The organism is Aquabacterium lacunae (genome assembly GCF_004310865.1).
Classification (GTDB): Bacteria; Pseudomonadota; Gammaproteobacteria; order Burkholderiales; family Burkholderiaceae_C; genus Aquabacterium; species Aquabacterium lacunae.
The window spans coordinates 226,807-282,226 of the sequence record NZ_SIXI01000001.1; the positions used below are offsets into that span (position 1 = coordinate 226,807).

Sequence of the window (55,420 nt, forward strand, 5' to 3'; positions counted from 1 at the left end):
GCCTGGAGGCTGGGCATGCCATTCAGGCATTTCTGCAGAGAAAAAAGCCCTGAGCGGGGCTCAAGGCTGAGCCAGCCTTCGTGCCATGAGATCGAACAAGCTCGACAACTTGCGCAACTGCTCGACACTCAGGCCGCGGCAATCACTGCGCAAGGTCAAAATACCCCGGTTCAGCGTGATCACGAGCGGCATGGGGTCGGTCCACCACGAAGTGGCGGCCTTCTCCAGGGCCTCACCCAACTCGGCATCGAGCCAGTTCAGGAGCACAGGTTCGGCATTGGCGATCAGCAGAAAACGCTTGGCCAGGGCAGGAAAGGCCTGCAACGACACCTTGGGGTGCATGGCCAGCCAGCGCATCTCGTCAGGCAGGGTGTTGTCGACCCGGGTCTGCATGGCATCGGTGAAGCTGTCGAACACATCGGCTTCCAGCACGTGGGCCAGGGTGCGTGTGAGCAGCAAGGCCTGCACATCACCGGGCACGCCAGACTCGAAGCGGAAGCGCAACTCTTGCCCCTTGATGTAGGGGCGCTGGGAAGGTCCCCACTCGGCGCGCCAGCCTTGGGGACTGATGATGACAACGCCGCCCGGCGCCTGCGACACTGTCTTGAAGGACAGCCCCGCTTCCTTGGCCCATTGGGCCAGCACCTTGCTTTCCTGCCCCGCGGGGGCCGTTGCACCGCCGAAAAGGCGTTTGATCGCATCCAGCATGATCAGCATCCGGCATTGAGTGGTGTGTGGCCCGTCCGGAGGGACTCGAACCCCCGACCTACTGCTTAGAAGGCAGTTGCTCTATCCGGTTGAGCTACGGACGGCCAAGGCTGAAGTTTAGCCGCTGGCACTTCACGCCAAAGGTCAAGATGCCTTGAATTCCCGGGTCCCGGGCACACTTGCAACATTGACCTCATTGAACCCGAAGGAGAAACACCATGAACACGACCCACGAGTTTCACGTCCAGGGCATGAGTTGCCAGCATTGCGTTCGCGCCGTGAGCCAGGCCGTGGCCGAACTGGACCCCCAGGCACACGTGCAGGTGACGCTGCTGGAAGGCAAGCAAGGCCACGTGAGCGTGACCACCGAACATGCACGCGCCAGCGTTCAGGCTGCGATCGAAGAAGAAGGCTATGCCGTGGTGGCCTGAAACATCGCCTCGGTCCTGCCGGGGCAGGCTTCGACAAATCAAACCAGGCGACTCAAGGACCCAAAAACACGAAAGCCGCAGCAGATTGCTCTGCTGCGGCTCGTGATTTCTTGGTCGGGGCGGCGGGATTCGAACTCGCGACCCCTTGCACCCCATGCAAGTGCGCTACCAGGCTGCGCTACGCCCCGACAAGAATTAAACTATAGCACGGTTTTTGTTGTTTTCGCAAGCGAGCTGCAAAAGTTGCAGTGATTGCGGAGGGCCACCGCAACTCAGCCCAGGATGTCGCGAATGGCCAACAATTCGGCACGCATGGCCTCGACGGCCGCCGGATGCTGGGCTGCCAGCAGGGCCATGTCGATGCCGTGCCAATGCGCCACCGGCTCTGCGCTCACCAGTGCGGCACCTGTGGCCACAGCCCGCTGCAAGGGTGTGGATTGGCGGTCCACCGTCGGCGTCATGTCCGACGCAGCGCCGGCGGCAGACGCATGCGAGATGTGGTCATGCAGCTGGTTGCGGGCGCCACTGATGGTGAAGCCTTGCTCGTACAACAGCTCACGGATGCGGCGCACCAGCAGCACTTCGTGGTGCTGGTAGTAACGGCGGTTGCCGCGCCGCTTCATGGGCCGCAGTTGCTGGAACTCCTGTTCCCAATAGCGCAACACATAGGGCTTCACGCCACACAGGTCGCTGACCTCACCGATGGTGAAGTAGCGCTTGGCAGGAATGGGCGGCAGCACAGCGGCAGGCAGAGCGGCGGGCACACCAACGCGCGCCTCCTGGCGACCGGCATCGACCGCAGCCGGCCGGTTGAGGGCACGCGCACGAACCTTGGGTGCCGCCACGGGAACTGTCGGCGAGCTCCCACTGGGCGCAGCCACGCTCACGGCGTCATCGACCTGCTGATCAAGATCTTCCTGACTCACCTTGCCTCACCTCACCTGGGGCTTGACGGGCGCCGCGCCATGCATCGCGCCGGCGGGCAGACCTCTCCCGGCGGCAACGCCGGGACGTGCACTTTACTCCAGATCCTCGCCGGCCGGAATGTCACCTTGCACCATCGACTTGAGCTTGGCGCTGGCGTGAAAGGTGACCACCTGACGGGCCTCGATGGGGATGACTTCACCCGTGCGCGGATTCCGCCCGGGGCGCGCAGCCTTCTGGCGGATCTGAAAGTTGCCAAACCCCGACAGCTTCACGTCATCGCCCTTGGCCAGAGCCTCGTGCACCAGGTCGAAAAAGGCTTCGACCATGTCTTTCGATTCGCGCTTGTTCAGGCCCAGGCGCTCGAAGAGCAGGTCCGACAGTTCGGCCTTGGTCAACGTGGGCGTTTCGAGCGTGGGCATCAGGCCCGGCATGTCACTGAGCTTGTCGTTCATGGTCCTTGGCCTCCTGGGTGTGTGCTCAGGCGCGCACGCGCGCGCCGGCCTTGTCGCCCACGCTGGCCAGCACGGCCTTCATGGCGGCGTCGATGCGCTCGTCGGTCAGGGTCTGCTCGTCGTCGCGCAGTTCCACCCGCACGGCCAGGCTGCGCTCGTCGTCGGCCATGCCGGCCACGGGCTGCTTGGGCTTGTAGATGTCGAACAGGCGTGCGCCACGCACCAGGCCATCGGCATCGGCCGAGGTGATGGCCGAGATCACGGTGTCGTGGGCGGTGGTGTCGGCCACCACCAGGGCGAGGTCACGGAACACCGACTGCATGCGCGGCACCGAGGTGAAGGCCGGCACGGTGCGCTGCGTCAGGGCCGAGGCATCGAGCTCGAACAGCACCGGCGCGTTGGGCAGGTCATAGGCCTGGCGCCACTTGGGGTGCAGCTCGCCGATCACGCCCACGGCCACACCGTCAACCGACACCTGGGCACAGCGGCCCGGGTGGAAGGCGGGGTGCTCGACAGCGGTGAAGGTGGCCTGACGCGGGGCCAGCAGCGACTCGACATCACCCTTCACATCGAAGAAATCGACCGTGCGCGAGGCCACGCCCCACTGCTGGGCGTCGGCCGGGCCATAGGCCAGACCCGACACCTTCACGGGCTGGTCAAAGCCACCCACGGTGCGGTCGGTGTCCTGCACGGACGCGTCTTTGCGGAACACGCGACCGATTTCAAAGATGCGCACGCGGTCGGCAGTTTTGCGCGACAGGTTGGTGCGCAGGATGTCGATCAGGCTGCCCACCAGGGTCGAGCGCATCACGGCCAGCTGGCTGGCGATCGGGTTGAGCACGCGGATGGGGGCGGTGTTGCCGGCGAAGTCGGCTTCCCACTTTTCTTCCACGAAGCTGAAGTTGATGGTTTCCTGATAGCCACGAGCGGCCACCATGCGGCGCACGGCGTACAGGCCGCGCTGCGCCTCGGGGCGCGCTTCCGACACCACGGGGGCCTTGGGGGCACGCTGGGGCAGCTTGTCGAAGCCGATCACGCGCACCACTTCTTCGATCAGGTCTTCTTCGATCTGCAGGTCGAAGCGCCAGCTCGGCGGGTTCACGGTGAACTGCACGGCCTCGCCCTGCCCTTCCACCGTGAAGGCCAGGCCCAGGCGCTGGAACACGGTGGCCACCTGCTCCTGGCTCACGGGCATGCCGATCACGCGCTGGGCGCGCGACAGGCGCAGCACCACGGGCTTGCGCTCGGGCATGGCCAGTTGCTGGTCGTCCAGCGGACCGGCCTGGCCGCCACACACCTCCAGGATCAGCTGGGTGATGCGCTCGATGTACTGGGCCGTGGGGGCCGGATCGACGCCGCGCTCGTAGCGGTGCGAGGCATCGGTCGAGAAGTTGTAGCGACGGGCACGGCCGGCAATGGCCTTGGGCCACCAGAAGGCCGCTTCCAGGTAGATGTTGGTGGTGTCGTAGCCCACGGCGGTGGCGTCACCGCCCATGATGCCGGCCAGCGATTCCAGCTGGGCGTCGTCGGCGATCACGCCCACCTGCTCGTCCACCGTGATGGTGTTGCCGTTCAGCAGCTTGAGCTGCTCACCGGTCTGGCCCCAGCGCACGGTCAGGCCACCCTGGATCTTGTCGAGGTCGAACACGTGGGAGGGCTGACCCAGCTCGAACATCACGTAGTTGGAGATGTCGACCAGGGGCGACACCGAACGCTGGCCGCAGCGGGCCAGGCGCTCGACCATCCAGGCCGGCGTGACGGCCTGGGGGTTCACGCCACGGATGACGCGACCGCCGAAACGGCCGCACAGGTCGGAGGCCTGCACCTTCACGGGCAGGCGGCTGTCGATGGCAGGCACCACCGGGGCGATGGCCGGCAGCGTCAGGGGGGCGCCGGTCAGGGCCGAAACCTCGCGCGCAATGCCGGCCACGCTCAGGCAGTGGGCCAGGTTGGGCGTGAGCTTGAGCGTGAACAGGGTGTCGTCCAGGCGCAGGTGCTCGCGGATGTTCTGGCCCACGGGCGCGTCGTCGGCCAGGATGTGCAGGCCGTTCGACTCTTCCGACACGCCCAGCTCCTTGGCCGAGCACAGCATGCCCAGGCTTTCCACGCCGCGCAGCTTGCCCTTCTTGATCATGAAGGGCTTGCCATCTGCGCCGGGCGGCAGCGCAGCACCCACGGTGGCACAAGGCACCTTGATGCCGGGGCGCACATTGGGCGCACCACACACGATCTGCAGCACCTCGCCCGTGCCGGCGTCGACCTTGCACACGTTCAGTCGGTCGGCATCGGGGTGCTTGGCCACTTCCAGCACATGGCCCACGACGACGCCCGTGAAAGCAGGGGCCACAGGTTGCAGCTCTTCCACCTCCAGGCCGGCCATGGTCAGCAGGTCAGCCAGTTGCTGGGTGGTCAGGTCAGGGTTGCAGAACGAACGCAGCCAGGACTCGGGGAATTGCATGGAAAGGATCCTTGGGAATCGGGTGTCGTGGTGGGCGCGGCGCGATCAGAAATCGGCGTCCAGCACCACGCGGTAACGGGCCTTGCCGGCGCGCAGGTGGTCCAGCGCGTCGTTGATGCGGCTCATGGGGAAGTGTTCGGTTTGTGGTTCGATGCCATGGCGAGCAGCGAACTCGAGCATGGTGTCGATGTCCTGGCGCGAGCCGGTGGGCGAGCCCGACACGCTGCGCTGGCCACCGATCAGCGGGAAGGCCTCGACCTCCATGGGCTGGGGCAGGATGCCGACCAGGTGCAGGCGGCCATTGGGCGCCAGCGTGCTCATCAGGGCCTTCCAGTTGAGCATGACGTTGACGGTGACCAGCACCATGTCAAGGCGGCCAGCCACAGCCTTCATGGCCTTGGCATCGACGCTGGAGACCACCTGGTGCGCACCCAGGGCCAGGGCCTCGTCGCGCTTGCTGTCGCTGGAGGTGAAAGCCGTGACCTCGCAACCCCAGGCGCGGGCGAACTTCAGGGCCAGGTGGCCCAGGCCGCCAATGCCCACCACACCCACACGGTGCGTGGGCTTGATGTCGAAGTTCAGGAAGGGCGAAAACACGGTGACGCCGCCGCACAGCAAGGGGCCCGCCTTGGCAGGATCAAGTTTTTCCGGGATGGGGCAGGTCCAGAGCCAGTGCGCACGCACACGCTCGGCAAAGCCGCCGTGGTGGCCCACGATGGTGGGCTGACCGGCGCGGCACAACTGCGGCTCGCCGCCCAGGCAACTCTTGCAGGCCATGCACGAGCCGGCCATCCAGCCAATGCCCACCTTCTGACCCAGCTTCAGGCCCTTGGTGGCAGCGCCGAGGGCCACGACCGTGCCCACGACCTCATGGCCGCCGACCACCGGGTAGCCCGAAAAGCCCCATTCGTTGTCGATCAGGGACAGGTCGGAGTGACACAGGCCGCAATGCTCGACCTGCACCTCGACCTCTTCGGCGCCCAAGGGGCCCGGGTCGTACGAAAAAGGCACGACGGGCTTGGCAGCCTCTTGGGCAGCCCAGGCGCGAACATGGGTCGAAGCGGGGGTGGCAGTGGTCATGGTCATCTCCTCCGATCAGGTCGACTGCGGCCCGGCCAGCAGGCCAGGGCAAACGGTCGGGTGGCACACACGGCGCGAAACACCAGGCAGGCGCCCTGCCCGGCCCACGCGCTCACTGGAACTGCTGCAGGAAACGCAAATCGCCTTCGTAGAACAGGCGCAGGTCATTCACACCATAGCGGAGCATCGTGAGGCGATCCGGGCCCAGGCCGAAGGCAAAACCGATGTAACGCTCGGGGTCGAGGCCGAAATTGCGCACCACATTCGGGTGCACCTGGCCGGCGCCACCCACCTCCAGCCAGCGGCCCTTGAGCGGGCCCGAGGCGAAGGCGATGTCCACTTCGGCCGAGGGCTCGGTGAAGGGGAAGAACGAGGGGCGGAAGCGGATGTCCAGGCTGTCGGTCTCGAAGAAGGTCGAGAAGAAGTCGCCCAGCACGGCCTTGAGATCGGCAAAGCTGACGGCCTCGCCGATCCACAGGCCTTCGCACTGGTGGAACATGGGCGAGTGGGTGGCGTCGCTGTCGACGCGGTAGGTGCGGCCCGGTGCGATCACACGGATCTCGGGGATGCGCTCACCGCGGGCCAGGGCCTCGGCATGGGCCTTCACGTGCTGCACGGCATAGCGCACCTGCATGGGGCTGGTGTGCGTGCGCAGCAGGTGGCCACCTTCGACATAGAAAGTGTCGTGCATGGAGCGGGCGGGATGGTCTTCCGGCGTGTTCAAGGCCGTGAAGTTGAACCAGTCGGCTTCGATTTCCGGGCCGTCGGCCACGGCAAAACCCATCGAGCCGAAGATGCCTTCGATGCGCTCGATGCTGAGCGACACGGGGTGCAGGCCGCCCTCGCCGCGGCGACGACCGGGCAGCGTCACGTCCAGGCGCTCGGCCTGCAGTTGCTGCGCCAGTTCGGCATCGGCCAGGGCCTGGCGGCGGGCGGTCAGAGCTGCCTCGACCTGCTGCTTGGCCTGGTTGATGGCGGCGCCGCGGGTTTTCTTGTCTTCGGGGCTGAGGGCGCCCATGCCCTTGAGCAGCTCGGTCAGGCTGCCGGACTTGCCCAGGAAGCGGGCCTTGGCATTTTCCAGGTCGGCCGGCGTGAGCGCGGTGGCAAAGGCCTCCTGCGCGCTGTGCACGATGGCCAGGAGATCGCTGGGCATGTCGTTCATGTTCGGTGGGGTCGGGTGCTGTCGAAAAAAAAGGCCAACGTGTCCGTTGGCCTTTCGATCACCTGCCCTGCCGGCCAGCCAGAAGCTGAAGACAGGGCGGGCGCAGCATGTTCGCTGCTTGAGCTCGAGATCAGGCAGCCAGCGAAGCCTTGGCCTTTTCCACGATGCTGGCGAAAGCAGCGGGATCGTTCACGGCCAGGTCGGCCAGGACCTTGCGGTCGATCTCGATCGATGCCTTCTTGATGCCGGCGATGAACTTGCTGTAGGTCAGGCCCAGAGCGCGGCTGCCGGCGTTGATGCGAGCGATCCACAGGCGGCGGAATTCGCGCTTCTTGGCACGGCGGTCACGGTAGGCATACTGACCTGCCTTCATGACGGCTTGCTTGGCAATACGGAACACGTTCTTGCGGCGACCACGGAAACCCTTGGCCAGGGCGAGAACCTTCTTGTGACGAGCGCGGGCGGTAACGCCACGTTTGACGCGAGGCATGGAATGACTCCTTCAGCGTAAAAATCTAAACCAGAATTCGAGACAGCTGTTCGCGGCTTACAGGCCGGCGAAAGGCAGCATTTGAGCCATGTGGCCCATGTTGGTCTCGTGCACGTTGACGGCGCCGCGCAGGTGGCGCTTGTTCTTCGTGGTCTTCTTGGTCAGGATGTGGCGCTTGAAGGCTTGACCGCGCTTGACGGTGCCACCGGGACGCACGCGAAAACGCTTCTTCGCGCTGCTCTTGGTCTTCATTTTGGGCATGTTCTGCTCCTTTTAAATTGCTCCTGCCAGGCGCCACGGCCAAAGCTCTGCCATGTCTTGACAGCCTGCAGGGGCTTCGAGCCGCCAGCCAGTGACCAGACCAGCAAGCGGCAAAACCATAGATTGTAGAAGAAAAATCAGCCGCGTGGCTCACTTCTTCTTTTTGGGGCCCAGCACCATGATCATCTGGCGGCCTTCCAGCTTGGGCATGTTCTCCACCACCGAGCAGTCTTGCAGGTCGTCGCGCACGCGCTCGAGCAGCTTCAGGCCCAGTTCCTGGTGGGTGATTTCACGGCCACGGAAGCGCAGCGTGACCTTGCCCTTGTCGCCGTCTTCGAGGAATCGGCGCAGGTTGCGCAGCTTGATCGCGTAGTCGCCGTCGTCGGTGCCAGGGCGGAATTTGATTTCCTTGACCTCGATCACCTTCTGCTTCATCTTCGCATCGTGGGCCTTCTTCTGCTCCTGGTACTTGAACTTGCCATAGTCCATCAGGCGGCAGACGGGCGGGTCAGCCTGGGCAGCCACTTCCACCAGGTCCACATCGTGTTCGGCGGACAGGCGAAGCGCTTCCTGGATGCTGACGATGCCGAGCGGTTCGTTTTCCGGGCCGTTCAGACGGACTTCCGGTGCGGTGATTTCACGGTTCAGCCGGTGCTTGCGCTCGTCATTGCGCGTGCGGCGGTCGAAGAAGTTAGCGATGTCGAATTCCTTCAGGCGGACGCCTGGATCGCAGGACGGCCACCGACAAAACAAACACACGCGCCCAGAGCGCCTGGTCAGCGCCACCGGAACCACGCCGGCAACACGGACACATCAGGCCTGGCAGAGGATGTCTGAAGAGAGCTTCGGGGAAGTCATCGGGCGACATCACACCGAGGGATGAGCACCTCGGGCGCGCACGGCTTTCAGGCGAGCGCGCAACCAGCGGGAAAGCCCACCAGCAACACCCTGCACCTTTTTGCAGCAAATGCTCGCGCGATTCTATACGCGATGGCCATGTTGCGCAAATCAGACGCCACCGTGTCACCAGCCTAAGTGCTTGTTTGCAAAGCGCTTTGGTGATGCACTGGCAAGGTTTTCGCACCACGACCACCATGGCACTTCGGCTGCGTCTGATCACCACCCTGGGGCTGATGTCTGGCCTGATCCTGTGCTGGCTGCCCCTGCCCATCGGGGCCGCGGGCTCAGGCGTGCCAACGGTGCAGGCGGCTGCTCCGCCGCTGCGGGTGGTCACCGATGACAATTTTCCGCCCTTTGCCTTTCGCGATGCCGACGGCCGCGCCACGGGTTACGTGGTCGATTTCTGGCAACGATGGTCTCACCACACGGGCCGAAGGGTGGAGCTGACCCTGATGAACTGGGCGGAGGCCCAGCGCGCACTGCTCCGAGGTGAGCACGATGTCATCGACCTCATCTACCGCACACCCGACCGAGAAGCCTTGCTGGCGTTCAGCGCGCCTTACAGCGACATGCCGGTGGGCATCTACCGCCACATCGACATTCAAGGGGTGCGCGATCGGAGCTCGCTCAAAGGCTTTCTGGTGGGTGTACAGGCAGGTGACGCCTGCGTGGATGAGCTGCGGCGCGCGGGCATCCACACGCAACGGACCTACCCCAACTACACAGAACTGATCGCTGCAGCAGAGCGTCAGGAGGTTCAGGTGTTCTGCGCCGACCAGGCGCCGGCCCATCACTACCTGGCCCGAACAGGGCTGAATGCCCGATATCCACTGGCCTTCACGCTGTACACCGGCCGCGTTCACCGGGCTGTGCAGAAAGAACAGCACGCCTTGCTGCAGGTGATCGAAGCCGGCACACAGCGCATCCCGCCCGACGAACGCGCCATCCTGCGCAAGCGGTGGCTGCCCGACGAAGCTTCGCAGGATGCAAGATGGACCCCAGCCGCCACCTGGACGCTGGTCACCCTGCTGACGGGTGGCGGCGCCCTGCTGCTGTGGAACGTGGCCCTGAGGCGACGGGTGAGCGCCCGAACATCGGAGCTCACCGAAGCCCTGGCCCAGCTTCGGGTCGCCCACCAGGACACCTTGCTGGCCCAGGAGCACCAGGCGCAGGCCGAGCGTGACCGCTTGTTCAAGGTGCTGTACGAGCGAGCGCCCGTGGCCATGGCTTTCCAGCGTGGCGGCGAAGTGGTGTCGGTGAATCAGCGTTACCTGAGCTTGCTGGGCCTCAATGCCGACGACATTCGCGACCCGGCACGCTGGTTCGAACGCGCCTACCCCGACCCAGGCTACCGCCAGTGGGTGGTCGATCGGTGGGCAAAGGACATCGCCAACGCCCAGCACCACCAGGGCGAAGTGGTTGCCCGCGAATACACCGTGCACCGATCGGATGGCCTGCCCCTGACCCTGCAGATTGGCGGCCAGCTGCTCGACGATGGGCTGCTGATCACCTTGCTGGATGTGACCCCGCTGCACAGGGCCCGGGAAGCCGCCGAGGCAGCGAACCAGGCCAAGAGCCGCTTCCTGGCCACCATGAGCCACGAGATCCGCACGCCGCTCAATGCCATCATCGGCCTGAGCACCCTGCTGCAACGCACCCCGCTGAACCCTCAGCAGCAAGACCACCTTGTGAAGCTGCACGGCGCCAGCAAGCTGCTGCTGGGCATCATCAGCGACATCCTGGATTTCTCGAAGATCGAAGCAGGCAAGATGGACCTGGCGCTGCGCCGCTATGCCCCCCGAGAGGTGCTTTCGCAGGTGGCCTGGACACTGGAGACTCCGGCACATGACAAGGGCCTGACCCTGAACACCTGGGTGGACCCAGAGGTGCCCGACACCTGCCTGGGCGACCCTGTGCGCGTGGGGCAGGTGCTGCTGAACCTGGCCAGCAACGCCGTGAAATTCACTGAACGCGGGCGGGTGGACATCCGCCTGCTCTTGGCCTTGGACGACAGTGCGCAAGACCACGCCGGAGGCGACCCGTCGGCGCAGCCCATGCTGCGTCTGGAGGTTCAGGACACCGGCATCGGCATCGCCCCTGAAGCACAGGACAGGCTGTTCGAGCATTTCCACCAAGCCGACAACTCGACCACGCGGCGCCATGGCGGCACGGGTCTGGGCCTGGCGATCAGCCGCCGACTGGTCGAACTGATGGGCGGCCGGGTGGGCCTGCGCAGCGCCGTGGGCCAAGGCTCATTGTTCTGGGCCGAGTGGCCACTGCACGAGCCTGCCACCGAACCGAACACCCCCGTGCAGCCGGCAGCACCCACAACCAGCGCGCACCCAGGGGCGCTCACTGCGGTGCAGGCCGACCCGCAACCCGGAGAATTGAACACCGAAGGCCTGAACGGCCAACGCGTGCTGCTGGTGGAAGACAACCCATTGAACCGCGAGCTGGCCGTGGAGCTGCTTCAGCTGATGAACCTGGAGGTGCTGACTGCCGAACATGGCCAGCAAGCACTGGATGTGCTGGCGCGCGAATCGGTCGACCTGGTGCTGATGGACATGCAGATGCCGGTCATGGACGGGCTGGAGGCCACCCGCCGCATCCGGCAGGAGCCTCGCTGGCAGCAACTGCCCATCTTGGCCATGACCGCCAACGCGGCGCCCGAAGACCGCCAACGCTGCCTGGAGGCGGGCATGAACGAGCACCTGGCCAAGCCCTTCGAATTGTCAGCCCTGGCGCAATTGCTGCGCCACTGGCTGACATCGGTCAGCGACGGTCGCTGATGGCCTGCTGCACGGTCTGCACCAGGGCTTCGAGCGACATCACGCCCAGGTCCTGGTTGCCGCGGGCCCGCACGGCCACGGCACCGGCTTCCTTTTCCTTGTCGCCCAGCACGATGAAGTAAGGCACCTTCTGCACCGCGTGCTCGCGGATCTTGTAGGTGATCTTCTCGTTGCGGGTGTCCAGCTTGGTGCGGATGCCGGCCTTGGTCAAGGCCGCGGCCACTTCGCGGGCGTACTCGGCCTGGGCGTCGGTGATGTTCAGCACCACGGCCTGCACGGGCGACAACCACACGGGCAAGGCACCCGCGTGCTGCTCGATCAGGATGCCGATGAAGCGCTCCAGGCTGCCCAGGATGGCCCGGTGCAGCATGACCGGGTGCTTGCGGTCGCTGGCTTCGGTCACGTACTCGGCGCCCAGGCGTTCGGGCATCGAGAAGTCGACCTGGATGGTGCCGCACTGCCAGTGGCGGCCGAGTGCGTCTTTCAGCGTGTACTCGATCTTGGGGCCATAGAAGGCGCCGTCACCGGGGGCGATGGTGAACTCGCTGTTCGTGGCGCGCAGCGATTCCATCAGGGCGTTCTCGGCCTTGTCCCACACCTCGTCGGAGCCGATGCGCTTTTCAGGGCGCGTGGCCACCTTGTAGATGATGTCGGTGAAGCCGAAGTCGGCATACACCTTTTGCAGCAGCGCGGTGAAGTCCACGCACTCCTGCAGGATCTGGTCTTCGGTGCAGAACACGTGCCCGTCGTCCTGCGTGAAGCCGCGCACGCGCATGATGCCGTGCAGCCCACCCGTGGGCTCGTTGCGGTGGCACTGGCCGAACTCGCCGTAGCGCACGGGCAGGTCACGGTAGCTCTTGAGCCCCGAGTTGAAGATCAGGATGTGACCCGGACAGTTCATCGGCTTGAGCGCGTAGTCGCGCTTTTCCGACTCGGTGGTGAACATGTTCTCGCGGTACTTGTCCCAGTGACCGGTCTTTTCCCACAGGGTCTTGTCGATGATCTGCGGGCCCTTGACTTCCTGGTAGCCGTTGTCGCGGTACACCTGGCGCATGTACTGCTCGACCGCCTGCCACACCGTCCAGCCCTTGGGGTGCCAGAACACCACGCCCGGCGCGTGCTCGTCGATGTGGAACAGGTCGAGTTCCTTGCCCAGCTTGCGGTGGTCGCGCTTTTCCGCCTCTTCCAGACGGGTCAGGTACAGCTGCAGGTCGTCCTTGCTGGTCCAGGCCGTGCCGTACACGCGCTGCAGTTGCTCGTTGCGGTGGTCACCGCGCCAGTAGGCGCCGGCCACCTTCATCAGCTTGAAGTGCTTGAGCTTGCCGGTGCTGGGCACATGGGGGCCACGACACAGGTCGGTGAAGTTGCCTTCGCTGTACAGCGACACGTCTTCCCCTTGGGGGATGGCCTCGATCAGCTCGGCCTTGTAGTGCTCACCCAGACCCTTGAAGTAGCTCACAGCCTCATCGCGCGGCAGCACCTTGCGGGTCACGCGCTCGTCCTTCTTGGCCAGCTCGGCCATCTTCTTTTCGATGGCAGCCAGGTCTTCGGGCGTGAAGGGGCGTTTGTAGGCGAAGTCGTAATAGAAGCCGTCTTCGATGGTCGGGCCGATGGTGACCTGCGCCTCAGGGAACAGCTCCTTGACGGCGTAGGCCAGCAAGTGGGCGGTGGAGTGGCGGATGACGTCGAGGCCATCGGCGTCCTTGTCGGTGACGATGGACAGCGCGGTGTCGGCTTCGATCAGGTGGCTGGTGTCAACCAGACGGGCGGCATCACCGCGGCCCACGCGGCCTGCCAGCGCAGCCTTGGCCAGACCGGTGCCAATGGATGCGGCCACATCGAACACGGTGACCGGACCGGGAAATTCACGTTGGGAGCCGTCAGGCAGCGAAATGGTGATCATGATTTTGAATCGGACAGAAAAAAAGCGCGGAGGGCGCCGCGCTTTCCAGGGTTCGAACAAGGATGTGCGAAAGCAGCGGCCAGCCCACTAGACCTCGGGCGAGGTGAACAGGGAGGTGGGAGTTCGCGGTGTCATAACCTGGAGTGCCTTTCTACGGTCCTTACCTGGGTTGCACGAGGTGCGGCATGCACTTTGCTCACATTGTAGTGGAGCACCAACCCATGATGCTCTTTTGCCCTGCATGCAACTCAACGCCCATTCACGCCCATTCACCCTGACCACCGCGCACCACCATGACCCTCACGCAGTACCCCGCCCCAGACGAACGCACCGTGAACATCTGGCTGGGCTGGGCCCATGAGGTGGCCGAACGTGCGCAGGCGCAAGGCCATCACCCATTTGGTGCCGTGCTGGTGGGCCCGCAGGGCAATGTGCTCATGACCCAAGGCAATGTGGACACCGTGAACCACGCCGAAGCAGTGCTGGCGCGCCGGGCAGCCGAGCGCTTTTCGCCGCAGTTCCTGTGGCACTGCACTTTGGTGACCACCGTGGAGCCATGCGCCATGTGCGCAGCCACCCAGTACTGGGCCCACATTGGGCGGGTGGTGTACGGCATGGGCGAGCACCGCCTGCTGCAACTGACCGGCAACCACAGCGAGAACCCCACGCTGGCCCTGCCCTGCCGCGAAGTGTTCGCCCGCGGACAAAAAACTGTGGAGGTGGTGGGCCCGGTGGCCGCGATGGAAGATCGGATCGCCAGCCTGCACATGAACTTCTGGCAGCGCACGCCTGCGCCGACCGGACATGAACTGAAGGCGTGAACCACACGGAACTCACAACCAGCGGGCCGTGCTGACAAAGAAAAAAGGCAAGCCACCAGGCTTGCCTTTTCATGAATTTGGAGCGGGATAAGAGGCTCGAACTCTCGACCTATACCTTGGCAAGGTATCGCTCTACCAACTGAGCTAATCCCGCATTGCTTTTCAGCACTTCGCTGGTTTGATCGCGCTTGGTTGTTGCGATCAGCGAAGACCTGAACTATACATCGATTTTCACGACTTTGGCAAGTTAACACGATTTTTTTGTGCGCCAACGATGCGGGAACGCGCCACGCCAGCCCACCACACCCCCTGTCGCGGGGCCATCGGGGGCGCAAGCTGCGGCGCACAGACCGCGCACCACTACACTGTCGCCCTGCCAGGCCCTGGTGGTGAAATCGGTAGACACAGCGGACTTAAAATCCGCCGACCCCACAAGGTCGTGCCCGTTCGAGTCGGGTCCGGGGCACCAGGCACCTCACATCCCTTCCATGGAAGCGCAGCACGGCATGCCCCACTCGCGCCCGCCGCCCCTGGCGCCCCGAGACAGGCCCAGCCTGCCCCTGCTGGCATGTGCCGCTGCGGGCCCTGTGGCCTTGGCTGCGGCCGTGCATGCTGCGCACGCCGCCGGCATGACCCACCTGCCCCTGTTGCATGAGGCCGTGTCCGCCGGGCAGCCCTGGCGCCTGCTCACCGGCCACTGGGTGCACACCAACACCGCCCACCTGCTGCTGAATGCAGGCGGCTGGGCCCTCGTGGTGGCGGCGCACTTTCATGCCTGGCAGCGCATGAAAGGGGTCCAGCACCTGGTGGTGTGGACGGGCCTGTGCCTGCTGACCAGCACCCTTTTGCTCACCGCATGGCCCCAGGTCAGCCCCTACATGGGCTTGTCCGGCGTGCTGCACGGCTGGTGGCTGTGGCTGGCATGCCGATCGGTGCGCGACGGCGACACCGTGTGGGGCTGGGGCAGTCTGGCGGTGCTGGGCGGCAAGCTGGCCTATGAAGCCGGTGGCGCGCAGGGCGCCACCGCCGACTGGATCGGCGCGCGGGTGGCCGTCGAAGGCCATGTGTGCGGCGCCATCGCCGCAGCGGGCATGCTGCTGGCACACCACCTGCTGCGGCGCTGGCAAAGCCGCTCGCACTGAAGGCCACAGGCCTCGACAGGCCAAAAAAAACGGCACCCGAGGGTGCCGTTTTTGCAGAGCTGCTGAATCAGCCCACAGGCCTTGCGGCCTGCAGGGATCAGTGGAATTGCTCTTCTTCGGTCGAGCCGGTCAGGGCCTTCACGGAAGACGAACCACCTTGGATCACGGTGGTCACGTCGTCGAAGTAGCCAGCACCCACTTCTTGTTGGTGCGACACGAAGGTGTAACCCTTTTCGCGGGCAGCGAATTCGGGCTCTTGCACCATGTTGGTGTAGTGCTTCATGCCTTCGCCGCGGGCGTAAGCGTGGGCGAACTGGAACGTGTTGTACCAGTTGACGTGGATACCAGCCAGGGTGATGAACTGGTACTTGTAGCCCAGGGCCGACAGGTCTTCCTGGAAGGAAGCGATCTGCGAGTCGTTGAGGTTCTTCTTCCAGTTGAAGGAAGGCGAGCAGTTGTACGACAGCAGCTTGCCGGGGCAGGCAGCGTGCACGGCTTGAGCGAATTCGCGGGCGAAGCCGATGTCAGGCACGCCGGTTTCGCACCACACCAGGTCGGCGTAAGGAGCGTAGGCGACGCCACGGCTGATGGATTGCTCCAGGCCGTTCTTGACGCGGTAGAAACCTTCTTGGGTGCGCTCGCCGGTCACGAAAGGACGGTCGTTTTCGTCGCAGTCGCTGGTCAGCAGGTTGGCAGCTTCAGCGTCGGTACGGGCCAGAACGATGGTGGGCACGCCCATCACGTCGGCAGCGAAACGAGCAGCGATCAGCTTCTCGACGGCTTCACGGGTGGGCACCAGCACCTTGCCGCCCATGTGACCGCACTTCTTGACAGCAGCCAGCTGGTCTTCGAAGTGAACGCCAGCGGCGCCCGAAGCGATCATGTTCTTCATCAGTTCGAAAGCGTTCAGAACGCCACCGAAACCGGCTTCAGCGTCAGCGACGATGGGCAGGAAGTAGTCGATGAAGCCTTCGTCGCCGGGGTTGATGCCACGCGACCACTGGATTTCGTCAGCACGCTTGAACGTGTTGTTGATGCGGCGAACCATGGTGGGCACCGAGTCGTACGCGTACAGCGACTGGTCGGGGTACATGGTTTCCGAGGTGTTGCCGTCGGCGGCAACTTGCCAGCCCGACAGGTACACGGCTTCCAGACCAGCCTTGGCCTGTTGCATGGCTTGACCGGCGGTGATGGCGCCGAAAGCGTTCACGTAGCCCTTCTTGGCACCGCCGTTGACCTTTTCCCACAGCTTTTCAGCGCCGCGCTTGGCCAGGGTGTACTCAGGCTGCAGGCTGCCGCGCAGGCGAACCACGTCAGCGGCCGAGTAGCCACGCTTGACGAGCTTCCAACGGGGGTTTTCGGCCCAGTCTTTTTCCAGGGCAGCGATTTGCTGTTCACGGGTCAGTTGAGTCATGACGATCTCCGAGGGTTGAGGGGGGAGGTGCTTGAAAACGCGCCCATTCTAAGCACGAACGGTCGTTCTGCCAACACTTATGTCTTATATAAGACCTCAGGTTTACCCTGACACCACAGATCGGGGGTGCAACACCACCGAAAAGACACGAAAAAGGCGGCCCGGAGGCCGCCCTGTGCTGAAACGAACTGGCGACGATCAGGGCGCCACGGCAGTTCGGGTGAACTCGGCCCCCAGCACGCGGCTGGCCCAGTCGGTCGGGTGGTTCTTGTCCCAGAACAGGTACTTGTCAGGGTCAGCGCACACCTGAGGGACCACCTTGCCGCCCACGAACTTGCTGCTGTAGCAGGACTCGGTCACGTTGTAGCCCTCGGCCTGGATCTTGACGTACTGCTCACGCATGTAGGTCAGGGTGTCGAACACCTTGATCTGGATGCCCGGCATCTCGGCACGCGCCTGCTCGATGGCCTGCAGCATGGCCACCTTGGTTTCATCAGAGCGCCGTGCGGCTGCAGCCTTGTAGCCGGAGTCCTGCTTCTGGAAGGCGGTGGACTGCGGGGTCAGGCTCAGGTCGGGCATCAGCGGGATGAAGAAATGCCGAGCGCCGCGGGCATACAGCGCACGCAGGGCTTTGAGGTGATTGGCACCCACATTGCGCGACACCTGGCTGCTGAACATGTTCACACCCACGAAGTGATCGTTGGGGCCGGCCCACAGGAAGTACAGGGCGTTGGGGTCGTTCTGCACCTCGCCACGCGCGGCCAGGGTGCGGTGGTACTCGTCGATCTGGAATGTCATGCCCCGCTGCCACGACCAGAACGGCAGCAGGTTGCCCCTGCCCGACTGCCCGCCCGAAAAGCAGTAGTTGGTCAGCGGCAGTTGCAACTGGTTGGCCAGCACCTCGAGGGCCACCACACCATTGCTGAAGCGCCCCTTGTTGCTGGGGGCCTGGGGCATGCCCACACCACCCACCGCCTGCGTGAAGCGGAACAGGTTGCCGGTGTCGGACATGCTGTCGCCAAAAGCCACGATCTGTGTGTAGGGCGAGGCCATGTGCACGGCGTCAGGGCCAGGTGGCACCTTGAATGGCGGGTTGATGGCTGGCGGTGACATCAACGACCACTTGCGGGCACGCGGCAACCACTCTTCCACCGGACCGTAGTAGTCGCTCATGTAGGGGATGTTGTTGACGACCAGGCCCAAGGTGCCCAGGAATTCCTTGCTGGTGATCGGCAGCAGAAAGCCTGCATACATCGTGTCAGGGGTCAGGGTCGAACCCACCACCATGGCGGGGGTCACGGCACGCGCGCCGGTGAGGCCCGAACTCAACGCTGCGGCGACCAGCGCCACGCGCCAGCCCTTGAGAGCCAAAGTCTTCATGTCATCTACTCCATGGGTTTGTGTGTGAGGCGCCATCTGACTTCCGCGCCCCGCAGATGATTTTGAAATAACGGTAGGCGTTATAACTTCGGGTTTCCATGGAGCCCCACCCCCTCAGCTGCGTGGTGCAGGCCCGGTCTTTGCGTTAAGGTGATGTCAAGGCGCGGCGCCTGCACCGCGCTCTGAAATCTCTGGATTGCTGAAAGGACCTCTTGCATGACCGCCCGCACGGATGCCTTCTGGATGCCGTTCACGGCCAACCGTGATTTCAAGCAGGCCCCCAGGCTGTTGCAGCGGGCGCAGGGCATGCATTACTTCACCCCGGAAGGGCGGGAGGTGCTCGACGGCACGGCAGGCCTGTGGTGCGTGAACGCAGGCCACAGCCGACCCCGCATCGTCGACGCCATCCAGCGGCAGGTGGCCACGCTCGATTACGCACCGCCCTTCCAGATGGGGCACCCCCTGGCGTTTGAACTGGCCGAGCGCATGGTCGAGCTGTCGCCCCCCGGGCTGAACCGGGTGTTCTTCACCAACTCGGGCTCGGAAGCGGTCGACTCGGCCCTCAAGATCGCACTGGCCTACCACCGGCTCAAGGGCGACGCCCAGCGCACCCGCCTGATCGGTCGCGAACGCGGCTACCACGGCACCAACTTCGGCGGCACCTCGGTGGGGGGCATCGGCCCCAACCGCAAGATGTTCGGCAACGCGCTGTCAGGGGTCGACCACCTGCGCCACACCCATGACCTGACGCGCAACGCCTTCACCGTGGGGCAACCTGAACACGGCGCCGAACTGGCCGACGATCTTGAGCGCCTGGTGGTGCTGCACGACGCCTCGACCATCGCGGCCGTGATCGTCGAGCCGATGGCCGGCTCCAGCGGTGTGCTGCTGCCGCCCAAAGGCTACCTGCAGAAGCTGCGCGACATCTGCACGCGCCACGGCATCTTGCTGATCTTCGACGAGGTCATCACGGGTTTCGGCCGCCTGGGCTCGCCCTTTGGCGCACAGCACTACGGCGTCACGCCCGACATGATCACCTGCGCCAAGGGCCTGACCAACGGCACGGTGCCCATGGGTGCGGTGTACGTGAACCAGACCATCCACGACACCTTCATGCAGGCCAGCGGCCCCGGCATCGAGCTGTTCCATGGCTACACCTACTCGGGGCACCCCGTGGCCTGTGCCGCAGCCCTGGCCACGCTCGACACCTACGCCGAAGAAGGCTTGCTCACCCGTGGACAAGCCATGGAACGCGCCATGGCAGAAGCCGCTCACGCGCTCAAGGGGCTGCCTCACGTCATCGACATCCGCAACACCGGGCTGGTGGCGGCCATCGAGTTCGCGCCGCGCCCCAACGCCCCGGCCGGTCGGCGCGCCTTCGAAACCTTCCTGGGCTGCTGGGATCGTGGCGTGCTGGTGCGCGCAGCCGGCGAGAACATCGCCATCTCGCCGCCGCTGATCATCAACGAAGCGCAGATCGGCCAGATCTTCCAGACACTGGCCGAGGTGATCCCGACCGTGGCCTGAGCGCCCTGCCCCATCCGGGCAGCGGCCATGAAAAAAGCCGCCCGAGGGCGGCTTTTACTGAAGGCGTGAAGCGATCAGGCCTTGGCGACGTTGGCCAGACCGGTGATGACTTCCTGCTTGGCTTCGTCGATGCCGCCCCAGCCCTTGACCTTCACCCACTTGCCAGGCTCCAGATCCTTGTAGTGCTCGAAGAAGTGCTGGATCTGCTTGATCAGCAGCTCGGGCAGGTCTTCCAGCTTCTGCACGTTCTTGTACATCGGGCAGATCTTTTCGGTGGGCACGGCCACGATCTTCGAATCGCCACCGGCTTCGTCGTCCATGTGCAGGATGCCCAGCGGACGGCAGGCGATCACCACACCGGGGGGCAGCTTGAACGGGGTCACGACCAGCACGTCCACCGGGTCACCGTCGGCGGCCAGGGTCTGGGGCACGTAGCCATAGTTGCACGGGTAGTGCATGGCGGTGCCCATGAAGCGGTCCACGAACACGGCGCCGGTTTCATCGACTTCGTACTTGACGGGGTCGGAGTTGGCCGAGATTTCGATGATGACGTTGAAGACGTCGGGGGTCTTGGAACCGGGGGTGACGTTCAGCAGGCTCATGGTGAATGATGCTTGGGTTGGACAAGGGACGCAGGCCTCTTGGGCTGCGCGACGCGCAAGTGTAGGCGATCAGGTTTTAGACTCGGCAATCTAATGTATGTTGCAGCGCACAAATCACGCTTGCAAAGCCACGGGAGATCCCTATACTGAGAACCATGTTGCAGCGCAGCAAACCGATGTGGAGTTGATCGGGGCCGCGCGACACCTCTAACCCTCATACCGGAGATGATCATGCTGACTGCTGAACAACTGCTCGCCGCTCACAAAGCCAACCTGGACACCATGTTCAGCCTGGGTGCCAAGGCCTTCGAAGGCGTCGAGAAGCTGGTCGAGCTGAACATTCAGACCGCCAAGACGACCATGGAAGAAGCCGCCGAGCACGCCAAGGCTGTGCTGTCGGCCAAGGATGCCCAGGAACTGGTGGCCCTGCACAGCGCCCTGCTGCAACCCTCGGCCGAGAAGATCGCCGCCTACAACCGTCACCTGTACGACATCGCCACCGCCACCGGCGGCGAAGTGACCAAGGTGGCTGAGGGTCAGGTTGCCGAAGCCCAGAAGAAGTTCATGACCGTGGTCGACAACGCCGTGAAGAACGCGCCCGCCGGCACCGAAAACGCCGTCGTGCTGGTGAAGTCGGCCGTGGCCGCCGCCAACAACGCTTTCGACAGCGTCCAGAAGGCCGCCAAGCAAGCCGCCGATGTGGCCGAAGCCAACTTCCAGGCCATGACCAACACCGCCGTCAAGGCCAGCCAGGCCGCTGCCAAGGCTCGCAAGACCGCCTGATGTGCGTGTGAGGGCGCGTGCCAGCATGCGCCTCTGACGCCCGATTCCCTCGCTGGCCACGGGTGCCATTGCCAGCCGGGACGTACCAGTTGTCTCCTCGGTACCCAGTGAAATCTTTTCACCGTACCTTAGCCTGGTGGCTTGCCACCAGGCTTTTTTTTCTATGCTTGCGACCATGATCGAATGGCTGACCGAGCAAGACCCCTTCCCGCCCACACGCCTGGCCCTGGGCCCGGACACCGACGCCCCCGGCCTGCTGGCCGCAGGGGGTGAACTCTCGGTTGCACGCCTGCAGCAGGCCTACCGCCAGGGCATCTTCCCCTGGTTCGGCCCGGGCCAGCCCGTCATGTGGTGGAGCACGGCGCCCCGCATGGTGCTGCCGGTGGCCGACTTCCGCCTGACACGCTCGCTGCGCAAGACCTTGCAGAGGTTCCGCCGCACGCCGGGCTGTGCCGTGCGCATCGACACCGCCTTCCCCCAGGTCATTGCCCACTGCGCCGGCACCCCGCGCCCCGGGCAAGATGGCACCTGGATCGTCGAGGGGGTTCAGCGCGCCTACCTGGACTGGCACCAGCAGGGCCAGGTGCACTCGTTCGAAACCTGGGTGGATGGTGAACTGGTGGGCGGGCTGTACGGCATCAACCTGGGGCGCATGTTCTATGGCGAGTCGATGTTCGCGCTGCGCACCGACGCCTCCAAGATCGCGCTGGCCGCCCTGGTGTGCTTCTGCCGGGCCCACGGCATCGAGGTGATCGATTGTCAGCAGGAAACCTCGCACCTGGCCTCGATGGGCGGCAGCGCCTGGCCCCGCGAGGCGTTTGAATCTCACCTCAAACGGGTGGTGGATCTGCCACCTCCGACCGATTGGACCTATGATGAATCTCTCTGGTCCCATCTGTTCGAGACGGCGTGACCCACCTCAAAGACCTGCCCCTGGCGTCGCTTCAGTTCTACGCCACCGCGCCTTACGCGTGCAGCTACCTGCCGGACCGCACGGCACGCTCGCAGGTGGCCACCCCCAGCCACGCCATCAATGCCGACGTCTATTCCGGCCTGGTGCTCAATGGCTTTCGGCGCAGTGGCATGTTCACCTACCGCCCGCACTGCGACGGTTGCCAGGCCTGCGTGCCCATGCGGATCCCGGTGGCCCGCTTCGAGGCCAACCGCAGCCAGCGCCGCGCCTGGAAGGCCCACGAGGCCCTGGAAGCCCGGGTGATGCGCCTGTGCTTCGTGCCCGAGCATTACCGCCTTTACCTGCGCTACCAGGCCCACCGGCACAGCGGCGGCGGCATGGACCAGGATTCGATCGACCAGTACACCCAGTTCCTGCTGCAGAGCCGCGTGAATTCTCGCCTGGTGGAATTCCGCGAGCCTGCCGACCCCAGCGGCCAGCCCGGTGCCCTGCGCATGGTGTCGATCCTGGACATCCTGAACGATGGGCTGTCGGCCGTGTACACCTTCTACGACCCGCAGGTGCCCGCCAGTTACGGCACCTACAACGTGCTGTGGCAGGTGCGACAGGCCGCGGAGATGGGCCTGCCGCATGTGTACCTGGGCTACTGGATCCCCGACAGTCCCAAGATGGCCTACAAGGCCAACTTCCGGCCTTGCGAGGTGCTGCAGAACGGCCAGTGGGTCGAGCCCCGCCTCAGCGAGGGGCCGATGCCGCAGGGTTCAGCACCATCGAGCCGCTGACCGACACCGACACCACACCCTTGCCCGGGGCCACCGGCAGCGGCGCGTCGGCCATGGACTCGGCCTTGACCGAGCGCATCAGCATGGGCTGCACACCCTGGTCAAAGCCTGGCTCACCCGACTGGATGCTCAACTCACCCACCCCGTAGCCGGGTGCGCCGAAGGCCTTGGCCACATCGTGCGCCTTGGCCTGCCAGCGGCCGATGGCCTGGCCCAGCAAGGCCGATTCGGCCGATTCACGCGCAGCCCTCGACAGGCCATACGCCACCTGCTGCACGTTCATGCTGGCCGAGAGCTTGCCCGCCAGCTGACCGATGCCCGCCATGTCCTGCCCTTCCAGCAGCAACTGGGCGTTGCCTTGCCAGCCCACGATGCGCCCCTTGTTGTCGTAGCGCGGGAACATCGAAAACGCGCCCGTGCGCACATCGATCTGCCCCGGGCGAGCAGCGCGGCGGGCTTCGGCCAGGGCCGCATCGAGCACCTGCTTGAGCTGGGTCTGCACATCGGTGGCCTGGCTGCCATCGCGCGTGACGCCCAGGGTCACGGCCAGGGTGTCCTGGGCGATTTCCTGGGTGGCCGAGGCACTGAGCTGCACCACCCCGCGGGCCGGGCCCACAGGCTGCGGTGCCACGCCTTGCGCCTGCGCGCTGGCGGCTGTCAGGCAAGCGGCCAGGCCGGTGGCGAGCATCAGGGCACGGTGGTGGGCAACAGGGGTTCGGGGCATGCGGTCTCCAGTGCAATGCAATTGAAAAGGTGGTGTCAGCACAACGCATTGTGGCCTTTGGCGGATGACCGGCGTCAGGCCTTTCACGATCCCGCAAGATTTGTAACAAGCGGTCAGGGCGCTGGCGGCGGCCGGGCCAAAGTGGTCACAATCGGCGCTGTTACAAATTCGTTGAGGACCGGACCATGAACGCCAACGCCCCCACACAGCGCCCCGACCGCGTCCTGGTCGTGGACGACGACGCCCGCATTCGCGACCTGCTGCGTCGCTACCTGAGCCAGGAAGGTTTCGAGGTGCTGCTGGCCGAAGACGCCAAGGCGCTGAACCGCCTGTTGACGCGCGAAACGGTCGACCTGATCGTGCTCGACCTGATGCTGCCGGGCGAAGACGGCCTGTCGATCTGCCGCCGCCTGCGCGCCGCCAACGACGTCACCCCCATCATCATGCTGACGGCCAAGGTGGAAGACGTGGACCGCATCGTGGGCCTGGAGGTGGGTGCCGACGACTACCTGCCCAAGCCCTTCAACCCCCGCGAGCTGCTGGCCCGCATCCACGCGGTGCTGCGCCGCCGCCCCGCCATGGAAGCGCCGGGCGCGCCGGCCAAGGAGGCCCAGTCGGTCAACTTCGGGCCCTTCGAGTTCGACCTGGCCCTGCGCCGCCTGAGCAAGGAAGGCGAGCCGATCTCTTTGACCACGGGCGAGTTCTCGATGCTCAAGGCCCTGGTGCGCCACCCCCGCCAGCCTTTGAGCCGCGACAAGCTGGCCCAACTGGCCCGAGGCCGCGAGTTCGAGCCTTTTGATCGCAGCCTGGACGTGCAGATCTCGCGCCTGCGCAAGATGATCGAACCCGATCCCTCGCAGCCGCGCTACATCCAGACCGTGTGGGGCGTGGGCTACGTGTTCGTGCCGGACGGCGGCAACTGAGGCCACGCCTGCGGCGTCCGTGCAGCATGATGTGCGGGCCGAGTCTTTGTTGAGTTGTTGCCGACCCGCCCTGCCCCGATCTTCCTGCCCGTTTGCCCTCGATGCCGAAAAACCGGTTTGCGCTGAGCCTGTTCTGGCGCACTTTCATTCTGCTGGGTCTGCTGCTGACCGTCAGCATCATTGCCTGGGTGCAGACCTTCAAGGCACTCGACTTCGAGCCGCGTGCTGTGCAGGCCGCCCAGCAGATCGCTTCGCTGGTGAACCTGTCGCGGGCGGGCCTGCAATATGCCGACCGCATCAACCGCGTCACCCTGGTCAAGACCATCTTCGACCAGGAGTCGATCACACTGAAACCGCGTGAGCCCAGCGACCGCTACGAGCCCTTCGAGACCAGCCGCTTCAACGAGATGATCTCGCGCGAGCTGCACATGCGCATGGGCGAAGACACCGTGATCGCCGGCAGTGTGAACGGCGTCAAAGGCCTGTGGGTGGGCTTTCAGATCGAGCAGGACCGCTACTGGCTGCAGGCCGACCCCACACGGGTCGAGCCCATGACCACCCGCACCTGGTTCATCTGGGTGGGCATTGCCTTCGTGGCCACCATGCTGGGCTCGGCCGCCATTGCACGGCTGATCAACCAGCCTCTGCGCGACCTGTCGTTCGCAGCCAGCCGCATCCGCGAAGGCGAGTACGACTCGGTGCTGGACGAAAGCATGATCACCCGCGAAATCCGCGAAGTGAACCAGGGCTTCAACCGCATGGCGCGCGAGCTGGCCAAGGTGGAAGAAGACCGCACCGTGATGCTGGCCGGCATCTCGCACGACCTGCGCACCCCGCTGGCCCGCGTGCGCCTGGAAGCGGAAATGAGCGTGGCCGACGAGGAAGCGCGCCGCAACATCGCAGCCGACATCGACCAGCTCGACGCCATCATCGACAAGTTCATGGACTACGCGCGCCCTGGCGACAGCAAGCTGGTGCCGGTGCATGTGTCGAGCGTGGTCGACAAGGCCATCAGCCAGTTCCGTGACACCAAGCGCATCAAGATCTCGGCCAAGCTGCCCATCGACACCAAGGTGATGGCCGACGAAACCGAACTGAGCCGCGTGCTGACCAACCTGTTCGAGAACGCCCGTCGCTACGGCCGCAACACCTACACCGGCGTGGCCAATGTGGAGGTGAGCTACACGCGTTCGGGCTCGTGGGTGATCTTGAGCGTGCGCGACCACGGGCCCGGCGTGGCCCCTGAAAAGCTGGCCCAGCTGACCACGCCCTTCTTCCGGGGTGACGCCGCCCGCACGGCGGCATCAGGCGCCGGACTGGGCCTGGCCATTGTGGAAAAGGCCCTGCAGCGCATGGGCGGCGGGCTGGAACTGGCCAATGCACCGGGTGGTGGGCTGCTGGCCCATGTGCGACTCAAGCGCGCGAGCTGAGCCCTGCACCACCGCTGTGCATGACGCCGGGTTGCAATGCGTGACCTGGCCCCGCCTCAGGCGCGAGCGGCCAGCAGGCACACGGCCCGGGTTTCGATGGATCGCCCCTCACCCACCGGGCCCATTTTCTCGGCCGTTTTGGCCTTGACGTTCACCTGGCCTGGCTGCACGCCCAGGGCCTCGGCGATGCGGGCCACCATGGCGCCGATGTGGGGCGCCATCTTGGGCGCCTGCGCCACGATGGTGGCGTCCAGGTTCACCAGTTGCCAGCCAGCCGCCTGCACACGGCGGTAGGCCTCCTGCAGCAGCACGACCGAATCGGCGCCCTTGAATTGCGGGTCGGTGTCGGGGAAGTGCCGGCCAATGTCACCCAGGGCAGCAGCCCCCAACAGCGCATCGGTGATGGCGTGCAGCAAGGCATCGGCGTCGGAATGGCCCAGCAGCCCATGGGTGTGCGGGATGGTGATGCCACCCAGCACAAGGGGGCGTCCGTTGACGAGGGCGTGGGTGTCCCACCCTTCGCCGATTCGCAGTGCAGGCAGATTCATGGGCTGTGGTGGCCTGGGCCACGGTTGGCAGCGGCAAAACGCCATTGTTGCACCGCCGACAACCCTGCTCGACCTGGCCCGCCTCATCCGTGCGATGGCCTCAACGCCGACTGGTAGCCGCCAATTGCACCATCAAGGTGCAATCATGGCGCATGAAGACTGGATACGCACCGAAACAAGGCAACAAGCACCGGGCAACTTGACCGAACAGCGCATCTTGCGCACGATTTTCAGGCACAAACATTGCTTTATTCTGGTGCGCACCGACCCAATAGAGGGCAACAGCCCCACGCCGGTGCGGATTCTGTTCTTTTCACTGGAAGTCAACGATGGAACAACTCAAACAAGGCGCAGACGCGCTTTTCATTCTTCTGGGCGCCGTGATGGTCCTGGCGATGCACGCGGGCTTCGCCTTCCTCGAACTCGGCACGGTTCGGCACAAAAACCAGGTCAATGCCCTGGTCAAGATCCTGGTGGACTTCTGCGTGTCGACCATTGCGTACTTCTTCGTGGGCTACACCATTGCCTACGGCGTTGACTTCTATGCAGGCGCCGGCACCCTGGCGCAGAACAACGGCTACGCGCTGGTCAAGTTCTTCTTCCTGCTGACCTTTGCTGCTGCCATCCCGGCCATCATTTCGGGCGGCATTGCCGAGCGCGCCAAGTTCGGCCCGCAACTGGCGGCCACTGCCGTGATCGTGGGCGTGTTCTACCCCCTGTGCGAAGGCGCCATCTGGGCCAACAAGTTCGGCATCGCCGACTGGCTGGCGGCCGTGGGCGGCGCGCCCATGCACGACTTTGCCGGCTCGGTGGTGGTGCATGCCTTCGGTGGCTGGATCGCGCTGCCGGCCGTGCTGATCCTGGGTGCGCGTCGCAACCGCTACCGCAAGAACGGTGAAATGTCAGCCCACCCGCCGTCGAGCATCCCCTTCCTGGCCCTGGGTTCCTGGATCCTGGCCGTGGGCTGGTTCGGCTTCAACGTGATGAGCGCCCAGACCATCGACAAGATCTCGGGCCTGGTGGCCGTGAACTCGCTGATGGCCCTGGTGGGCGGCACCCTGGTGGCCGTGCTGATGGGCAAGAACGACCCTGGCTTTGCCTACAACGGCCCCCTGGCCGGTCTGGTGGCCGTGTGCGCGGGCTCCGACATCTTCCACCCGGCCGGCGCGCTGGCCGTGGGTGCCATTGCTGGCGGCATCTTCGTGATCATGTTCACCCTGGTGCAGAACAAGTGGAAGATCGACGACGTGCTGGGCGTCTGGCCGCTGCACGGCCTGTGTGGCGCCTGGGGCGGCATTGCAGCCGGCATCTTCGGCATGGAATCACTGGGCGGCGCTGGCGGCGTGAGCCTGCTGACCCAGACCGTGGGCACCCTGGTGGTGGTGGGCTTTGCGCTGGTCACCGGCTTCCTGGTGTATGGCGTGCTGAACAAGGTGATGGGCCTGCGCCTGTCGCAAGAGGAAGAGTTCGAAGGCGCCGACCTGTCGATCCACCGCATCAAGGCCACCCCGGAGCACGAAACTTCGTGGTGAGGCCTGGGGCTGCCTGCCCTCAGGCGGCACCCTCCCCTGCACGCAACCCGGCTTCGGCCGGGTTTTTTCATGCCCAGACGCACCGAAGCCACTGGACATTTTGGCCAAAATAGCTAACATAACCACACAGTGCATCCCCGAAAGGCGAACCATGTCGGCCCTGACCCTGCGCAACCCCCGTGGCGACCACAGCCCCGTGCCTGAGTTTTCAGCCACCGAGGCCAAAAACAGCTTCGGCAAGGTGCTGGACACCGCCATCAGCCAGGGCATGGCCACCATCACCAAACGGGACCGCCCAGCGGCCGTGGTGCTGTCGATGGACGCTTACCAGGCCTTGCTGGCCGGCCAGGCCCAACCGCTGCAGCACCTGAGCCAGGAGTTCGACGCCCTGCTGTTGCAGATGCAGGCGGGCAGCAGCCGCCAGGGTGCACTGGACGCCTTCGATGCCTCGCCCCAGGCGATGGGACAAGCGGCCCTGAACGCCGCACAAGCCTTGCGCTGAGCCGCGCCCTGCCACCGCCACCTGCGGCCTTGGATGCCGCCAGGCAGCACACACCGTTGACACCCCCACACGCCTCAGGCGCCACTGCGCACTGGGGCCGATGCACAACCATTGCCCAGGAGCCCCCACGTGGCCAGCCCCACCCCACCCCGCCTCTTCGTGCTGGCTGGCACCAACGGTGCCGGCAAGAGCAGCATTGGTGGCGCCACCCTGCGCGCGCATGGCGCCGCCTACTTCAACCCCGACGAGGCCGCGGCCCGCATCCGCCAGGCCCAGCCGCACCTCAGCACCACGCAAGCCAACAGCGCCGCCTGGCACGAAGGCAAGCGCCTGCTGCAGCGGGCTGTGGCCGAGCGCCTGGACTACAACTTCGAGACCACCCTGGGTGGCCGCAGCTTCGCGCGCCTGCTGCGTGAGGCAGCTGAGGCCGGCTTCGAGGTGCGCGTGTGGTACGTGGGCCTGGCCAGCCCCGAACACCACCTGGCCCGAGTGCGGGCGCGGGTGGCCAAGGGCGGGCACGACATCCCCGAGGCCGACATCCGCCGCCGCTTCGACCAGAGCCGCCTGCAGTTGATCGCCCTGCTGCCCTGGCTCACCGAACTCAAGGTGTTCGACAACAGCCCGGAGGCCGACCCGCACCAGGGCCAGGCCCCACGGCCGCAGTTGCTGCTCCACTGGCAAGGCGCAGGCCATGGCCAGGGCGGGCAAGTGCGCGTGCCCGCCACGCCGCAGGCGCTGCTGGCCACACCAGAATGGGCCAAGCCCCTGGTGATGGCCGCCATGCGGGCCACCCTGGGCCCCTCGGCCAGCGAAGAACTCAGCGCGGGTGCAACAGGCGCTCGGCCAGGCTGAAGTCGCCGGGCCAGGTCACCTTGAAGTTTTCGTAAGCGCCTGGCACCAGCCTGGGCTGGTGCCCGATGCGCTCGATGGCGCTGGCTTCGTCGGTGATCTGCGCGGCCGTTTCCGGGTCAGACAAGGCCTGCAACAGCGCCGGGCGCAGCAGGCCAAGGCGGAACATCTGCGGCGTCTGGGCCGCCCACTTGCCGGAACGGTCCACCGTGGCCCGCACGCGGAGGCCTGCGTCGTCGGCCACCGCATCTTTCAGGGTGTCGGCCAGCGGCAGGGCCAGCAAGCCACCCACCTCGTCGTCTTCGCAGGCGGCAATCAAAGCCTGCACATGCGCGGGCTGCAGCAAGCAGCGGGCCGCATCGTGCACCAGCACCCAGTCGTGGGCACCCACGCCCCGCTCCATCAGTTCGTTCAGGCCATTGAGCACACTCTCGGCCCGTGTGGCGCCGCCCACCCGGGCCACCCAGCCACGCTCACTTTCAAAGCCTGGCACGTGCTGCTCGAACTGGGTGTCGGTGGGCGACAGCACCACCAGCGTGGCCTCCAGCTCGGGCACGCGCTGCAGGCTGCTCAGGGTGTGGGCCACCACGGCCTGGCCGGCCACCGGGTGGTATTGCTTGGGGCCACCCACACCGGCACGCTCGCCCACCCCTGCACAGGGCACCAGGGCGAAACAACGGGGCTTGAACTCGGGGTGGACAATGGCAAATGACATGGACGGCATTGTGGCGCATGGCCCGCTGGCTGGGCTTGAACTCGACTGGCTGCCTACAATCAGGCTTCTGCGTGGCTGTCCACGCGACCCTTCACGCCCGTTTCTTCACGGAAACGGGCGCTTTGTCATTGTTGCGCCATGCTGCCTGCCCTGTCCCTGCCGTCCATCGCTCCTGGCAAACGCTACACCCTGCCCCGCCCGCTGGGCGCGGCCGACGCCCTGCTGCTGGGCCAGTACGCGCTGGCCCGCAAGGCCCAGCAGCAGCTCACGGCCATCGTCACGGCCGACCCGGCCGACGCCCAACGCCTGGTCGACGAAATGGCGTTTTTCGCGCCGGGCCTGCGCTGCGCCGTGTTCCCCGACTGGGAAACGCTGCCCTACGACACGTTTTCGCCCCACCAGGATCTGATCTCCGAGCGGCTGGCCACGCTGTGGCGCGTGCAGCAAGGCGTGAAGGGCGAAGGCGACACCGGGGTCGACGTGGTGCTGCTGCCGGCCACCACGGCCCTGACCCGCATGGCGCCACCCGCCTTCCTGGCGGCCTACACCTTCCACTTCAAGCAAAAGCAGAAGCTGGACGAGGCCGCGCTGAAGGCCCAGCTCACGCTGGCGGGCTACAACCACGTCAGCCAGGTGGTCTCGCCCGGTGAATACGCCGTGCGCGGTGGCCTGATCGACCTCTACCCCATGGGCTCGCCCGTGCCCTACCGGGTGGACCTGTTCGGCGACGAGGTCGATTCCATCCGCACCTTCGACCCCGACAGCCAGCGCAGCCTCTACCCCGTGCCCGAGGTGCGACTGCTGCCCGGCCGCGAGTTCCCGATGGACGAGGCCGCACGCGGCGCCTTCCGCAACCGATGGCGCGAACGCATCGAGGGCGACCCGACCAAGTCGCGCATCTACAAGGACATCGGCAACGGCGTGGCCACGGCCGGCATCGAGTACTACCTGCCGCTGTTCTTCGACGAGACCGCCACCATCTTCCAGCACCTGGGCGAGCAGGCGGCCGTGGTGCTGCATGGCGATGTGGACGAGGCCCTGCGCCGCTTCTGGACCGAAACGCGCGAGCGCCACCGCTTCCTGCAGCACGACCCCGAACGCCCGCTGCTGCCCCCGGAAGACATCTACCTGAAGGTGGAAGACTTCTTCACCCTGGCCAATGTGCACCCGGTGCTGGCCATCAAGGGCAACGAGCCCTGCGAATGGGCCCGCCCCCTGCCCGACCTGGCCAGCGAACGCGGCGCGCAAGAGCCCCTGCGCAAGCTGCAAAGCCACCTGCAGGCCCTTCGCAGCAGCGGCACCCGCGCCCTGGTGGTGGCCGAAAGCGCCGGCCGCCGCGAAAGCCTGCTGGAGCTGCTGCGCGACCACCAGATCGACGTGCCCTCGGTCGATTCGCTGCAGGCCTTTGCCGACAGCGACCACGCCCTGGCCATGGTGGTGGCGCCCTTGTCGGCTGGCTTTGTGTGGCTGGATGCGGGTGCGTCGGCTGGCACGAAACCCGGCATCGAGTTCATCACCGAAACCGAGCTGTTCGACGCCAGCCCCACCACCCGCCGCCGCAAGAAGAACGAGCAGGCCACCGACGTCGATTCGCTCATCAAGGACCTGAGCGAGCTGAACGTGGGCGACCCGGTGGTGCACAGCAACCACGGCATCGGCCGCTACCAGGGCCTGATCAACCTCGACCTGGGTGATGGCCCCTCCGAGTTCCTGCACCTGGAGTACGCCGACAAGGCCACGCTGTACGTGCCCGTGAGCCAGCTGCACCTGATCAGCCGCTACACCGGCGTGAGCCCGGAAGAAGCGCCGCTGCACAAGCTGGGCTCGCCCCAATGGGACAAGGCCAAGCGCAAGGCCGCCGAACAGGTGCGCGACACCGCTGCCGAGCTGCTGAACCTGTACGCACGCCGCGCCGCACGCGAGGGCTTTGCCTTCCGCTTCTCGGCGCAAGACTACGAAGCCTTTGCCACCAGCTTCGGCTTTGAGGAAACGGCCGACCAGCGCGCGGCCATCCACGCCGTGATCCAGGACATGATCAGCCCACGCCCGATGGACCGGCTGGTGTGCGGCGACGTGGGCTTCGGCAAGACCGAGGTGGCCCTGCGCGCCATGTTCGTGGCCGTGACCGGCGGCAAGCAGGTGGTGCTGCTGGCGCCCACCACGCTGCTGGCCGAGCAGCATTACCAGAACATCGTCGACCGCTTTGCACAGTGGCCCGTGAAGGTGGCCGAGATGTCGCGCTTCCGCTCGGCCAAGGAAATCAAGGCCGCCATGCAGGGCCTGGAAGACGGCACCATCGACATCGTCATCGGCACGCACAAGTTGCTGAGCGATTCGGTGAAGTTCAAGCGCCTGGGCCTGCTGATCATCGACGAAGAACACCGCTTTGGTGTGCGCCACAAAGAGGCCATCAAGGCCATGCGTGCCGACATCGACGTGCTCACGCTCACGGCCACCCCCATCCCCCGCACACTGGGTATGGCCATGGAAGGCCTGCGTGATCTGTCGGTGATCGCCACTGCGCCGCAACGCCGCCTGGCCATCAAGACCTTCGTGCGCAGTGAAAGCAGCAACGTGATCCGCGAGGCCGTGCTGCGCGAGCTCAAGCGCGGCGGGCAGGTCTACTTCCTGCACAACGAGGTCGACACCATCGAGAACCGGCGCGACAAGTTGCAGGAGCTGATCCCCGAGGCGCGCATTGGCGTGGCCCACGGTCAGATGCCCGAGCGCGAGCTGGAACGCGTCATGCGTGATTTCGTGGCCCAGCGCCACAACATCCTGCTGTGCTCGACCATCATCGAAACCGGCATCGACGTGCCGAGCGCCAACACCATCATCATGAGCCGCGCCGACAAATTCGGCCTGGCGCAGTTGCACCAGTTGCGCGGCCGTGTGGGCCGCAGCCACCACCAGGCCTATGCCTACCTGCTGGTGCCCGATGTGGAAGGCCTGACCAAGCAGGCCCAGCAGCGCCTGGACGCCATCCAGAGCATGGAAGAGCTGGGCTCGGGCTTTTACCTGGCCATGCACGACCTGGAGATCCGCGGGGCCGGCGAGGTGCTGGGCGACAGCCAGAGCGGCAACATGATGGAGGTGGGCTTCCAGCTGTACAACGACATGCTGGCCGAAGCCGTGCGCAGCCTGAAAAAGGGCAAGGAGCCCGACCTGCTGTCACCGCTGGGCATGTTCGGCAGCAACACCGACATCAACCTGCACGCCCCGGCCCTGCTGCCCGATGCCTACTGCGGCGATGTGCATGTGCGCCTGAGCCTGTACAAGCGCCTGGCCACGGCCGACTCGCTCGACAAGATCGAGAAGATGCTGGAAGAGATCGTGGACCGCTTCGGCAAGCTGCCCGCACAGGCGCAGACCCTGTTCGACACGCACAAGCTGCGCGTGATGTCACGCCCCTATGGCGTGATCAAGGTCGATGCGGCCCCGGGCATCATCAACGTGCACTTCCGGCCCAACCCGCCAGTCGACCCCATGCGCATCATCGAACTGGTGCAGAAGAACCGCCACATCAAGCTGGCAGGCAACGACAAGCTGCGCATCGAGAAGGCCTTGACTGACCCGAAGGACCGCGCGCAGTTCGTGCGCGATCTGCTACGGCAACTGGGGCAGCCGCTGGCGCAGTGATTTCAGCGGCGGCGCGCGGGCGCACGCAAGGCCGCTGCCAGGCCCTCACAGGCCCACTGCACGGCAGCTTCGGGCTGGTCAAGCGCCTCGGGCGGCACCTCGTGGTAGGCCACTTGCACGCGGCGCCCCTTGGCCTCGTAGGTGAACGGAGGCAGGCCCGCGGCCTCGAACAGCGCCCGGTTGTGGGCATCGGCTTTCACGTACAGCCGGTCGTCCACGATGAGCGCGAACATGCGCCCTTGCAGGGAAAGGCCATGCCCACCGAACATGGCCCGGGCCTGCACAGGGCCCAGGCCGTCCAGCAGGTCCAGCACATGGGCCACGAAAGCAGGCGTCGAGGCCATGGGCTGCACTGATCTGCCCTGAAGGCTGTCAGCCCTTGAACTCGGGCGGTGCGCCCTTGGCCTGGGCAACGGGTGGCACGCCCAACATGGATGCGCCCACGGCCTCGGCCACTTCGATGCCATCGACCCCGGCCGACATGATGCCGCCGGCATAACCCGCGCCTTCACCGGCGGGGTACAGGCCTTGCACGTTCAGGCTCTGGTAGTCACGCCCCCGGGTGATGCGCAGCGGTGACGAGGTGCGCGTTTCCACGCCGGTCAGCACGGCATCGGGCATGGAGAAGCCCTTGATCTGCTTTTCGAAGGCGGGCAGCGCTTCGCGGATGGCGTCCAGGCAGTAATCGGGCAGGCTGCCGCGGCCCGGCTCGGCCAGGTCGACCAGGTTCACGCCCGGCTTGTACGAGGGCATGACCGAGCCGAAGTCGCTGCTGCGCTGGCGCTTGACGAAGTCGCCCACCAGCGAACCGGGTGCGATGTAGCCGCCACCGCCCAGCTCGTAGGCGCGGCTTTCCCAGATGCGCTGGAAGGCCATGCCATCGAGCGGGCTGACCGGCCCTTCGGTCTGGCCGTCCTGGCGGTAGTCTTGCGGCGAAATCGCCACCACGATGCCGGCGTTGGCGTTGCGCTCGTTGCGCGAATACTGGCTCATGCCGTTGGTGACCACGCGGTTCGGCTCGGAGGTGGCCGCCACCACGGTGCCACCGGGGCACATGCAGAAGCTGTACACCGCGCGGCCGTTGCTGGCGTGGTGCACCAGCTTGTAGTCGGCCGCGCCCAGGATTTCGTGGCCTGCGTTGGGGCCGAAGCGTGCGCGGTCGATGATGCTTTGCGGGTGTTCGATGCGGTAGCCGATGGAAAACGGCTTGGCCTCCATGTACACGCCGCGGCCATGCAGCATGGTGAAGGTGTCGCGGGCGCTGTGGCCCAGGGCCAGCACCACATGGTCGGTGCGCAGTTCGATGCGCTGGCCCAGGAACTCGGCCACCACCCCGCGCACATGGCGCTGGTCGCCCTCGCCTTCGATCAGCACATCGGTCACATGGTGCTGGAATCGGATCTCGCCGCCCAGTGCCTCGATGTCCTCGCGGATCTTCTCGACCATGCTGACCAGGCGGAAGGTGCCGATGTGCGGCTTGCTGACGAACAGGATCTCTTCGGGCGCACCGGCCTTGACGAACTCGGTCAGCACCTTGCGCGTGAGGTGTCGCGGGTCGGAGATCTGGCTGTAGAGCTTGCCGTCAGAGAAGGTGCCGGCACCGCCCTCGCCGAACTGCACGTTCGACTCGGGGTTGAGTTGCTGCTTGCGCCACAGGCCCCAGGTGTCTTTGGTGCGTTCGCGCACCTGCTTGCCGCGCTCCAGCACGATGGGGCGCAGGCCCATCTGCGCCAGGATCAGCGCCGCGAAGATGCCGCAGGGGCCAAAGCCGATCACCACCGGTCGCTTGTCCTGGGGGAAACCGGCCGGCGCGTGGCCCACGAACTTGTAGGACGTGTCGGGCGTGACGCGGATCTGGTGGTCGCCCTGAAAACGGGCCAGCAAGGCCGATTCCAGGGCCTCGGTGGCCAGCTCGCAGTCGATGGTGTAGCTGAGGATGATGTTCGTCTTCTTGCGGGCGTCGTAGCCACGGCGGAAGACATGGAAGCTTTTCAGGTCTGCGTCCTGGATGCCCAGGCGTTGCACCACAGCGGGGCGCAGCTCGCCTTCGGCATGGTTCAGGGGCAGGCGCAGTTCGGTGATTCGGAGCATGGGCGTGATTATCAGGGCCCCACGCTGCTTCCATGCGGGTTCAAGGGCGCGGCAGAAGGCGCTGCACCAGGGGGTGCATGACCTTCTTCTCGGTGCCCACGGCATAGAACGGGTCTTCCACCCCGTTGCAGGGCCCGATCAGCTGCACCCCGTAGCGTTGACTGAGTTGCTCCCCCACCCACAAGGCCGCCGGGAACACGCCGAGCCCCTCGCCGCCGAAGGTGGCCATCAGGGCGCTGTCCTGGATCTCGCCGACCACCCGGGGTCGCACGCCCTGGCGCTCGAACCAGGCGTCCAGGCGCAGCCGCAAGGTGGCATGCTGGGTGGGCAGCAGCACCGGCAGGTCGGCCAGCACTTTGGGAAACCCGCCAGGCAGTCGAGCGGCCTGCTCGGCCAGTGCAGGCACACCGAACCAGCCCACGGGTGATGCGCCCAGGGCATGGCTGTACACCTTCAGGTTCGGGTTGGGTGACGGTGCCCGGTCGGTCAGCACCACGTCGAGCCTGTGCAGGGCCAACTCGGCCAGCAACTCTTCGACGCGGCCCTCATGGCACAACAGCCGCAACTGCGGCGTGCCCAGCACACTGCCCAGCAAGCGGTGCACCACCAGCTTGGGCAAGCTGTCAGAGATGCCCACGGCCAGCCGCACCCCGGGGGCCGAGGCGGTGCTGCGCACCACATCGGGCAACTGGTCGCCCAGCTGGAAGATCTGCTCGGCCTGCCGGAAGGCGGCCTGGCCGGCCTCGGTGAGCGCCAGCCCACGCCCGGCCGGCTTGAGCAAGGCGCAACCCAGCGATTTCTCCAGCTCATGCACCTGCGCCGACACGGTCTGCACGGCCATGCCCAGGCGCTCTGCGGCGCGGGCCATGCCGCCTTCCTTGGCAACGACCCAGAAGTAGTACAGGTGGCGGTAGCTGAATTCGAGGCTCATGATCAGTTTTTTGCTGAATTTCCTTCAGCAAGTTTCTGCTTTTTCTTGTCGCTTGTGAAGCTTAACCTTCAAGGCATGCGGCTTTGTCCGCGTTTGTTCCTGAAAGGAATTGCCATGAGTGACACCCGACTCCTGACTGCTCGCCACGGCGACGTGGTCGATGTGCTGCCCGCCGAAGGCGCGCGGGTGCTGCGCAACACACACGCCCTGCTGGCCGCCACCTTGCTGGTCAGCGCCGGCACCGCAGCCGCCAGTGCCGCTTACCAGCTGCCAGCCGCTGGCCTGATCGTGACCCTGGTGGGCTTCTATGGCCTGCTGTTCGCCATCCACAAGCTGCAGCGCAGCGCCTGGTCGATCGGCCTGGTGTTCGTGCTGACCGCCTTCATGGGCTACACGCTGGGCCCCCTGCTCGGCAAGGTCGCAGCCCTGCCCGGTGGCTCGCAAACCATCGCGCTGGCCCTGGGCGCCACGGGTCTGAGCTTCCTGGCCACGTCGGCCTACGCCGTGACCACGCGGCGCGACCTGAGCTTCATGGGCGGCATGCTGATGGTGGGCATGATCGTGGCCCTGGTGGCAGGCATCGCGGGCATCTTCCTGCAGATCCCCGCCCTGTCGCTGACGGTGTCGGCCATGGTGGCCCTGCTGTCGGCCGGCCTGATCATGTACGAGACCAACCAGATCGTGCGGGGCGGCCAGACCAACTACGTGCTGGCCACCGTGAACCTGTACGTGTCGATCTTCAACCTGTTCACCAGCCTGCTGAGCCTGCTGGGCTTCAGCAGCAGCTCCAACGACTGAGCATGAGCAGCCCACGAATCTGAACCCCGGGTGGGGTGACGAGCCCGCCTCCTTTTGGTTGGACGGAGGAGGCGGTTTTGACAGGGTGCCCTCGGGCACCCTTTTTTCATGGCAGGTCGGGTCAGTCGTCTGACGGAAACGCACCGAGGAAGGCCTGGGCAAAGCCGTCGTGCCCGGTGAGCGTGAGGGTGGCCGTGTGGCGCGGCTGGCCGGGCGCGCCCAGCTCGGCCTCCAGGCTGCCGGTGCGCTCGTTGAAGCGCAGGGCCCAGGCCGAGGCCACTTCGTGCACCCCCTGCAGCTCGTAGTCCCAGTCACCGCCCTCGTCGAGCGGGCCACGCTCACCGCGGAACTGCCGATGGGCCCACTGCAGCACCTGGGCCACTTCGGCTTGCACCTGAGGCCAGTGCCCTGGGCCCACGCTGGCCATGGCTTCGAAGGTGTGCACGCCTTCGGTGTCTTCGCTGTGGTCGAACAGCAGGTAGTTCAGCGGCATGGCGGCAGACTTTCAGCGCAAGGCAGAGTGCATGAAACGGGGGCGTGAGCATACCCAATGGCGACGCCAGGGGTGAGCGGCTCCAGGCCCTGCAGCGATAATGACGCCATGTCTGCCGCACCCCAAGCCACCGAATTCGCCCCGGGCCTGCTCATCCAGCGCTTGTCCCCGCCCCTGCGCCTGTCGTCGTTCAAGGCCATTGCCTTCGACATGGACTCCACGCTGATCAACATCGAGTGCATCGACGAGATCGCCGACGCTGCCGGCAAGAAGGCCGAAGTGGCGGCCATCACGGAAGCGGCCATGCGCGGCGAGATCACCGACTTCAAGGACAGCCTGCGCCGCCGCGTGGCCCTGCTCAAGGGCGTGCCGGCCGAAGCATTGCAAACCGTGTACGAGCAACGGCTGAAACTCAACCCGGGCGCCCCCGAGCTGGTCAACGCGGCCAAAGCCGCCGGCCTGCACACGCTGCTGGTGTCGGGCGGCTTCACCTTCTTTGCCGACCGTGTGAAGGCCCGGCTGGGCATGCATGAAGCGCACTCGAACGTGCTGGGCATCGAAGGCGGGCTGCTGACGGGCGAGGTGATCGGCGAGATCGTCGATGGCGAGGCCAAGCGTCAGCACCTGCTGGCCTTGTGCGCACGCCTGGGTTGTGCGCCCTCGCAAGCCATTGCGGTGGGCGATGGCGCCAACGACCTGCCCATGATGGGTGAAGCCGGCCTCAGCGTGGCCTACCACGCCAAGCCCAAGGTGCGCGAGCAGGCCATGGTGGCCATCAACGAAGGCGGCCTGGACCGCCTGCTGAGTGTGATGGTCTGATCAAGCCTTCTTGGCGATGGCATCGGCCATCACCACGATGCCGTCTTCGTCGGCATACAGCCAGTCGCCCGGGCGCACCCACACGCCCTGGATCTGCACATCGACGTCCTTCTGGCCTTCGTTGCGCTTTTCGGTGGGCAAGGGCATCGATGCCAGAGCACGGATGCCCACGTCGCATTCGGCCAGCTCGGCCACATCACGCACACAACCGTCGATCACGACGCCAGCCCAACCATTGCGCGCGGCAGCCTTGCCCAGGTTGCCTCCCAGCAGGGCTCGGCGCAAGGACCCGCCACCATCAACCACCAGCACGCGGCCCTGTCCCGGCGAGTCCACCGCAGCCTTGACCAGAGAGTTGTCTTCGAAGCACTTCACGGTGGTGACCGGACCCGCGAACTTCAGGCGTTTGCCGAAATCCTTGAACAACGGGGGCAGCACACGGAAAGTGGCATCGGTGGTGTTTTTGTGCTCGTCGCACAGGTCGCAAGTGACGAAATCGACCATGAGGGGCTCCTGACTGAACGGTGGACAAGGGGTTGAAATCTGCAGTGGCAACATTGTCGCCTGGGCGGCATCAGGCATCGGCGACAATATCGGGTTTCCCTGCTCCTGCCATGCGTCCGACCGACACCGCCCCCCAGACCCCTGCCACGCCAAACGCGTGGTGGCGCTTCGTGCTGGTCTGGGGCGTCGGGCTGGGCCTGTTGGCCTGGATGCTGACTCAGGTGCCGCGACAGGCCGTGTGGCAGGCGCTGCAGCAGCCGTCGGCGGCCACCTGGACCCTGACGCTGATGGGACTGCTCCTGAGTTACGGGTTGCGGGCTGGACGCCTGCAGGTGGTCATGGGTCTGAGCGACCGACACGGTACCGCGCCGCGCCTGGGCGGCCTGCGACTTGATGCACTGCGCGTGATCCTGATGCACAACGCCGCGGTGAACCTGCTGCCCATGCGCGCGGGTGAGCTGAGTTTCCCCTACCTGGCCAGCCGCGAGCTGAGAATGCCGATGGCCCGCGCAGTGGCCGCGTTGCTGTGGATGAGGCTTCAAGACCTGGCCGTGCTGGTGAGTCTGGGGCTGCTGTGTTGGCCCACACTGCCCTGGCCGATGCGCTTGGCCGCCTTGCTGCTCGTGGTCGTGGGGTGGCATGCCAGCGTGTGGTTACTTCAGCGCCTGCACACCGACACACCAGGCACCGCCGGCTGGCGCACGCTGTTGAACCGTCTGCATGGGGCACTGCTGGAGCCGCACCACCACCGATTGGCCACCTGGGGCTTCACCTGGGCCAATTGGAGCGTGAAGCTGATGGCGGGCGCCTGGTTGATATCGTCCATCACAGGCGTGCCACCCGGCCCCGCTTGGACCGGTGCGCTGGGCGGCGAATTGGCCGCCATCCTGCCTGTGCAGGGGCCAGCAGGCCTGGGCACTTACGAAGCCGGCGTGTGGGGGGGGCTCCACCTCGGTACCGGGATCGACCTTCGGTCCGCACTGCCTGCGGCCCTGGCCCTTCACCTGTGCTTCCTGTGCTGTGCCGTGCTGGCAGGCCTGCTGGCCTGGGTCTCGGGAGGACGTTTCGAGCGCAGCGCCTCAGCGAAGTCTTCACCATCCGTTGCACACAGTGCGTCAGCCTCAGGCAATCCCGACTGACGAAAACGCTTGCCTTTTGCTACAAACACCGATTCTTCCCACGTTGTCATGACCTCTGATTTCTCCCGCATTCCTCCACATCGGCTGTCCATCGTGGTGCCGATGTACAACGAGGTCGACAACGTCGAACCCTTCGTCACGGCCGTGCACGAAGCGCTGGCGAACTACCCCTTCGAGTGGGAACTGATCATCGCCAACGATGGCAGCCGCGACGGTACCCGCGAAGCCCTGGACGAACAGGTCAAGCTGCGTGGGCCCCATGTTCGCCCGGTGCACCTGTGGCGCAATTTCCGCCAGACCGCTGCCATGCAGGCGGGCATTGATGCTGCCCGCGGCGACGTGATCGTCACCCTCGACGGCGACCTGCAGAACGACCCGCAAGACATCCCCGCACTGGTCGAAAAGCTGCTGGTGGACGACCTGGACCTGGTCGCCGGCTGGCGCCAGAACCGCCAGGACGGCTTCATCCTGCGCAAGATCCCATCCAAGATCGCCAACCGCCTGATCCGCCGCATCACCGAACTCGAGTTCCAGGATCTGGGCTGCAGCCTGAAGGCCTACCGCACCAGCGTGCTGCGCCGCGTGCGTCTGTACGGCGAGATGCACCGCTTCATCCCGGCCTGGATGGCCACCGTCACATCGCCCGCGCGCATGTCGGAGGTGCCAGTGCGCCACCACGCGCGCACCCGCGGCGAATCGAAGTACGGCATCTCGCGCACCCTGCGTGTGGTGCTCGACCTGCTGGCCGTCAACTTCTTCCTGCGGTTCGCCGGGCGTCCTGGCCACTTCTTCGGTGGTGTGGGCCTGGGCATCGGCATGATCGGTGGCCTGATCCTCAGCTACCTGCTGGCGCTCAAGCTCACGGGCGAATCCATCGGCGGACGCCCGCTGATGTGGCTGGGCTTCTTCTGCGTGATCGGCGGCCTGCAATTCCTCACGACGGGGGTGTTGGCCGAGCTGCTCATTCGCATCTACTACGACCGGGGCGAAAGTGCGCCCTATCACACCACGAATGGCCCTGCCCTGCCCGAGTCCGAAGGCTGGCATCGCCAACACTGACCAGTTCACGGACCCTTGCAATGAACACCCAAGTCGCTCCCGACACGCAGACGCCAGGCCCTTCATCGGCTGGCGCATCCGGCTCACAGCGGCCGGCCCAACGCTGGCCCCGCCTGGGTGGCCGTCGCCTTTGGATGCTGCTGGCCCTGGCCGCCGCCCTGGTGATCTACCGCATGGGCGTGATCGAGTTCAGCGGCATCTCGCTGTTCTTTGACGAAGCCCAGTACTGGGACTGGTCGCGCCACCTGCAGTGGGGCTATTACTCCAAGCCCCCCATGATCGCTGCCCTGATCAAGCTGAGCACCGGCGTGTTCGGCGACAGCGTGCTGGGCGTGAAAGTGGTGTCCATGCTGCTGTACGTGGTCACGGCCGTGGCCATCGTGGGTCTGGCCCGAGCCTTGTGGCCCACTTCCAGCGGCGTGCGCACAGGCATCGTGGCGGCCGCTCTGTTCCTGGTGTCCCCCATGGTCGGCACACTGGGCATGTTCGCCAGCACCGACTCGCCTCTGATCTTGTGCTGGACCCTGGCCGCCTGGGCGCTGTGGCGGGCACAGGTCACCAACCGGCTGAGCCTGTGGGCACTGCTGGGGGTGGTCTGCGGTCTGGGATTGCTGAGCAAATACACCATGGCGGCTTTCGCCATCACAGCGGTCTGGGCCCTGTGGGGCGTGCAGGGGCCACGCCGCGGCGTGTTCCGCCTGGGCCCTTGGCTGACCGTCGCGATCGCGCTGGCCTTGCTCAGCCCGAACCTGCTGTGGAACATGAGGGAAGGCTTCCCGACCTTGCAGCACACCGCCGAGATCACCACGCAATCGTCCCGCTCCGGCGGGCCCGTGGCCACGCTGGAGTTTCTGGCCGGCCAGGTGCTGATGCTGGGGCCGCTGACCGTGCTGGCTGGAGTGTGGCTGCACCGCGTGATCCGTCGCCTGCCTCAAGGCGAGGTCGCTGGCAGCACCCAATGGGCTGCCTCCAGCCAGATGCTGCCACCCAGTCAATGGGCTGCCAGCACCCAGATGAGCACGCAGATGCCCTCGCAACTGGGCACTCAGCCTCCCAGCACCCTGGGCCCTCAGAAGGATGCCCGCAGCCGCACGGTGCGCACGTCGGCCCTGTACCTGGCCTCGGTCACGGCGTACCGCTACCTGATCATGCTGAGCGCTCCGCTGCTGCTGCTGGCGGTGGTGCAGTCTTTCCTGGCAGGCGCCCACATCAACTGGGCAGCGCCGGCCATGGTCGGCATCTTCCTGCTGGTGGCGTCGCGCCTGAGCCAGCCGCTGCTGCCGCTGGCCGCACCCCGCCCTCGCAAATGGTTCTGGGCGGTGCTGGTGGGCAACCTGGTCATGACCGGCGCGGTGATCCATGCCCGCGACCTGTTCGGCGACAACCTGCCCGCCCGCCTGGACGTGCTGGTGCGCATGCGCGGCTGGGAACAGGCTTTCAACACGCTGGAAAGCACGCTGCAAGACCCACGCTACAAGGGCCTGCCCGTGGTGGCCGACTCGCGCCTGATGCTGACACAGTCGAGCTACCACTGGCGAGAGCACGCACCCAAGATCATGGCCTGGAACCCCACTGGCGCCCGCGACAACCACTACCAGATGCAGCAAAGCATGCCCAATGTGGTGGGGCAAGATGTGCTGGTGCTGTCGGAATCGGCCGATCCGAAAGCCATCCTCGGTCGGTTCGCCTGGGTGCGCGAGCTCGGTCAGTCGGCCGTGCAGGTCGGCCCCGACCGCCAGGTCAGGCTGTACCTGTACCTCGCACGGGGTTTCGTGGGTTATGACAACATGACCTACAAGGAACAAAGTGGCACCTCCGGCCTGAAGACCGAAGACACGCCTTTCACCGAAGAACCGAAGAAGTGACGACCGACACGATCGATTCCACCGAGCGTGACACCCGCCTGATCTGGGCGGGTTTGTTCTTGTGCGTGGCCGTGTTCCTGAAGGTGCCGGCCATCGACCTGTGGGTGTCGGCCCACTACTGGCGCCCCGAAACCGGCTTTTTCCAGCGGCACAACCCGGTGGTCGTGGCCTTGTATGACGCCACGCCCTGGGTGGGCAATGGCCTGGTCGTGCTGATGCTGGTGGTGGCGCTGGCGGGCCCCTGGTTGGCCCGCCGCGCGGCAGGCATGGGGCGAGCCCACTGGGCCGAGCACCTGCGGGGAACGTGGCGCCGCACGGCCGTGGCGGGCCTGTGCGTGGCTGTGCTCAGCTCGGGCCTGGCCGTCGAACTGGGCCTGAAAAAAACCATGGGCCGCCCGCGCCCCGTGCAGACCGTGGAGTTTGGTGGGACGCAGCCCTTCCACGCGCTGTTCAAACGCGGCCCAACCCCCAGCAAGCACAAGAGCTTCCCGAGCGGGCATGCCGCCGCAGGCTTCAGCCTGATGGTGCTGGGCCTGTTCGCCTCACCCCTCTGGCGCCGCCGCTGGTTGCTGATCGGCCTGGTGGCCGGTGGGGCGGTGGGCATGGCCCGCATCCTGCAAGGCGGGCATTACCTCAGCGACGTGATCGGCTCGTTCTACATGGTGTGGCTCAGTTGCGAACTGGTCGCCTGGGGCTTCCGGCGCTACGATCTGTCCCGCCTGCCCGCACACCACCCGGATCGCATGGGCCAACGCCGAGCGATCCGCTGATATTCATCCACACTGCCTTGACCATGTCCACGACCTCCGTCGTCTACGACTACACCCGCCAGGACGCTTCTGGCGAAAGCTGCACCGCCCACGCCTGGGCCAAGGTGCCCCCCACCCTGCCTGCCGCCGAAAAGGCCGAGGTGATCGAACGCATCAAGGCCCAGCTCAAGGCGCAGAACGCCGTGCTGGTGGCGCACTACTACGTCGACGGCGACCTGCAGGACCTGGCCCTGGCCACTGGCGGCTGCGTGTCTGATTCGCTGGAAATGGCCCGCTTCGGGCGTGACCACGCCGCGCAAACCCTGGTGGTGGCCGGCGTGAAGTTCATGGGCGAATCGGCCAAGATCCTCAGCCCCGAAAAGCGCGTGCTGATGCCCGACCTGGACGCCACCTGCTCACTCGACCTGGGCTGCGAGGCCGACGACTTCGCCAGGTTCTGCGACGCCCACCCCGACCGCAAGGTGGTGGTGTACGCCAACACCAGCGCCGCCGTGAAGGCCCGCGCCGACTGGATGGTGACCAGCTCGTGCGCCCTGTCGATCGTGCAGCACCTGAAAGACCAGGGCGAAAAGATCCTGTGGGCGCCCGACCGCCACCTGGGCCGCTACATCGAGAAGCAGACCGGCGCCGACATGCTGATGTGGAATGGCGCCTGCATCGTGCACGACGAGTTCAAGGGCCTGGAGCTCGACCTGCTCAAGAAGGACCACCCCGGCGCCCTGGTGCTGGTGCACCCTGAATCACCCGAGAGCGTGGTGGCCCAGGCCGACGTGGTGGGCTCGACCTCGCAGCTGCTCAAGGCCGTGATGGAGATCGACGCGCCGGCCTACATCGTGGCCACCGACAACGGCATCCTGCACCGCATGCGCCAGCTGGCCCCGGGCAAAAAGCTGATCGAAGCCCCCACCGCGGGCAACAGCGCCACCTGCAAGAGCTGCGCTCACTGCCCCTGGATGGCCATGAACGCGCTGCAGGGCGTGCTGGCCTGCCTGGAACAAGGCAGCGGCGAGATCCAGGTGGACGAAGCCACCCGCGTGAAGGCCCACGGCTGCATCGACCGCATGCTCGACTTTGTGGCCCGCAACCCCAACGCCATCAGCAAGCCCGCCCAAGGCTTCGTGCCCCACATCGGCGCGGCCTGAAAGTTTCCCCATGTTCGACCACAACGAAACCCTCGAAGAAGCGCGTGCGCGCAACATCCGTGACGCCCTGTTCGAAGACGTGGGCGTGTGCGACTGGACAGCCGCCCTGGTGGCCGCGGGCCAGCGCGTGAAGGCCCGCCTGCTGGTGCGCGACCACGCCGTGCTGTGTGGCCGCGACTGGTTCGAAGGCTGCCTCAAGCAGCTCGACGCCAGCGCCAGCATTGCGTGGCAGTACGACGAAGGCGCCCTGATGGCCGCCAACACCGACGTATGCCACATTGAGGCTGACGCCCGCGCCCTGCTCACGGCCGAGCGCCCGGGCCTGAACTTCCTGCAGACCCTGTCGGCCGTGGCCACGCTCACGCGCCAGCACATGGACGCCATCGAAGGCGCCTCGCCCAACCCGCGCGGCTGTGTGGTGCTCGACACCCGCAAGACCCTGCCTGGACTGCGCCTGGCCCAGAAGTACGCCGTGCGCGTTGGAGGCGGCGCCAACCAGCGGCTGGCCCTGTACGACGGCATCCTCATCAAAGAGAACCACATCGCATCGGCCGGCAGCGTGACCGGCGCCCTGCAGCGCGCCCAGGCCCTGGTGGCCGAACAGGCCGCACCCAAGGGTTACAGCATCGGCATCCAGATCGAGGTGGAAACGCTGGACCAGCTGCGCGAAGCCTTTGCGGCGGGCGCCACCAGCATCCTGCTGGACAACTTCGACGAAGCCCTGATGCGCCAAGCCGTGGCCATCAACCAGGACATGACCGGCGGCACCGCGCTGCTGGAAGCCTCGGGCGGCGTGACGCTGGAGCAGCTCCGCGGCATCGCGGCCACCGGCGTGGACCGCATCAGCATCGGCAAGCTCACGAAAGACGTGAAAGCCACCGACTTCTCGCTGCGCGTGCTGGAACGCATCGCCTGACCTGGTGCGGCCTGACCTTGCCCCACCTGTTCGGCAGGACAAGGCCGGGTTCCGGCGCATTTTTCACGCCACGGCATGGGCCGCGGCAGGCACACTGCCTGCATCTGGAGCCCGCCCATGCCCGCCGACTTCCACACCCTCAAGAACTACTACGAGCACCTGGTGATCGACGCGGTCATCCTGGCCGCTCCCACCTACCCGCTGCTCACGGAAGACCAGCACCCGGACGTGGCCTGTGTGGCCCTGAACCGGCTGCCGCCGCGCTACATCCGCCACCAGGTGGACCTGGCCTTCCACATGACCGAGAAAGAGCGCCAGGACAACGAGCAGCAGATCGCCGACGCGGTGAAGTACGCCTTCGAGTTCGTACAGGCCCGCTACGCGATGCGGGCCCGGCGCTGATCAGGGCAGCCAGGCGTCTTTCGCCTTGGGCTTCTTGCACAAGATGGTGGGGAAGCTCACTGGCAAGGTGTGCGGGTAGTCGCGGCTGAAGTGCAGCCCGCGGCTTTCCTGGCGTGACAGGGCCGAGCGCACGATCAGCTCGGCGCAATCGACCAGGTTGCGCAGCTCCAGCAGGTCGCGCGTCACGCGGAAGGCCGCGTAATAGTCTTCGATCTCCTGGCGCAGCAGCTTGATGCGGTGGCGCGCCCGCTCCAGGCGGCGCGTGGTGCGCACGATGCCCACGTAGTTCCACATCAGCAGGCGCAGCTCGTCCCAGTTGTGGGCGATCACGACCTCTTCGTCGGCATCGATCACCTGGCTTTCGTCCCAGCCGGGCACCTTGGGCTGGAAGGACGGGATCTGGCGCTCGATGTCGTCGGCGCAGGTCTTGCCCAGCACCACACATTCCAGCAGCGAGTTGCTGGCCAGGCGGTTGGCGCCATGCAGGCCGGTGTAGGTGGTCTCGCCCACCGCGTACAGGCCGGGCATGTCGGTGCGGCCATGCAGGTCGGTCACCACACCACCACAGGTGTAATGCGCCGCCGGCACCACCGGAATGGGCTGGCGCGCAATGTCGATGCCCAGGCTCAGGCAACGCGCATGAATGGTGGGGAAATGCTCTTTCAGGAAGGCTTCGCCCAGGTGCGTGGCGTCGAGCCACACGTGGTCCAGGCCATGCTTCTTCATCTCGAAGTCGATGGCGCGGGCCACGATGTCGCGCGGGGCCAGCTCGCCCCGTTCGTCGTGCTCGGGCATGAAGCGCGTGCCATCGGGCAGGCGCAAGATGCCACCTTCGCCACGCAGGGCCTCGGTGATCAGGAAGCTGCGCTCCTGCGGGTGGTACAGGCAGGTCGGGTGGAACTGGATGAACTCCATGTTGGCCACCCGGCAGCCCGCGCGCCAGGCCATGGCAATGCCGTCGCCCGTGGAGGTGTCGGGGTTGCTGGTGTAGCGGTACACCTTGCCCACACCGCCCGAGGCCAGCACCACGGCCGAGGCCTGCAGGGTTTCCACCCGGTCGTGGTCGATGTCGAGGGCGTACACACCGTGGCAACGCGGGCCTTCCACCTGATCGGCCTGGCCCTTCTTGAGGTGCCGGTTGGTGATCAGGTCGACCGCCATCCAGCGTTCGCGCAGCGTGATGTTGGGGTGCTTGCGCACTTCATCGAGCAGCACCTCGTGGATGGCCTTGCCTGTGGCGTCGGCCGCGTGGGCGATGCGGCGCACGGCATGTCCCCCCTCACGTGTGAGGTGCAGGCCCAGCGGGCCATCGGGGTCGGGCGAAAACGGCACGCCGCGATCGACCAGCCACTGCACTGCCTCGGCGCTGTGGCGGGCGATGAACTCGGCCGTGCGCTCGTCGACCAGGCCGGCCCCGGCCTCTTGCGTGTCGCGCACATGCGATTCGATGCTGTCGTCGCTGCCCAGCACCCCCACGATGCCGCCCTGGGCCCAGGCCGTGGCAGCTTCTTCCAGGTTGCGTTTGGCCAGCACCACCACCGGCTGGGTCTCAGCCAGGTGCAGGGCCACGGTCAGGCCAGCCAGGCCAGCGCCGATGATGACGACGGGCAGCGGCGCGGCCGCAGGGGTGTGTTCGGACATATCTGTGCATTTTAATGACCCCGCCAAAGCCCCATGGGGTGCGCTGCTACCATGCACCGCGAGTTTCTGTCGTGGAGCAAACCATGCGGCTGGATGGACAGCGAGAAAGTGACAACGTCGATGACGTGCGGGGCCAGGGCGGCAGCTTCGGCGGTGGCCGCGGTCTGGGTTCGGGCGGTGGTGGCCTGCGCCTGGGTGGCGGGCGCCTGAGCCTGGGCACGGTGGCCGTGGCCCTGGTGGCCGGCTACTTCCTGGGCATCAACCCCATGACCATGCTCAGCATGCTGGCCGGTGGGCCGATGCCCGTGCAGCAGCAGGCCCCGGCAGAGCCCACCGAAGAGCAGCGCGAGGCCTCGAAAAACGACCCGGGTGCCCGCTTCGTGCGCCAGGTACTGGCCACCACCGAAGACGTCTGGAACGCCCAGTTCCAGGCCCAGGGTGCGCGCTACGAAGAACCGCGCCTGACCCTGTTCCGCGGCAGCACGCCCACAGCCTGTGGTCAGGGCGAAGCCGCCATGGGCCCCTTTTACTGCCCGGCCGACAAGCGGGTGTACATCGACCTGGGTTTTTTTGACACGCTCAAGAGCCGTCTGGGCGCACCCGGTGATTTCGCCCAGGCCTATGTGATCGCGCACGAAGTGGGCCACCACGTGCAGAACCTGGAAGGCACTTCCGACAAGGTGCATGCAGCGCGCCAGCGCCTGAGTGAAGCGCAGTACAACGCCCTGAGCGTTCGGCTGGAGCTGCAAGCCGACTGCTATGCCGGCCTGTGGGCGCACCACACCCAGCAAAGCAAGCAGATCATGGACAACGGCGACCTGGAAGAGGCCATGAACGCGGCCGCCCAGATCGGCGACGACACCTTGCAGCAAAACGCCGGGCGTGCCGTGGTGCCCGAAAGCTTCACCCATGGCAGCAGCGCACAACGGGTGCGCTGGTTCAAACGCGGGTTCGACACGGGCGACATCCGCCAGTGCGACACCTTCAACACCCGCACGCTCTGACCCCACACCCCACCTGAGGAGACCCCTGATGCACGCCTGGTTCTGCGAAACCCTGGATGGCCCCGAGGCCCTGGTCTGGAAAGAAGCCCCGACGCCTGAACCTGGCAAGGGTGAAGTGCGGGTGGCCATCCGCGCCGCCAGCCTCAACTTCCCCGACCTGCTGATCGTGCAGGGCAAGTACCAGATGCGTCCGCCCCTGCCCTTCGTGCCGGGCGCCGAGTTCGCCGGCGTGGTCGAAGCCGTGGGCGAAGGGGTCAAGCACCTGGCCGTGGGCAGCCACGTGGCGGGCTTCGCCGGCACCGGCGGTTTCGGCAGCCACACCGTGGCCCCGGCCGCCGTGCTGATGCCCCTGCCCCCGGTGTTCAGCTTTGCCGATGCCGCCGCCTTCCTGTGCACCTATGGCACCACCTACCACGCCCTGCTGGACCGAGCCGCCTTGAAAGCCGGTGAAACGGTGCTGGTGCTGGGCGCTGCCGGGGGCGTGGGCACCGCGGCCATCCAGATCGCCAAGGCCGCAGGCGCCAAGGTGATCGCGGCGGCCTCCACCGACGAGAAGTGTGCGCTGTGCCGCGAACTGGGTGCCGATGCCACCATCAACTACACCGTGCAAAACCTGCGCGACGAACTGAAAGCACTCACCGAAGGCAAGGGCCCGGACGTGGTCTATGACCCGGTGGGCGGCGACCTGACCGAGCAGGCCTTCCGCTCGATCGCCTGGCGCGGGCGCCACCTGGTGATCGGCTTTGCCAACGGCGCCATCCCGAGCCTGCCGCTGAACCTGGCCCTGCTCAAAGGTGCTTCGGTCATGGGTGTGTTCTGGGGCGAGTTCGCCAAGCGCGAGCCTCAGAACAATGCGGCCTGCCTGATGCAGCTGGCCGCCTGGTACATGGAAGGCAAGATCAAGCCCGTGATCGAGCACCAGCTGCCCATGCCCCAGCTGAAGGAAGCCTTCACGCTGATGGGATCGCGTCAGGTGCGCGGCAAGCTGGTGCTGGTCAATTCCTGACCAGGCGCGTGTCGGGCGAGCAGGTGCTGGGTGCCGGCTTGCCCGCAAAACGATCGGCCAGGAAATCACGGGCGGCCGGATAACCCACGGCCATGCCCGAAATGTGCGCCGAGATGAAGTTGCGGTACTGCACCGGCGTGCCCGCCTTGCACACCTTGCTCACCCACTGCTCCACATCATCGCGGGGCATGACCTGGTCGTAGCGCGCCTGGTACACATGCAGCGGCACCTTGGGGGCCGTGGCGCCGAGCCGGTTGGCCTCGACCACCTTGCGAACGGGTGGCTCTGACAGCAGGTCAGGCACCGTCACGTAATCGCTCATGCGTTCAAAAGGAAACGCCAGCAAGGTTTCGCGCGCACCGGTCAGGAACTGCCCGACGCAGGCGTCGTTGGCCTTGTCGATCATGGCGCGCCCACGCTCGTTGATGTAATGGTCGACCGGGATCTCCGGGTAGGCCCGCGTCAAGGCCACCACCATGGTCAGGTAGAGGCCCGAGAAAAAGCCGCCGTCCACCTTTCTGGCGACATTGGCCAGGTCCACCGGCACACCCCCTGCACTGGCGCCCACCAGTTTCAGTTCAGGGGCGTAGTCTGGCGCCAACTGGGCCGCCCAGGCAGTGGCCAGACCCCCGCCCGAGTATCCGATCAGACCCACGCGGGTGTTCGCACCCGGAAGGCCCAGGGGCGCGAACGCCTGTGCGGCGCGCACTGCATCGAGCACTCCCTGCCCGGAGTTGCGGGCGGCGCCCCAGTGGGAATCCAGGCCTTCATAGTCGGGAATGGACAGCACCCAGCCTTGACGCAAGGCCGAATCGATCTGAAGCTGTTCCAGAGAACGGCCCCGCACCAGCGACTGCGAGGGTGCGCAGCGCAGGGTGAGTGCGTCATAAGCCACCTGGTAAGACACCAGCACCCGGTCTTGCGAGGGGGCATTGGGCGGCACGAGCACCGTGGTGATGCTGGCCACCGGCTGGCCCTTGCTGTCGTTGGAGCGGAACATGAGCTGCCAGGCGCGCGCGTTCATCGAGAACACGAAGTGCGCCTTGGGGTCGATCTCACGCACGCGCAGCACCGTGCCTGGGGCCAGCGCCTCCAGGGCCTGACGGCTGGGCTTGGCGTAAAACGCGTCGCTGTATGCGTCAGACGTGCTGGCCTGCGGCTTGGGAAAGACCTCGGGCAGGGCCTGTGCGTGCGCCGGCCGACCCAGGCCCAGCACACCGATCAGGCACAGGGCCGCCGCAAGGGCCTGGCCCCGGGGCCGGAGGGATGACAGCGCGACAACCGACATGTTCGAACAAGTGCATGAATGACAGACGCCATTCTGCACATCTGACGAACCAGATCACAGACAAGACATACCCAGCCCCCCAGATGGGGCCCCACTTTTTCAAGGCGATGCAGGGGCTGTGTCTTGCAACACTGCAGGCGCAGGCCCCAACGCCCACCGCACATGGGCGCGCACCATGACATCGTCCGGCGAATCGCCCGCCTGAGTCAGCCAGGCGGTCAAGGCAGCCCGGAGTGCCGATTCGACCACAAGGGGCACGGCCTGTTCGCCCCGTGCGTGCAGGGCATTGCCCATGGCCACAGCCAGGTTGCGCCGCCAGCGCGCATGGCCGATGCGCCGAATGGGGCTGCCTTCGGTCAAGCGCAGGAAGGTCGGCTCGTCCCAGGCCCACAAGGCCAGCAGGTCGGGTGCCGCCAGCGCAGGGCGCACATCGAAATCAGGCACCACGGCCCGCTGGGCGAACTTGTTCCATGGACAGGCCAGCTGACAATCGTCGCAACCGTAGATGCGATTGCCCATCAAGGGCCGGAGCCCTTCCGGAATCTCACCGGGGTGCTCGATGGTGAGGTAGGAAATGCAGCGGCGCGCATCGACGAGCCGATCACCCACGATGGCCTGGGTGGGGCAGGCCACCTGGCACGCCGTGCAAGAGCCGCAGTGCGCAGTTTCGGGCTCGGTCAGCGGCAAGGCCAGGTCGACAAAGATCTCGCCCAGGAAAAAGGTCGAGCCCGCTTCGCGCGACAGCAGCAGGGTGTGCTTGCCGCGCCAACCCAGGCCACTCCGGCTGGCCAGCTCCACCTCCAGCACAGGGGCCGAATCGGTGAACACGCGGTGGCCGAAGGGCCCCAGGTGCAAGGCGAGGCGGTCGGCCAGTTTCTGCAGGCGTGCGCGCAGCACCTTGTGATAGTCGCGGCCGCGAGCGTAAAGCGACACGGTGGCGGCCTCGGGCTGCGCCAGGCGCGCCCACTCCACGGCCTGCCAACCGTCCGGCAGGCTGGCGGGCAGGTAATCCATGCGCGCCGTGATCACGCGCACCGTGCCGGGCACCAGCTCGGCCGGTCGAGCACGCTTGAGGCCATGGCTGGCCATGTAATGCATCTCACCGTGGAAACCACCTGACAACCAATCGAGTAAACCCGCCTCAGCACTTGACAAATCCACATCGGCTACGCCAATCTGAGAAAATCCCAGCTCCGCGGCCCATTGCCGCAACAGCGCCAGCACCTCGTGACCGTCGGCCAGCAAGCTCTTGGCACCTTCGAAAGGGGCTTGAGGGTCGGACGGCAAGAAGGGGTCAGGCGCAGCATGCATGTGACGACTGTAGCAAGAGCGCCCCAAACGGGTCCCGACGCGCGCCCCGCTGTGGAGGACAGCACCGTGTGGATCTCCTGGCCCAATGAAGCCGAATGCGAACGTTTTGCCCGCCAGCTGGCCGGGCTGCTTCGCCCTGCGCTCGCGGCAGGCGACAGCATCGTGATCGAACTGCGGGGCACCCTGGGTGCCGGCAAAACCACCTTCACGCGGCATTTGTTGCGCGCGCTGGGCGTTCAAGGGCGCATCAAGAGCCCCAGTTATGCCGTGGTCGAACCGCATGAGGCCGAAGGGCTCAGCATGTGGCACTTCGACTTTTATCGGTTCAATGACCCGCAGGAATGGGAAGACGCCGGTTTCCGCGACCTGTTCGCCAGCCCCGGGTTGAAGCTGGTGGAATGGCCAGACCATGCCGCGGGGCTGCTGCCTCCGGCCGACCTGGCCCTGCACCTTGCACCCCAGGGAGAGCACGAACGCCATGTCAGCGCACGGGCGGGCACTGCACAAGGACGAGACTGCCTGACCCGCCTGCATGACGCTGGCTGGGGTCCGATGCAGGCGCCTGCCCACGCCTCTGCCGAGGTGGCGCCATGATGCGCCGGCGTGACGCTTTGCAGCAAGGCCTGGGCGCCCTGCTCTTCACCCTGGGGCCGGCACAACTGGCCTGGGGCGCACAGCTGCTGGCCGTGCGCGTCTGGCCTGCCAAGGACTACACACGGGTCACCCTCGAATCGGACACGGCCCTGAAGGCGCGACATTTCCTGATGGGGCAGCCCGCACGGCTGGTGATCGACATCGAAGGACTGGAGCTGAACAGCGCCCTGAAAGACCTGGTGCGCAAGGTGCGCGCCGATGACCCGTACATCGCGGGTGTGCGTGCGGGCCAGTTCTCGCCCAAGGTGGTGCGCCTGGTGGTCGATCTCAAGCAGGCCAGCCGCCCGCAAGTGTTCTCGCTCGAACCTGTGGCGGCGTACCAGCACCGCCTGGTGTTCGATCTGTACCCCACCCAGGAAGCCGATCCGGCCCAGTCGCTGGCAGCCGCCCAGTCTCCCACACCGGGGCTGTCAGGCAACCCCGGTGTGTCGGTCAAGCCCGCGCCAGTCTTGCCCAGCATGCCTGGCACCCCCATGGGCACTGCATCTGCCACCGCAGCGCCGGCCACAGATTCGCCGAGCGTCTCAGGCAGCAGCGCGAGCAGCCCGCCCGCTCCGGCAACCCCGACCACGGCCACAACCAGCACGCTCACTGAACGCCAATCGGCCAGCGCGGCCGACGCCATGAACGACGCCCTCGACGAGTTCATCGGGGACCTGCATCGCAAAGGCAGCACAGAACGACCGGCAACCGCCACCGCCAACGCCAACGTCGCCGCACCAGCCCCCCATGCGGGAGGCCCTTCGCCCATGGCCAAGGGCGGTCGGCCTGACGCCCGCCTGCCTGATGGCCGACACGACACCCAGATGGCCGCGCAACGCGAAGCCGACGCCAACGAAGCCGAACGCCGCACCGGTGCGCGCCGCCTGGTGATCGTGGCCATCGACCCAGGACACGGCGGCGAAGACCCCGGTGCCATCGGGCCCACCGGCCTGTACGAAAAGGATGTGGTGCTGTCGATCGCCTGGAAGATGCGCGACCGCATCAACAAGATCCCGGGCATGCGCGCCATGCTCACCCGGGACGCCGACTACTTCGTGCCGCTGCATGAGCGCGTGCGCAAGGCCCGTCGCGTGGGCGCCGACCTGTTCATCTCCATCCATGCCGATGCCTTCCTGAACCCCCAGGCCAAAGGGGCTTCGGTGTTCGCGCTGTCAGAAGGGGGCGCCACCAGCGCCACGGCGCGCTGGATGGCCAACAAGGAAAACGCCTCTGACCTGGTCGGTGGCGTCAACATCAAGGGCAAGGATTCGCAGGTCATGCGCGCCATGCTCGACATGTCGACCACGGCCCAGATCAAGGACAGCCTGAAACTCGGCAAGGTGGTGCTGGGCCACCTGGGCAAGGTCGGGCGCCTGCACAAACCTCAGGTGGAACAGGCCGGTTTTGCGGTGCTCAAAGCCCCGGACATCCCGTCCATTCTGGTGGAAACCGGCTTCATCTCGAACCCCGAGGAAGAGGCCAAGCTCAAGGACGAGTCCTACCAGGCCGAGCTGGCCGACGCCCTGATGACGGGCATCAGCCGTTACTTCGCCAAGAACCCGCCACTGGCCCGCAACCGGTCGGTGTGAGCCAGCAACCGAAGGTTGCGCTCAGGCTGCAGCCTGGCGTGCCTTCCAACCACCGTACAGCGCAATCAGGCCCGGCACGATGATCATGGCCAGGATGATCTTGCTCAGGTGCTGCTGCACGAAGGGAATGTTGCCGAACAGGTAGCCGGCTGTGCAGAGCCCCACCACCCAGATGACGGCACCGATCACGTTGTAAGCGGTGAACTTGGCACGGTCCATTTCGGCCACA

General features: G+C 65.9%; 53 protein-coding genes and 4 tRNA genes (2 of these 57 running past the window's edge). 29 read left to right on the forward strand and 28 right to left on the reverse strand.

Annotation, left to right across the window (positions count from 1 at the left end):
* Positions 1-53: the final stretch of an oxepin-CoA hydrolase, alternative type gene (locus EYS42_RS01020; protein ID WP_130966014.1), read on the forward strand. 718 nt of this gene lie to the left of the window's left edge; only the last 53 of its 771 coding nucleotides appear in the window; the start codon falls outside the window, past its left edge; it ends in the stop codon at positions 51-53.
* Between the two features lie 7 nt (positions 54-60).
* On the opposite strand, the gene EYS42_RS01025 is transcribed toward EYS42_RS01020, so the two are convergent.
* Together EYS42_RS01025 and EYS42_RS01030 are read right to left on the reverse strand one after the other, a co-directional pair.
* Positions 61-708: a hypothetical protein gene (locus EYS42_RS01025; protein WP_130966015.1), complete on the reverse strand. Its 648-nt coding sequence runs from the start codon at positions 706-708 to the stop codon at positions 61-63.
* 27 nt (positions 709-735) lie between these two features.
* A tRNA-Arg gene (locus EYS42_RS01030) sits at positions 736-812 on the reverse strand.
* A 114-nt stretch (positions 813-926) separates the two neighbouring features.
* On the opposite strand from EYS42_RS01030, the gene EYS42_RS01035 reads away from it, so the two are divergent.
* Complete coding sequence (locus EYS42_RS01035; RefSeq protein ID WP_130966016.1) at positions 927-1,139, forward strand: heavy-metal-associated domain-containing protein; 213 nt, start codon at positions 927-929, stop codon at positions 1,137-1,139.
* A 111-nt stretch (positions 1,140-1,250) separates the two neighbouring features.
* Here the strand turns inward: EYS42_RS01035 and EYS42_RS01040 are convergent.
* The 9 genes from EYS42_RS01040 to infC all read right to left on the reverse strand — a co-directional run bounded on the left by EYS42_RS01040 (position 1,251) and on the right by infC (position 8,683).
* Positions 1,251-1,327, reverse strand: a tRNA-Pro gene (locus tag EYS42_RS01040).
* Positions 1,328-1,411: 84 nt separating this feature from the next.
* On the reverse strand, positions 1,412-1,891 hold the full coding sequence (locus tag EYS42_RS01045; RefSeq protein ID WP_130966494.1) for a MerR family transcriptional regulator: 480 nt from the start codon (positions 1,889-1,891) through the stop codon (positions 1,412-1,414).
* 267 nt (positions 1,892-2,158) lie between these two features.
* Positions 2,159-2,518 (reverse strand): integration host factor subunit alpha, encoded by a 360-nt coding sequence (locus EYS42_RS01050; protein ID WP_207301082.1) that lies wholly within the window; start codon positions 2,516-2,518, stop codon positions 2,159-2,161.
* A 25-nt stretch (positions 2,519-2,543) separates the two neighbouring features.
* Entirely contained in the window at positions 2,544-4,976 is a 2,433-nt protein-coding gene (gene pheT, locus EYS42_RS01055; RefSeq protein WP_130966017.1) for a phenylalanine--tRNA ligase subunit beta, read from the reverse strand.
* Between the two features lie 45 nt (positions 4,977-5,021).
* The gene (gene ahr, locus EYS42_RS01060) at positions 5,022-6,056 is read right to left on the reverse strand and encodes an NADPH-dependent aldehyde reductase Ahr (RefSeq protein ID WP_130966018.1); all 1,035 of its coding nucleotides are present in this window, start codon (positions 6,054-6,056) and stop codon (positions 5,022-5,024) included.
* A gap of 112 nt (positions 6,057-6,168) precedes the next feature.
* Positions 6,169-7,209: a phenylalanine--tRNA ligase subunit alpha gene (gene pheS / locus EYS42_RS01065; RefSeq protein ID WP_425358857.1), complete on the reverse strand. Its 1,041-nt coding sequence runs from the start codon at positions 7,207-7,209 to the stop codon at positions 6,169-6,171.
* A 139-nt stretch (positions 7,210-7,348) separates the two neighbouring features.
* Positions 7,349-7,708 (reverse strand): 50S ribosomal protein L20, encoded by a 360-nt coding sequence (gene rplT, locus EYS42_RS01070; RefSeq protein WP_130966020.1) that lies wholly within the window; start codon positions 7,706-7,708, stop codon positions 7,349-7,351.
* Between the two features lie 57 nt (positions 7,709-7,765).
* Positions 7,766-7,969, reverse strand: a complete 204-nt coding sequence (rpmI, locus tag EYS42_RS01075) for a 50S ribosomal protein L35 (RefSeq protein ID WP_009517525.1) — start codon at positions 7,967-7,969, stop codon at positions 7,766-7,768.
* Positions 7,970-8,119: 150 nt separating this feature from the next.
* Positions 8,120-8,683, reverse strand: coding sequence for a translation initiation factor IF-3 (infC, locus tag EYS42_RS01080; RefSeq protein ID WP_425358858.1), 564 nt, complete (start codon positions 8,681-8,683; stop codon positions 8,120-8,122).
* A gap of 380 nt (positions 8,684-9,063) precedes the next feature.
* Between infC and EYS42_RS01085 the strand changes: the two genes are divergently transcribed.
* Positions 9,064-11,658, forward strand: coding sequence for a response regulator (locus tag EYS42_RS01085; RefSeq protein ID WP_165456596.1), 2,595 nt, complete (start codon positions 9,064-9,066; stop codon positions 11,656-11,658).
* On the opposite strand, the gene thrS is transcribed toward EYS42_RS01085, so the two are convergent.
* Positions 11,642-13,561, reverse strand: coding sequence for a threonine--tRNA ligase (gene thrS / locus EYS42_RS01090; protein WP_130966022.1), 1,920 nt, complete (start codon positions 13,559-13,561; stop codon positions 11,642-11,644). The genes EYS42_RS01085 and thrS overlap by 17 nt on opposite strands.
* A gap of 293 nt (positions 13,562-13,854) precedes the next feature.
* On the opposite strand from thrS, the gene EYS42_RS01095 reads away from it, so the two are divergent.
* Positions 13,855-14,382 carry a nucleoside deaminase gene (locus EYS42_RS01095; protein WP_130966023.1) on the forward strand — a complete coding sequence of 176 codons (528 nt, stop codon included), beginning with the start codon at positions 13,855-13,857 and terminating at the stop codon, positions 14,380-14,382.
* A 78-nt stretch (positions 14,383-14,460) separates the two neighbouring features.
* Here EYS42_RS01095 and EYS42_RS01100 read toward each other — a convergent pair.
* Positions 14,461-14,536: transfer RNA gene (locus EYS42_RS01100), tRNA-Gly, on the reverse strand.
* A gap of 226 nt (positions 14,537-14,762) precedes the next feature.
* Here EYS42_RS01100 and EYS42_RS01105 point away from each other — a divergent pair.
* Together EYS42_RS01105 and rrtA are read left to right on the forward strand one after the other, a co-directional pair.
* A tRNA-Leu gene (locus EYS42_RS01105) sits at positions 14,763-14,851 on the forward strand.
* A 19-nt stretch (positions 14,852-14,870) separates the two neighbouring features.
* The gene (gene rrtA, locus EYS42_RS01110; RefSeq protein ID WP_130966024.1) at positions 14,871-15,524 is read left to right on the forward strand and encodes a rhombosortase; all 654 of its coding nucleotides are present in this window, start codon (positions 14,871-14,873) and stop codon (positions 15,522-15,524) included.
* Positions 15,525-15,621: 97 nt separating this feature from the next.
* Here the strand turns inward: rrtA and aceA are convergent, their stop codons facing one another.
* Entirely contained in the window at positions 15,622-16,938 is a 1,317-nt protein-coding gene (gene aceA, locus EYS42_RS01115; protein ID WP_130966025.1) for an isocitrate lyase, read from the reverse strand.
* A 198-nt stretch (positions 16,939-17,136) separates the two neighbouring features.
* Positions 17,137-18,318 (reverse strand): SGNH/GDSL hydrolase family protein, encoded by a 1,182-nt coding sequence (locus EYS42_RS01120; RefSeq protein WP_165456597.1) that lies wholly within the window; start codon positions 18,316-18,318, stop codon positions 17,137-17,139.
* 216 nt (positions 18,319-18,534) lie between these two features.
* Between EYS42_RS01120 and aptA the strand changes: the two genes are divergently transcribed.
* Positions 18,535-19,845 (forward strand): omega-aminotransferase AptA, encoded by a 1,311-nt coding sequence (aptA, locus tag EYS42_RS01125; protein ID WP_130966027.1) that lies wholly within the window; start codon positions 18,535-18,537, stop codon positions 19,843-19,845.
* 74 nt (positions 19,846-19,919) lie between these two features.
* Here aptA and ppa read toward each other — a convergent pair whose 3' ends face one another.
* Positions 19,920-20,447 carry an inorganic diphosphatase gene (ppa, locus tag EYS42_RS01130; protein WP_130966028.1) on the reverse strand — a complete coding sequence of 176 codons (528 nt, stop codon included), beginning with the start codon at positions 20,445-20,447 and terminating at the stop codon, positions 19,920-19,922.
* 231 nt (positions 20,448-20,678) lie between these two features.
* On the opposite strand from ppa, the gene phaP reads away from it, so the two are divergent.
* The 3 genes from phaP (at position 20,679) to EYS42_RS01145 (ending at position 22,925) form a co-directional block, all read left to right on the forward strand.
* Positions 20,679-21,230: a TIGR01841 family phasin gene (gene phaP / locus EYS42_RS01135; protein WP_280960170.1), complete on the forward strand. Its 552-nt coding sequence runs from the start codon at positions 20,679-20,681 to the stop codon at positions 21,228-21,230.
* Between the two features lie 163 nt (positions 21,231-21,393).
* Positions 21,394-22,143, forward strand: a complete 750-nt coding sequence (gene aat / locus EYS42_RS01140) for a leucyl/phenylalanyl-tRNA--protein transferase (RefSeq protein WP_245503452.1) — start codon at positions 21,394-21,396, stop codon at positions 22,141-22,143.
* On the forward strand, positions 22,140-22,925 hold the full coding sequence (locus tag EYS42_RS01145) for an arginyltransferase (protein WP_130966030.1): 786 nt from the start codon (positions 22,140-22,142) through the stop codon (positions 22,923-22,925). Before aat ends, EYS42_RS01145 begins: the two co-directional genes overlap by 4 nt.
* Here EYS42_RS01145 and EYS42_RS01150 read toward each other — a convergent pair.
* On the reverse strand, positions 22,879-23,649 hold the full coding sequence (locus EYS42_RS01150; RefSeq protein WP_245503453.1) for an SIMPL domain-containing protein: 771 nt from the start codon (positions 23,647-23,649) through the stop codon (positions 22,879-22,881). The genes EYS42_RS01145 and EYS42_RS01150 overlap by 47 nt on opposite strands.
* Positions 23,650-23,834: 185 nt before the next feature.
* Here EYS42_RS01150 and ompR point away from each other — a divergent pair, with 185 nt between their 5' ends.
* Entirely contained in the window at positions 23,835-24,572 is a 738-nt protein-coding gene (ompR, locus tag EYS42_RS01155; RefSeq protein ID WP_130966031.1) for an osmolarity response regulator transcription factor OmpR, read from the forward strand.
* Between the two features lie 101 nt (positions 24,573-24,673).
* Positions 24,674-26,002: a sensor histidine kinase family protein gene (locus tag EYS42_RS01160; protein WP_130966032.1), complete on the forward strand. Its 1,329-nt coding sequence runs from the start codon at positions 24,674-24,676 to the stop codon at positions 26,000-26,002.
* Between the two features lie 56 nt (positions 26,003-26,058).
* Here the strand turns inward: EYS42_RS01160 and ispF are convergent, their stop codons facing one another.
* Complete coding sequence (gene ispF / locus EYS42_RS01165; RefSeq protein WP_130966033.1) at positions 26,059-26,550, reverse strand: 2-C-methyl-D-erythritol 2,4-cyclodiphosphate synthase; 492 nt, start codon at positions 26,548-26,550, stop codon at positions 26,059-26,061.
* A gap of 329 nt (positions 26,551-26,879) precedes the next feature.
* On the opposite strand from ispF, the gene EYS42_RS01170 reads away from it, so the two are divergent.
* The 3 genes from EYS42_RS01170 to EYS42_RS01180 all read left to right on the forward strand — a co-directional run bounded on the left by EYS42_RS01170 (position 26,880) and on the right by EYS42_RS01180 (position 29,436).
* Positions 26,880-28,082 (forward strand): ammonium transporter, encoded by a 1,203-nt coding sequence (locus tag EYS42_RS01170; protein WP_130966034.1) that lies wholly within the window; start codon positions 26,880-26,882, stop codon positions 28,080-28,082.
* Positions 28,083-28,233: 151 nt separating this feature from the next.
* Positions 28,234-28,584, forward strand: coding sequence for a type II toxin-antitoxin system Phd/YefM family antitoxin (locus EYS42_RS01175; RefSeq protein WP_130966035.1), 351 nt, complete (start codon positions 28,234-28,236; stop codon positions 28,582-28,584).
* Between the two features lie 129 nt (positions 28,585-28,713).
* The gene (locus EYS42_RS01180) at positions 28,714-29,436 is read left to right on the forward strand and encodes an ATPase (RefSeq protein ID WP_130966036.1); all 723 of its coding nucleotides are present in this window, start codon (positions 28,714-28,716) and stop codon (positions 29,434-29,436) included.
* On the opposite strand, the gene ispD is transcribed toward EYS42_RS01180, so the two are convergent.
* Complete coding sequence (gene ispD, locus EYS42_RS01185) at positions 29,402-30,148, reverse strand: 2-C-methyl-D-erythritol 4-phosphate cytidylyltransferase (protein ID WP_130966037.1); 747 nt, start codon at positions 30,146-30,148, stop codon at positions 29,402-29,404. The two genes, EYS42_RS01180 and ispD, sit on opposite strands and share 35 nt — an antisense overlap.
* A gap of 138 nt (positions 30,149-30,286) precedes the next feature.
* Between ispD and mfd the strand changes: the two genes are divergently transcribed.
* On the forward strand, positions 30,287-33,787 hold the full coding sequence (gene mfd, locus EYS42_RS01190) for a transcription-repair coupling factor (RefSeq protein WP_425358850.1): 3,501 nt from the start codon (positions 30,287-30,289) through the stop codon (positions 33,785-33,787).
* A gap of 2 nt (positions 33,788-33,789) precedes the next feature.
* On the opposite strand, the gene EYS42_RS01195 is transcribed toward mfd, so the two are convergent.
* Genes EYS42_RS01195 through EYS42_RS01205 form a run of 3 tightly spaced genes read right to left on the reverse strand, consistent with a single transcriptional unit; the run spans position 33,790 to position 36,809 of the window.
* Positions 33,790-34,131: a TfoX/Sxy family protein gene (locus EYS42_RS01195; protein WP_130966038.1), complete on the reverse strand. Its 342-nt coding sequence runs from the start codon at positions 34,129-34,131 to the stop codon at positions 33,790-33,792.
* A gap of 28 nt (positions 34,132-34,159) precedes the next feature.
* Positions 34,160-35,878, reverse strand: coding sequence for an NAD(P)/FAD-dependent oxidoreductase (locus EYS42_RS01200; RefSeq protein WP_130966039.1), 1,719 nt, complete (start codon positions 35,876-35,878; stop codon positions 34,160-34,162).
* A gap of 40 nt (positions 35,879-35,918) precedes the next feature.
* Positions 35,919-36,809: a LysR family transcriptional regulator gene (locus EYS42_RS01205; RefSeq protein ID WP_130966040.1), complete on the reverse strand. Its 891-nt coding sequence runs from the start codon at positions 36,807-36,809 to the stop codon at positions 35,919-35,921.
* A 114-nt stretch (positions 36,810-36,923) separates the two neighbouring features.
* On the opposite strand from EYS42_RS01205, the gene EYS42_RS01210 reads away from it, so the two are divergent.
* Entirely contained in the window at positions 36,924-37,607 is a 684-nt protein-coding gene (locus EYS42_RS01210) for a Bax inhibitor-1/YccA family protein (RefSeq protein ID WP_130966041.1), read from the forward strand.
* Between the two features lie 121 nt (positions 37,608-37,728).
* Here the strand turns inward: EYS42_RS01210 and EYS42_RS01215 are convergent, their stop codons facing one another.
* On the reverse strand, positions 37,729-38,100 hold the full coding sequence (locus tag EYS42_RS01215; protein ID WP_130966042.1) for a hypothetical protein: 372 nt from the start codon (positions 38,098-38,100) through the stop codon (positions 37,729-37,731).
* 108 nt (positions 38,101-38,208) lie between these two features.
* Here EYS42_RS01215 and serB point away from each other — a divergent pair, with 108 nt between their 5' ends.
* Positions 38,209-38,919 (forward strand): phosphoserine phosphatase SerB, encoded by a 711-nt coding sequence (serB, locus tag EYS42_RS01220; RefSeq protein ID WP_130966043.1) that lies wholly within the window; start codon positions 38,209-38,211, stop codon positions 38,917-38,919.
* On the opposite strand, the gene rraA is transcribed toward serB, so the two are convergent.
* Positions 38,920-39,423 (reverse strand): ribonuclease E activity regulator RraA, encoded by a 504-nt coding sequence (rraA, locus tag EYS42_RS01225; RefSeq protein WP_130966044.1) that lies wholly within the window; start codon positions 39,421-39,423, stop codon positions 38,920-38,922.
* A 110-nt stretch (positions 39,424-39,533) separates the two neighbouring features.
* On the opposite strand from rraA, the gene EYS42_RS01230 reads away from it, so the two are divergent.
* The 7 genes from EYS42_RS01230 (at position 39,534) to EYS42_RS01260 (ending at position 46,716) form a co-directional block, all read left to right on the forward strand.
* Positions 39,534-40,562 carry a lysylphosphatidylglycerol synthase domain-containing protein gene (locus EYS42_RS01230; RefSeq protein WP_130966045.1) on the forward strand — a complete coding sequence of 343 codons (1,029 nt, stop codon included), beginning with the start codon at positions 39,534-39,536 and terminating at the stop codon, positions 40,560-40,562.
* Between the two features lie 48 nt (positions 40,563-40,610).
* Positions 40,611-41,621, forward strand: coding sequence for a glycosyltransferase family 2 protein (locus EYS42_RS01235; RefSeq protein ID WP_130966046.1), 1,011 nt, complete (start codon positions 40,611-40,613; stop codon positions 41,619-41,621).
* 20 nt (positions 41,622-41,641) lie between these two features.
* On the forward strand, positions 41,642-43,486 hold the full coding sequence (locus EYS42_RS01240; protein WP_130966047.1) for an ArnT family glycosyltransferase: 1,845 nt from the start codon (positions 41,642-41,644) through the stop codon (positions 43,484-43,486).
* Positions 43,483-44,256 (forward strand): phosphatase PAP2 family protein, encoded by a 774-nt coding sequence (locus tag EYS42_RS01245; RefSeq protein WP_130966048.1) that lies wholly within the window; start codon positions 43,483-43,485, stop codon positions 44,254-44,256. The genes EYS42_RS01240 and EYS42_RS01245 overlap by 4 nt, the downstream gene beginning before the upstream one ends.
* Positions 44,257-44,279: 23 nt before the next feature.
* The gene (nadA, locus tag EYS42_RS01250; RefSeq protein ID WP_130966049.1) at positions 44,280-45,398 is read left to right on the forward strand and encodes a quinolinate synthase NadA; all 1,119 of its coding nucleotides are present in this window, start codon (positions 44,280-44,282) and stop codon (positions 45,396-45,398) included.
* A 10-nt stretch (positions 45,399-45,408) separates the two neighbouring features.
* Positions 45,409-46,314 carry a carboxylating nicotinate-nucleotide diphosphorylase gene (gene nadC, locus EYS42_RS01255; RefSeq protein ID WP_130966050.1) on the forward strand — a complete coding sequence of 302 codons (906 nt, stop codon included), beginning with the start codon at positions 45,409-45,411 and terminating at the stop codon, positions 46,312-46,314.
* Positions 46,315-46,431: 117 nt separating this feature from the next.
* A complete protein-coding gene (locus EYS42_RS01260; protein WP_130966051.1) occupies positions 46,432-46,716 on the forward strand; it encodes a late competence development ComFB family protein in 285 nt (94 codons plus the stop codon).
* Here the strand turns inward: EYS42_RS01260 and nadB are convergent, their stop codons facing one another.
* A complete protein-coding gene (gene nadB / locus EYS42_RS01265) occupies positions 46,717-48,357 on the reverse strand; it encodes an L-aspartate oxidase (protein WP_130966052.1) in 1,641 nt (546 codons plus the stop codon). It abuts the gene before it with no gap.
* 83 nt (positions 48,358-48,440) lie between these two features.
* Between nadB and ypfJ the strand changes: the two genes are divergently transcribed.
* Both ypfJ and EYS42_RS01275 read left to right on the forward strand, forming a co-directional pair.
* Positions 48,441-49,361, forward strand: coding sequence for a KPN_02809 family neutral zinc metallopeptidase (gene ypfJ, locus EYS42_RS01270; protein WP_130966500.1), 921 nt, complete (start codon positions 48,441-48,443; stop codon positions 49,359-49,361).
* A gap of 28 nt (positions 49,362-49,389) precedes the next feature.
* Positions 49,390-50,367, forward strand: a complete 978-nt coding sequence (locus tag EYS42_RS01275; protein ID WP_130966053.1) for an NADPH:quinone oxidoreductase family protein — start codon at positions 49,390-49,392, stop codon at positions 50,365-50,367.
* Here the strand turns inward: EYS42_RS01275 and EYS42_RS01280 are convergent.
* Both EYS42_RS01280 and queG read right to left on the reverse strand, forming a co-directional pair.
* Entirely contained in the window at positions 50,357-51,655 is a 1,299-nt protein-coding gene (locus tag EYS42_RS01280) for a lipase family protein (protein WP_130966054.1), read from the reverse strand. The genes EYS42_RS01275 and EYS42_RS01280 overlap by 11 nt on opposite strands.
* Positions 51,656-51,754: 99 nt before the next feature.
* A complete protein-coding gene (queG, locus tag EYS42_RS01285; RefSeq protein ID WP_245503489.1) occupies positions 51,755-52,867 on the reverse strand; it encodes a tRNA epoxyqueuosine(34) reductase QueG in 1,113 nt (370 codons plus the stop codon).
* Between the two features lie 99 nt (positions 52,868-52,966).
* Between queG and tsaE the strand changes: the two genes are divergently transcribed.
* Positions 52,967-53,560: a tRNA (adenosine(37)-N6)-threonylcarbamoyltransferase complex ATPase subunit type 1 TsaE gene (gene tsaE, locus EYS42_RS01290; RefSeq protein WP_425358859.1), complete on the forward strand. Its 594-nt coding sequence runs from the start codon at positions 52,967-52,969 to the stop codon at positions 53,558-53,560.
* Positions 53,557-55,191 carry an N-acetylmuramoyl-L-alanine amidase gene (locus EYS42_RS01295; protein WP_130966057.1) on the forward strand — a complete coding sequence of 545 codons (1,635 nt, stop codon included), beginning with the start codon at positions 53,557-53,559 and terminating at the stop codon, positions 55,189-55,191. Before tsaE ends, EYS42_RS01295 begins: the two co-directional genes overlap by 4 nt.
* Positions 55,192-55,212: 21 nt before the next feature.
* Here EYS42_RS01295 and EYS42_RS01300 read toward each other — a convergent pair whose 3' ends face one another.
* Positions 55,213-55,420, reverse strand: partial view of a DedA family protein gene (locus EYS42_RS01300; protein WP_130966058.1) — the 3' portion only. 434 nt of this gene lie beyond the right edge of the window; only the last 208 of its 642 coding nucleotides appear in the window; the start codon falls outside the window, past its right edge — the gene reads right to left on this strand; its stop codon occupies positions 55,213-55,215.

What these genes read in the sequence shown, in the direction of transcription:
- EYS42_RS01025 (WP_130966015.1), bottom strand. Translation starts at nt 708, where the DNA reads ATGCTGGATGCGATCAAACGCCTTTTCGGCGGTGCAACGGCCCCCGCG.
- EYS42_RS01035 (WP_130966016.1), top strand. Translation starts at nt 927, where the DNA reads ATGAACACGACCCACGAGTTTCACGTCCAGGGCATGAGTTGCCAGCAT.
- EYS42_RS01050 (WP_207301082.1), bottom strand. Translation starts at nt 2,518, where the DNA reads ATGAACGACAAGCTCAGTGACATGCCGGGCCTGATGCCCACGCTCGAA.
- pheT (WP_130966017.1), bottom strand. Translation starts at nt 4,976, where the DNA reads ATGCAATTCCCCGAGTCCTGGCTGCGTTCGTTCTGCAACCCTGACCTG.
- ahr (WP_130966018.1), bottom strand. Translation starts at nt 6,056, where the DNA reads ATGACCACTGCCACCCCCGCTTCGACCCATGTTCGCGCCTGGGCTGCC.
- pheS (WP_425358857.1), bottom strand. Translation starts at nt 7,209, where the DNA reads ATGCCCAGCGATCTCCTGGCCATCGTGCACAGCGCGCAGGAGGCCTTT.
- rplT (WP_130966020.1), bottom strand. Translation starts at nt 7,708, where the DNA reads ATGCCTCGCGTCAAACGTGGCGTTACCGCCCGCGCTCGTCACAAGAAG.
- rpmI (WP_009517525.1), bottom strand. Translation starts at nt 7,969, where the DNA reads ATGCCCAAAATGAAGACCAAGAGCAGCGCGAAGAAGCGTTTTCGCGTG.
- EYS42_RS01085 (WP_165456596.1), top strand. Translation starts at nt 9,064, where the DNA reads ATGGCACTTCGGCTGCGTCTGATCACCACCCTGGGGCTGATGTCTGGC.
- thrS (WP_130966022.1), bottom strand. Translation starts at nt 13,561, where the DNA reads ATGATCACCATTTCGCTGCCTGACGGCTCCCAACGTGAATTTCCCGGT.
- EYS42_RS01095 (WP_130966023.1), top strand. Translation starts at nt 13,855, where the DNA reads ATGACCCTCACGCAGTACCCCGCCCCAGACGAACGCACCGTGAACATC.
- rrtA (WP_130966024.1), top strand. Translation starts at nt 14,871, where the DNA reads ATGGAAGCGCAGCACGGCATGCCCCACTCGCGCCCGCCGCCCCTGGCG.
- aceA (WP_130966025.1), bottom strand. Translation starts at nt 16,938, where the DNA reads ATGACTCAACTGACCCGTGAACAGCAAATCGCTGCCCTGGAAAAAGAC.
- EYS42_RS01120 (WP_165456597.1), bottom strand. Translation starts at nt 18,318, where the DNA reads ATGAAGACTTTGGCTCTCAAGGGCTGGCGCGTGGCGCTGGTCGCCGCA.
- aptA (WP_130966027.1), top strand. Translation starts at nt 18,535, where the DNA reads ATGACCGCCCGCACGGATGCCTTCTGGATGCCGTTCACGGCCAACCGT.
- ppa (WP_130966028.1), bottom strand. Translation starts at nt 20,447, where the DNA reads ATGAGCCTGCTGAACGTCACCCCCGGTTCCAAGACCCCCGACGTCTTC.
- phaP (WP_280960170.1), top strand. Translation starts at nt 20,679, where the DNA reads ATGCTGACTGCTGAACAACTGCTCGCCGCTCACAAAGCCAACCTGGAC.
- aat (WP_245503452.1), top strand. Translation starts at nt 21,394, where the DNA reads ATGCTTGCGACCATGATCGAATGGCTGACCGAGCAAGACCCCTTCCCG.
- EYS42_RS01150 (WP_245503453.1), bottom strand. Translation starts at nt 23,649, where the DNA reads ATGCCCCGAACCCCTGTTGCCCACCACCGTGCCCTGATGCTCGCCACC.
- ompR (WP_130966031.1), top strand. Translation starts at nt 23,835, where the DNA reads ATGAACGCCAACGCCCCCACACAGCGCCCCGACCGCGTCCTGGTCGTG.
- EYS42_RS01160 (WP_130966032.1), top strand. Translation starts at nt 24,674, where the DNA reads ATGCCGAAAAACCGGTTTGCGCTGAGCCTGTTCTGGCGCACTTTCATT.
- ispF (WP_130966033.1), bottom strand. Translation starts at nt 26,550, where the DNA reads ATGAATCTGCCTGCACTGCGAATCGGCGAAGGGTGGGACACCCACGCC.
- EYS42_RS01170 (WP_130966034.1), top strand. Translation starts at nt 26,880, where the DNA reads ATGGAACAACTCAAACAAGGCGCAGACGCGCTTTTCATTCTTCTGGGC.
- EYS42_RS01175 (WP_130966035.1), top strand. Translation starts at nt 28,234, where the DNA reads ATGTCGGCCCTGACCCTGCGCAACCCCCGTGGCGACCACAGCCCCGTG.
- ispD (WP_130966037.1), bottom strand. Translation starts at nt 30,148, where the DNA reads ATGTCATTTGCCATTGTCCACCCCGAGTTCAAGCCCCGTTGTTTCGCC.
- mfd (WP_425358850.1), top strand. Translation starts at nt 30,287, where the DNA reads ATGCTGCCTGCCCTGTCCCTGCCGTCCATCGCTCCTGGCAAACGCTAC.
- EYS42_RS01195 (WP_130966038.1), bottom strand. Translation starts at nt 34,131, where the DNA reads ATGGCCTCGACGCCTGCTTTCGTGGCCCATGTGCTGGACCTGCTGGAC.
- EYS42_RS01200 (WP_130966039.1), bottom strand. Translation starts at nt 35,878, where the DNA reads ATGCTCCGAATCACCGAACTGCGCCTGCCCCTGAACCATGCCGAAGGC.
- EYS42_RS01205 (WP_130966040.1), bottom strand. Translation starts at nt 36,809, where the DNA reads ATGAGCCTCGAATTCAGCTACCGCCACCTGTACTACTTCTGGGTCGTT.
- EYS42_RS01210 (WP_130966041.1), top strand. Translation starts at nt 36,924, where the DNA reads ATGAGTGACACCCGACTCCTGACTGCTCGCCACGGCGACGTGGTCGAT.
- EYS42_RS01215 (WP_130966042.1), bottom strand. Translation starts at nt 38,100, where the DNA reads ATGCCGCTGAACTACCTGCTGTTCGACCACAGCGAAGACACCGAAGGC.
- serB (WP_130966043.1), top strand. Translation starts at nt 38,209, where the DNA reads ATGTCTGCCGCACCCCAAGCCACCGAATTCGCCCCGGGCCTGCTCATC.
- rraA (WP_130966044.1), bottom strand. Translation starts at nt 39,423, where the DNA reads ATGGTCGATTTCGTCACTTGCGACCTGTGCGACGAGCACAAAAACACC.
- EYS42_RS01230 (WP_130966045.1), top strand. Translation starts at nt 39,534, where the DNA reads ATGCGTCCGACCGACACCGCCCCCCAGACCCCTGCCACGCCAAACGCG.
- EYS42_RS01235 (WP_130966046.1), top strand. Translation starts at nt 40,611, where the DNA reads ATGACCTCTGATTTCTCCCGCATTCCTCCACATCGGCTGTCCATCGTG.
- EYS42_RS01240 (WP_130966047.1), top strand. Translation starts at nt 41,642, where the DNA reads ATGAACACCCAAGTCGCTCCCGACACGCAGACGCCAGGCCCTTCATCG.
- nadA (WP_130966049.1), top strand. Translation starts at nt 44,280, where the DNA reads ATGTCCACGACCTCCGTCGTCTACGACTACACCCGCCAGGACGCTTCT.
- nadC (WP_130966050.1), top strand. Translation starts at nt 45,409, where the DNA reads ATGTTCGACCACAACGAAACCCTCGAAGAAGCGCGTGCGCGCAACATC.
- EYS42_RS01260 (WP_130966051.1), top strand. Translation starts at nt 46,432, where the DNA reads ATGCCCGCCGACTTCCACACCCTCAAGAACTACTACGAGCACCTGGTG.
- nadB (WP_130966052.1), bottom strand. Translation starts at nt 48,357, where the DNA reads ATGTCCGAACACACCCCTGCGGCCGCGCCGCTGCCCGTCGTCATCATC.
- ypfJ (WP_130966500.1), top strand. Translation starts at nt 48,441, where the DNA reads ATGCGGCTGGATGGACAGCGAGAAAGTGACAACGTCGATGACGTGCGG.
- EYS42_RS01275 (WP_130966053.1), top strand. Translation starts at nt 49,390, where the DNA reads ATGCACGCCTGGTTCTGCGAAACCCTGGATGGCCCCGAGGCCCTGGTC.
- EYS42_RS01280 (WP_130966054.1), bottom strand. Translation starts at nt 51,655, where the DNA reads ATGTCGGTTGTCGCGCTGTCATCCCTCCGGCCCCGGGGCCAGGCCCTT.
- EYS42_RS01295 (WP_130966057.1), top strand. Translation starts at nt 53,557, where the DNA reads ATGATGCGCCGGCGTGACGCTTTGCAGCAAGGCCTGGGCGCCCTGCTC.